This is a genomic window from Pseudophaeobacter sp. 1A16562 (genome assembly GCF_041008785.1).
Classification (GTDB): domain Bacteria; phylum Pseudomonadota; class Alphaproteobacteria; order Rhodobacterales; family Rhodobacteraceae; genus Phycobacter; species Phycobacter gallaeciensis_A.
Genome location: NZ_JAXGFT010000011.1, coordinates 56,375 through 112,106 on the forward strand (window position 1 = coordinate 56,375; position 55,732 = coordinate 112,106).

Annotated in this window: 60 protein-coding genes and 1 pseudogene (2 of these 61 cut by a window edge); 37 read left to right on the forward strand and 24 right to left on the reverse strand. The window is 59.7% G+C overall.

Annotation, left to right across the window (positions count from 1 at the left end):
* On the reverse strand, positions 1-433 hold the start of the coding sequence (locus SM764_RS15660) for an MFS transporter (protein ID WP_368981881.1). The gene continues 887 nt to the left of window position 1, outside the view; only the first 433 of its 1,320 coding nucleotides appear in the window; its start codon is at positions 431-433; its stop codon lies off the left edge, out of view.
* 8 nt (positions 434-441) lie between these two features.
* Positions 442-702, reverse strand: a complete 261-nt coding sequence (locus SM764_RS15665) for a metal-sensing transcriptional repressor (protein WP_368981882.1) — start codon at positions 700-702, stop codon at positions 442-444.
* Positions 703-786: 84 nt separating this feature from the next.
* On the opposite strand from SM764_RS15665, the gene SM764_RS15670 reads away from it, so the two are divergent.
* From SM764_RS15670 to SM764_RS15685, 4 genes are all read left to right on the forward strand, one after another.
* Positions 787-1,143 carry a hypothetical protein gene (locus SM764_RS15670; RefSeq protein WP_096807349.1) on the forward strand — a complete coding sequence of 119 codons (357 nt, stop codon included), beginning with the start codon at positions 787-789 and terminating at the stop codon, positions 1,141-1,143.
* Positions 1,144-1,203: 60 nt separating this feature from the next.
* Positions 1,204-1,932, forward strand: a complete 729-nt coding sequence (locus SM764_RS15675) for a HupE/UreJ family protein (RefSeq protein WP_368981883.1) — start codon at positions 1,204-1,206, stop codon at positions 1,930-1,932.
* A 17-nt stretch (positions 1,933-1,949) separates the two neighbouring features.
* Positions 1,950-2,573 (forward strand): transmembrane anchor protein, encoded by a 624-nt coding sequence (locus tag SM764_RS15680; RefSeq protein ID WP_369002205.1) that lies wholly within the window; start codon positions 1,950-1,952, stop codon positions 2,571-2,573.
* A 342-nt stretch (positions 2,574-2,915) separates the two neighbouring features.
* Positions 2,916-3,581 carry a L,D-transpeptidase gene (locus SM764_RS15685; protein WP_368981886.1) on the forward strand — a complete coding sequence of 222 codons (666 nt, stop codon included), beginning with the start codon at positions 2,916-2,918 and terminating at the stop codon, positions 3,579-3,581.
* A 25-nt stretch (positions 3,582-3,606) separates the two neighbouring features.
* On the opposite strand, the gene SM764_RS15690 is transcribed toward SM764_RS15685, so the two are convergent.
* Entirely contained in the window at positions 3,607-3,891 is a 285-nt protein-coding gene (locus SM764_RS15690) for a hypothetical protein (RefSeq protein ID WP_368981887.1), read from the reverse strand.
* A 181-nt stretch (positions 3,892-4,072) separates the two neighbouring features.
* On the opposite strand from SM764_RS15690, the gene SM764_RS15695 reads away from it, so the two are divergent.
* Together SM764_RS15695 and SM764_RS15700 are read left to right on the forward strand one after the other, a co-directional pair.
* On the forward strand, positions 4,073-6,421 hold the full coding sequence (locus SM764_RS15695; RefSeq protein WP_368981888.1) for a heavy metal translocating P-type ATPase: 2,349 nt from the start codon (positions 4,073-4,075) through the stop codon (positions 6,419-6,421).
* A gap of 63 nt (positions 6,422-6,484) precedes the next feature.
* The gene (locus SM764_RS15700; RefSeq protein ID WP_368981889.1) at positions 6,485-6,997 is read left to right on the forward strand and encodes a L,D-transpeptidase family protein; all 513 of its coding nucleotides are present in this window, start codon (positions 6,485-6,487) and stop codon (positions 6,995-6,997) included.
* On the opposite strand, the gene lnt is transcribed toward SM764_RS15700, so the two are convergent.
* From lnt to SM764_RS15750, 10 genes are read right to left on the reverse strand one after another with little or no spacing between them, the layout of a single operon-like run.
* Positions 6,978-8,585 carry an apolipoprotein N-acyltransferase gene (gene lnt / locus SM764_RS15705; protein WP_368981890.1) on the reverse strand — a complete coding sequence of 536 codons (1,608 nt, stop codon included), beginning with the start codon at positions 8,583-8,585 and terminating at the stop codon, positions 6,978-6,980. The two genes, SM764_RS15700 and lnt, sit on opposite strands and share 20 nt — an antisense overlap.
* The gene (gene lspA / locus SM764_RS15710) at positions 8,552-9,010 is read right to left on the reverse strand and encodes a signal peptidase II (RefSeq protein ID WP_425537276.1); all 459 of its coding nucleotides are present in this window, start codon (positions 9,008-9,010) and stop codon (positions 8,552-8,554) included. Before lspA ends, lnt begins: the two co-directional genes overlap by 34 nt.
* 28 nt (positions 9,011-9,038) lie before the next feature.
* Positions 9,039-9,821 carry a ZIP family metal transporter gene (locus tag SM764_RS15715; protein ID WP_274830675.1) on the reverse strand — a complete coding sequence of 261 codons (783 nt, stop codon included), beginning with the start codon at positions 9,819-9,821 and terminating at the stop codon, positions 9,039-9,041.
* 12 nt (positions 9,822-9,833) lie between these two features.
* Positions 9,834-10,289, reverse strand: coding sequence for a DUF411 domain-containing protein (locus SM764_RS15720; protein ID WP_038008346.1), 456 nt, complete (start codon positions 10,287-10,289; stop codon positions 9,834-9,836).
* A gap of 3 nt (positions 10,290-10,292) precedes the next feature.
* Entirely contained in the window at positions 10,293-11,666 is a 1,374-nt protein-coding gene (locus SM764_RS15725; RefSeq protein WP_274830676.1) for a M23 family metallopeptidase, read from the reverse strand.
* Positions 11,663-12,289: an SCO family protein gene (locus tag SM764_RS15730; RefSeq protein ID WP_274830677.1), complete on the reverse strand. Its 627-nt coding sequence runs from the start codon at positions 12,287-12,289 to the stop codon at positions 11,663-11,665. The genes SM764_RS15725 and SM764_RS15730 overlap by 4 nt, the downstream gene beginning before the upstream one ends.
* Complete coding sequence (locus SM764_RS15735) at positions 12,289-12,756, reverse strand: copper chaperone PCu(A)C (protein ID WP_274830678.1); 468 nt, start codon at positions 12,754-12,756, stop codon at positions 12,289-12,291. The genes SM764_RS15730 and SM764_RS15735 overlap by 1 nt, the downstream gene beginning before the upstream one ends.
* A 23-nt stretch (positions 12,757-12,779) precedes the next feature.
* Complete coding sequence (locus tag SM764_RS15740) at positions 12,780-13,439, reverse strand: DsbA family protein (protein ID WP_274830679.1); 660 nt, start codon at positions 13,437-13,439, stop codon at positions 12,780-12,782.
* Complete coding sequence (locus SM764_RS15745; protein WP_090735045.1) at positions 13,436-13,858, reverse strand: disulfide bond formation protein B; 423 nt, start codon at positions 13,856-13,858, stop codon at positions 13,436-13,438. The genes SM764_RS15740 and SM764_RS15745 overlap by 4 nt, the downstream gene beginning before the upstream one ends.
* 5 nt (positions 13,859-13,863) lie before the next feature.
* Complete coding sequence (locus SM764_RS15750; RefSeq protein WP_274834171.1) at positions 13,864-14,466, reverse strand: SCO family protein; 603 nt, start codon at positions 14,464-14,466, stop codon at positions 13,864-13,866.
* A 171-nt stretch (positions 14,467-14,637) separates the two neighbouring features.
* On the opposite strand from SM764_RS15750, the gene SM764_RS15755 reads away from it, so the two are divergent.
* From SM764_RS15755 to SM764_RS15765, 3 genes are all read left to right on the forward strand, one after another.
* On the forward strand, positions 14,638-15,066 hold the full coding sequence (locus SM764_RS15755; protein ID WP_013959865.1) for a MerR family transcriptional regulator: 429 nt from the start codon (positions 14,638-14,640) through the stop codon (positions 15,064-15,066).
* A 108-nt stretch (positions 15,067-15,174) separates the two neighbouring features.
* A complete protein-coding gene (locus SM764_RS15760; protein WP_274830690.1) occupies positions 15,175-15,930 on the forward strand; it encodes a transglutaminase-like domain-containing protein in 756 nt (251 codons plus the stop codon).
* Positions 15,920-16,837, forward strand: coding sequence for a cation diffusion facilitator family transporter (locus SM764_RS15765; RefSeq protein ID WP_274830680.1), 918 nt, complete (start codon positions 15,920-15,922; stop codon positions 16,835-16,837). Before SM764_RS15760 ends, SM764_RS15765 begins: the two co-directional genes overlap by 11 nt.
* Before the next feature lie 361 nt (positions 16,838-17,198).
* On the opposite strand, the gene petA is transcribed toward SM764_RS15765, so the two are convergent.
* From petA to SM764_RS15785, 4 genes are all read right to left on the reverse strand, one after another.
* On the reverse strand, positions 17,199-17,756 hold the full coding sequence (petA, locus tag SM764_RS15770) for a ubiquinol-cytochrome c reductase iron-sulfur subunit (protein ID WP_209259441.1): 558 nt from the start codon (positions 17,754-17,756) through the stop codon (positions 17,199-17,201).
* 107 nt (positions 17,757-17,863) lie between these two features.
* A complete protein-coding gene (locus tag SM764_RS15775) occupies positions 17,864-18,262 on the reverse strand; it encodes a hypothetical protein (protein WP_274830681.1) in 399 nt (132 codons plus the stop codon).
* 82 nt (positions 18,263-18,344) lie between these two features.
* Positions 18,345-19,706 (reverse strand): ISKra4 family transposase, encoded by a 1,362-nt coding sequence (locus SM764_RS15780; RefSeq protein ID WP_369002206.1) that lies wholly within the window; start codon positions 19,704-19,706, stop codon positions 18,345-18,347.
* Between the two features lie 27 nt (positions 19,707-19,733).
* Positions 19,734-20,111 (reverse strand): Fic/DOC family N-terminal domain-containing protein, encoded by a 378-nt coding sequence (locus tag SM764_RS15785; protein WP_246032504.1) that lies wholly within the window; start codon positions 20,109-20,111, stop codon positions 19,734-19,736.
* Between the two features lie 1,238 nt (positions 20,112-21,349).
* On the opposite strand from SM764_RS15785, the gene SM764_RS15790 reads away from it, so the two are divergent.
* Positions 21,350-21,688, forward strand: coding sequence for a DUF736 domain-containing protein (locus tag SM764_RS15790; protein ID WP_065331505.1), 339 nt, complete (start codon positions 21,350-21,352; stop codon positions 21,686-21,688).
* Positions 21,689-22,256: 568 nt separating this feature from the next.
* On the opposite strand, the gene SM764_RS15795 is transcribed toward SM764_RS15790, so the two are convergent.
* The 5 genes from SM764_RS15795 to SM764_RS15815 form a co-directional block, all read right to left on the reverse strand.
* Positions 22,257-22,904 (reverse strand): glutathione S-transferase family protein, encoded by a 648-nt coding sequence (locus SM764_RS15795; protein ID WP_051372683.1) that lies wholly within the window; start codon positions 22,902-22,904, stop codon positions 22,257-22,259.
* Positions 22,904-23,806 (reverse strand): SDR family oxidoreductase, encoded by a 903-nt coding sequence (locus SM764_RS15800; RefSeq protein ID WP_152467180.1) that lies wholly within the window; start codon positions 23,804-23,806, stop codon positions 22,904-22,906. Before SM764_RS15800 ends, SM764_RS15795 begins: the two co-directional genes overlap by 1 nt.
* 42 nt (positions 23,807-23,848) lie before the next feature.
* Positions 23,849-24,346: a luciferase domain-containing protein gene (locus SM764_RS15805; protein WP_036051542.1), complete on the reverse strand. Its 498-nt coding sequence runs from the start codon at positions 24,344-24,346 to the stop codon at positions 23,849-23,851.
* A gap of 8 nt (positions 24,347-24,354) precedes the next feature.
* Positions 24,355-25,113 carry a DODA-type extradiol aromatic ring-opening family dioxygenase gene (locus SM764_RS15810; RefSeq protein ID WP_369002207.1) on the reverse strand — a complete coding sequence of 253 codons (759 nt, stop codon included), beginning with the start codon at positions 25,111-25,113 and terminating at the stop codon, positions 24,355-24,357.
* A 123-nt stretch (positions 25,114-25,236) separates the two neighbouring features.
* A complete protein-coding gene (locus tag SM764_RS15815; RefSeq protein WP_043753122.1) occupies positions 25,237-25,644 on the reverse strand; it encodes a DoxX family protein in 408 nt (135 codons plus the stop codon).
* A 133-nt stretch (positions 25,645-25,777) separates the two neighbouring features.
* Between SM764_RS15815 and SM764_RS15820 the strand changes: the two genes are divergently transcribed.
* From SM764_RS15820 to SM764_RS15920, 21 genes and pseudogenes are all read left to right on the forward strand, one after another.
* Entirely contained in the window at positions 25,778-26,131 is a 354-nt protein-coding gene (locus SM764_RS15820) for a winged helix-turn-helix transcriptional regulator (RefSeq protein ID WP_229737775.1), read from the forward strand.
* Positions 26,132-26,368: 237 nt separating this feature from the next.
* Positions 26,369-26,977, forward strand: coding sequence for a TetR/AcrR family transcriptional regulator (locus SM764_RS15825; RefSeq protein WP_136340169.1), 609 nt, complete (start codon positions 26,369-26,371; stop codon positions 26,975-26,977).
* Between the two features lie 67 nt (positions 26,978-27,044).
* Positions 27,045-27,596 (forward strand): TetR/AcrR family transcriptional regulator, encoded by a 552-nt coding sequence (locus SM764_RS15830; protein ID WP_234163372.1) that lies wholly within the window; start codon positions 27,045-27,047, stop codon positions 27,594-27,596.
* A 31-nt stretch (positions 27,597-27,627) separates the two neighbouring features.
* Complete coding sequence (locus SM764_RS15835) at positions 27,628-28,731, forward strand: efflux RND transporter periplasmic adaptor subunit (protein ID WP_234163371.1); 1,104 nt, start codon at positions 27,628-27,630, stop codon at positions 28,729-28,731.
* Between the two features lie 27 nt (positions 28,732-28,758).
* A complete protein-coding gene (locus SM764_RS15840; protein WP_152467182.1) occupies positions 28,759-31,839 on the forward strand; it encodes an efflux RND transporter permease subunit in 3,081 nt (1,026 codons plus the stop codon).
* 202 nt (positions 31,840-32,041) lie between these two features.
* Positions 32,042-32,464, forward strand: a pseudogene (locus tag SM764_RS15845) (IS66 family transposase); the annotation flags it as partial.
* Between the two features lie 123 nt (positions 32,465-32,587).
* Positions 32,588-33,799, forward strand: coding sequence for a CaiB/BaiF CoA transferase family protein (locus SM764_RS15850; RefSeq protein WP_152467184.1), 1,212 nt, complete (start codon positions 32,588-32,590; stop codon positions 33,797-33,799).
* Entirely contained in the window at positions 33,796-34,962 is a 1,167-nt protein-coding gene (locus SM764_RS15855) for an acyl-CoA dehydrogenase family protein (RefSeq protein ID WP_172975950.1), read from the forward strand. The genes SM764_RS15850 and SM764_RS15855 overlap by 4 nt, the downstream gene beginning before the upstream one ends.
* A gap of 105 nt (positions 34,963-35,067) precedes the next feature.
* Entirely contained in the window at positions 35,068-35,922 is an 855-nt protein-coding gene (locus SM764_RS15860; protein WP_028284935.1) for an SDR family oxidoreductase, read from the forward strand.
* A 37-nt stretch (positions 35,923-35,959) separates the two neighbouring features.
* The gene (locus tag SM764_RS15865; RefSeq protein ID WP_136340174.1) at positions 35,960-36,766 is read left to right on the forward strand and encodes an ABC transporter ATP-binding protein; all 807 of its coding nucleotides are present in this window, start codon (positions 35,960-35,962) and stop codon (positions 36,764-36,766) included.
* Positions 36,759-38,678, forward strand: coding sequence for an AMP-dependent synthetase/ligase (locus SM764_RS15870; protein WP_369002208.1), 1,920 nt, complete (start codon positions 36,759-36,761; stop codon positions 38,676-38,678). Before SM764_RS15865 ends, SM764_RS15870 begins: the two co-directional genes overlap by 8 nt.
* Positions 38,679-39,566: a branched-chain amino acid ABC transporter permease gene (locus SM764_RS15875; protein WP_142494382.1), complete on the forward strand. Its 888-nt coding sequence runs from the start codon at positions 38,679-38,681 to the stop codon at positions 39,564-39,566.
* 3 nt (positions 39,567-39,569) lie between these two features.
* A complete protein-coding gene (locus SM764_RS15880; protein WP_028095207.1) occupies positions 39,570-40,643 on the forward strand; it encodes a branched-chain amino acid ABC transporter permease in 1,074 nt (357 codons plus the stop codon).
* Positions 40,644-40,653: 10 nt separating this feature from the next.
* Complete coding sequence (locus tag SM764_RS15885) at positions 40,654-41,463, forward strand: ABC transporter ATP-binding protein (RefSeq protein ID WP_369002209.1); 810 nt, start codon at positions 40,654-40,656, stop codon at positions 41,461-41,463.
* A gap of 33 nt (positions 41,464-41,496) precedes the next feature.
* Positions 41,497-42,735, forward strand: a complete 1,239-nt coding sequence (locus SM764_RS15890) for an ABC transporter substrate-binding protein (protein ID WP_394374333.1) — start codon at positions 41,497-41,499, stop codon at positions 42,733-42,735.
* Between the two features lie 97 nt (positions 42,736-42,832).
* On the forward strand, positions 42,833-44,083 hold the full coding sequence (locus tag SM764_RS15895) for an ABC transporter substrate-binding protein (RefSeq protein WP_152467189.1): 1,251 nt from the start codon (positions 42,833-42,835) through the stop codon (positions 44,081-44,083).
* Positions 44,084-44,162: 79 nt separating this feature from the next.
* Positions 44,163-44,939: an enoyl-CoA hydratase/isomerase family protein gene (locus tag SM764_RS15900; RefSeq protein ID WP_152467190.1), complete on the forward strand. Its 777-nt coding sequence runs from the start codon at positions 44,163-44,165 to the stop codon at positions 44,937-44,939.
* Between the two features lie 11 nt (positions 44,940-44,950).
* Positions 44,951-45,733: an enoyl-CoA hydratase/isomerase family protein gene (locus tag SM764_RS15905; RefSeq protein WP_136340178.1), complete on the forward strand. Its 783-nt coding sequence runs from the start codon at positions 44,951-44,953 to the stop codon at positions 45,731-45,733.
* Positions 45,734-45,775: 42 nt separating this feature from the next.
* Entirely contained in the window at positions 45,776-46,534 is a 759-nt protein-coding gene (locus tag SM764_RS15910) for an electron transfer flavoprotein subunit beta/FixA family protein (RefSeq protein WP_090029138.1), read from the forward strand.
* Positions 46,534-47,460 carry an electron transfer flavoprotein subunit alpha/FixB family protein gene (locus SM764_RS15915; protein ID WP_152467191.1) on the forward strand — a complete coding sequence of 309 codons (927 nt, stop codon included), beginning with the start codon at positions 46,534-46,536 and terminating at the stop codon, positions 47,458-47,460. The genes SM764_RS15910 and SM764_RS15915 overlap by 1 nt, the downstream gene beginning before the upstream one ends.
* Positions 47,461-47,666: 206 nt before the next feature.
* Complete coding sequence (locus SM764_RS15920; RefSeq protein WP_369002210.1) at positions 47,667-48,824, forward strand: acyl-CoA dehydrogenase family protein; 1,158 nt, start codon at positions 47,667-47,669, stop codon at positions 48,822-48,824.
* 21 nt (positions 48,825-48,845) lie between these two features.
* Here SM764_RS15920 and SM764_RS15925 read toward each other — a convergent pair whose 3' ends face one another.
* The gene (locus tag SM764_RS15925) at positions 48,846-50,012 is read right to left on the reverse strand and encodes a CaiB/BaiF CoA transferase family protein (RefSeq protein ID WP_152467192.1); all 1,167 of its coding nucleotides are present in this window, start codon (positions 50,010-50,012) and stop codon (positions 48,846-48,848) included.
* A gap of 30 nt (positions 50,013-50,042) precedes the next feature.
* On the reverse strand, positions 50,043-51,188 hold the full coding sequence (locus tag SM764_RS15930) for a CaiB/BaiF CoA transferase family protein (protein ID WP_152467193.1): 1,146 nt from the start codon (positions 51,186-51,188) through the stop codon (positions 50,043-50,045).
* 104 nt (positions 51,189-51,292) lie between these two features.
* Here SM764_RS15930 and SM764_RS15935 point away from each other — a divergent pair, with 104 nt between their 5' ends.
* The 6 genes from SM764_RS15935 to SM764_RS15960 all read left to right on the forward strand — a co-directional run.
* Positions 51,293-51,670 carry a Zn-ribbon domain-containing OB-fold protein gene (locus SM764_RS15935; RefSeq protein WP_152467115.1) on the forward strand — a complete coding sequence of 126 codons (378 nt, stop codon included), beginning with the start codon at positions 51,293-51,295 and terminating at the stop codon, positions 51,668-51,670.
* A 3-nt stretch (positions 51,671-51,673) separates the two neighbouring features.
* Entirely contained in the window at positions 51,674-52,825 is a 1,152-nt protein-coding gene (locus SM764_RS15940; RefSeq protein WP_152467116.1) for a thiolase family protein, read from the forward strand.
* Between the two features lie 23 nt (positions 52,826-52,848).
* The gene (locus tag SM764_RS15945) at positions 52,849-53,706 is read left to right on the forward strand and encodes a MaoC/PaaZ C-terminal domain-containing protein (RefSeq protein ID WP_172975947.1); all 858 of its coding nucleotides are present in this window, start codon (positions 52,849-52,851) and stop codon (positions 53,704-53,706) included.
* A 10-nt stretch (positions 53,707-53,716) separates the two neighbouring features.
* The gene (locus SM764_RS15950) at positions 53,717-54,853 is read left to right on the forward strand and encodes a CaiB/BaiF CoA transferase family protein (protein WP_152467117.1); all 1,137 of its coding nucleotides are present in this window, start codon (positions 53,717-53,719) and stop codon (positions 54,851-54,853) included.
* Positions 54,854-54,916: 63 nt separating this feature from the next.
* The gene (locus SM764_RS15955) at positions 54,917-55,636 is read left to right on the forward strand and encodes a transglutaminase-like domain-containing protein (RefSeq protein WP_152467118.1); all 720 of its coding nucleotides are present in this window, start codon (positions 54,917-54,919) and stop codon (positions 55,634-55,636) included.
* Positions 55,633-55,732, forward strand: partial view of a MaoC family dehydratase gene (locus tag SM764_RS15960; RefSeq protein WP_136340184.1) — the 5' end (the start) only. The gene runs 350 nt beyond the window's last position; the window shows 100 of its 450 coding nt (coding positions 1-100); its start codon is at positions 55,633-55,635; its stop codon lies beyond the right edge, outside the window. The genes SM764_RS15955 and SM764_RS15960 overlap by 4 nt, the downstream gene beginning before the upstream one ends.

Sequence of the window (55,732 nt, forward strand, 5' to 3'; positions counted from 1 at the left end):
CGTAGGCCAGCCGGGACAGCGACAACGCGCGGGTATAGCGCGCCTCTTCGGGCAGAATGTCCGGGATCGTCGCCTGAAATGTTGGCGTGAAAGCGGCGGAGGCCGATTGCAGCAGGAAGATCAGCACATAGACCTGCCAGACCTCGGTCACGAAGGGCAATGCCAGCGCGACACCGGCACGCACCAGATCAAGCGTCACCAGCAGCGCGCGGCGCGGCACCCGGTCCGCGAAGGCCCCGGCGATGGGGGCGATGCACACATAGGCCACCATCTTGATCGTGAAGACCGTGCCCAGCACCAGCGCCGCGCCATCCCCCGCGAGATCGAAGGCGAGGAGCCCGAGGGCGACTGTCGCGAGCCCGGTGCCCAGAAGGGCGACGACCTGCGCCAGAAGCAGATGACGGTAGGTGCGGTCGGAAAGGATATCGAGCATGGCGAGCCTCAGAGATAGCGGGCGATCGCCCGTAGTTCGGCGCGATCTGTTTCGGAACCTTCGACGTTCAGGCAATGATCCATATGGTCATGGATCAGCGCCCGCTTCGCGTTCGTAATAGCCTTTTCGACCGCCTGCATCTGTTGGGCGATTTCGAGGCAGGGCTTGCCTGCCTCGATCATCTCGATCACGGCGCGCAGGTGGCCGTCAGCACGTTTCAGCCGGGCGACGAGGGCGGGATGACTTGTATGAACCGGGGAATCTGTCATATGAAAAGCTTATCCTCCCCTGGGGGATAGAACAAGATGGTGCCGCGACGCACCACGCGAGCGACGAGCGGGCAGGCAGAGTTGATGACAAGTTTACGGACAATCGGAAAGGCGGCTTTCGCGACCCTTCTCTGCGCGGCCATTCTTGTCTGGTCGGTGATGCCTACAACCTCGCACGCTCCCGCGATCATCGATGTGCTGCAGGAGCACGCGGAGATGATCGCCGAGCACGGGCATTCGCACGGTTTGGAAGAAGACCTGGCTTGGGCCATGCACGGGCACAGCCACGACAGTATCGATCACGACCACAGCCAGGCGGTTGTGCCTCGCCCCGATCTGTCGCCGCAGCCGCTCGATATCTACAGGACCGCATGGTGGCTGAGTTCAGCCACAGCGAATACGCTACGGATAGACCAGATCGAACGACCTCCGCGCGTCTGATCGACCGCGCGCTATCGGCGCGTTTCATTCGATCATCAACACATATGCGGAGTTCAATCCATGACTACAGTCCATCGGGGCTGGACCGATCCCGGCATACGCCGGATCGTGATCCTGTCCTTCATTACGCTGTCAGCGCTTATCTCAAGTGCGGGCCACGCGCTTGCCCATAACGTCACCGAAGATGACGCGGGCTACATCCAGGAAATCTGGGGGGTAAACATCATTCCCTTCATGTATCTCGGTGCCAAACACATGGTGACGGGTTACGACCACATCCTGTTCCTGCTTGGCGTCGTCTTCTTCCTCTACAGGATGAAGGACGTGGGCATCTATGTGAGCCTCTTCGCCCTCGGGCATTCGACCACGATGCTGCTCGGCGTCTGGTTCGGCTGGGGCATCAACGCCTACATCATCGACGCCATAATCGGCCTGTCGGTCGTCTACAAGGCGCTCGACAATCTCGGCGCCTACCAGCGCTGGTTCGGGTTCCAACCCAACACCAAGGCCGCGACGCTGATCTTCGGCTTCTTCCACGGCACTGGCCTGGCCACCAAGATCCTCGACTACGAGATCGCCTCGGACGGACTTCTGGCCAACCTGCTGGCGTTCAACGTGGGCGTCGAGATCGGTCAGCTTCTGGCGCTCGCCATGATCCTCATCGTCATGGGCTACTGGCGAAAGTCCCCGAACTTCTTCCGCCAGGCCTACACCGCCAACGTCGTCATGATGTCGATGGGGTTCATCCTCATGGGCCTGCAAATCACCGGCTATTTCGTAGCCACCTGAGAAAATTGGAGACCCAAATGTTCAACGCAGAAAAACCGAGCCTCGAAGAACTGCCAAGCTCCGCGCAGCTGATCCGTTCCACCGCCATCGCGGCCGCCAGCGCTGTCGCGATCCTCGTGACCGTCGTGTTGCCCGCTGAATACAACATCGACCCGACGGGGATCGGTGGAGTCCTTGGACTGGCGGAGATGGGCGAAATCAAGGCCCAGCTCGCGGAAGAGGCCGAGGCCGACAGGCTGATGGACCTCGAGGCAGAGGAACAGTCGAGCCTGATGAACGATATCTTCGGACTCTTCGTCGGCGCGGCACACGCGCAAGAAGCCGAAGTCTGGCGCGACGAAATTACCTTCACTCTGGCACCCGGGGACAGTGCCGAATGGAAACTGGTGATGGAAGAAGGCCAGACGGTCGAATACCGGATTATTGTCGAAGGCGGTCGCGTGAACTTCGACATGCATGGCCATGGCGGCGGTCAGTCGGTGACCTATGATAAGAGCCGCGGCTCCACTGGAGACGAAGGCGAAATCGTCGCCGCTTTCGACGGCGAGCACGGCTGGTTCTGGCGCAACCGCGACAGCGAGCCCGCCACCGTGACCGTTCAGGTTTGCGGTGAATATGCCGAATTCAAAGACGCCAGTTAATCTTAGGTGCTGCCATTTCTGCGCTATGTGGGAAGGGCAGCACCTACTCGTTGGGCCTAGCAGCCAGTTCCGCGCACATCGCGGCAATGACGGTTGTGAGATCTCGAGACAGAAGTGCATGATTCTTGGCGTTTTTGCGCACACAAGATCTGGCCCAACGAACTCGTAGCTTATCAGTCGATACAAAGTGCAACCGTAGCAGGCGATCTCGGACTGAAAGAACTGCCGACTTATTCACGAAAACTTGCCCTTGAACCTCTAGCTACTAGAAGTCTTATCTAGTGAATTTGAACACATACCGGTCTTGCCTTTAATCGCCGGTGGGAACCGAAAGGGTACGACATGCTGACAAGACGACACTTCATTCAGACAACAACGGCGCTATTTTCGGTGACCGGTCCCGGCATGGCTTTTGCCGACAGTTGGCCCACCGAGGCTCAGAAGGCTGACTGGGACGCACAGGTGACGCCGCAGAATTATGTCCCCGAGACCTCCAACCCATGGGGATTGCACCCGCGGTTCCTACCGCAACGTGTAGTCGCGAACGACGGTCTCGTGCCGGGAGATATCCATGTCGATGCGGTCGCGCGATATCTCTACCACATTGAAGAGGGTGGAACCGCGATGCGCTACGGCGTCGCGATCGCGCGGGGAAACCTCTACGAGCCGGGTGTCTATACCATCAAGCGCAAGGTCAGGTGGCCGCACTGGCAACCGACACAGAGCATGATCAATCGCGACCCCGAACTTTATGCTGACATTGCAGATGGCATGGAACCCGGACCGGAAAACGCACTTGGATCAAGGGCGCTTTATCTCTACCTCGGGGATCGCGATACCCTTCTACGCATTCATGGCACTCCGAGCCCACGGAGTATCGGTGGCCGCGCAAGTTCGGGCTGCGTGCGGATGGTTATGGCGCATATCAATGACCTATATCCGAACGTCGAAATCGGCTCTACGGCCTATCTTTACTCGGCGGAGGACAGCGTTACTGCCCGCAGTTAAGCCAAGCAGCGATCGGCACACGTAACTAGGTTTCGCGAGGGGTGCAGATACGGTTGCCGTTCGGCGTGCGCAGTGGAACCAAGGTAGTTTCGACCGGACCGCTGTGTTCGTACCAGTAGCACCCGTCTTCCGGCACCAAGCGCGCGGTTGCAACATCCTGATCCGGGGCAGCCAATGCAATCACAGCTTCGGGAACGTTGCCCCGCTGGTCTGCCGCGTCGCCCGGCCCAATCGGCTGGACTGCGCACCCGGCCGTAAGCGACAACGCCACTGCGACCATCATTTTTTGCTTCAGCATCAAAACCCGCATCAACCTTCCTTTCGTGACTGTTTTCTTTGCAGCGGCTGTTCATGCTTAAAGGCGCGATAGAGCCGGTCACCGCATCCTCTAGCAATAAAACAAACTGAAATACCACCGTATTTTGCACTTGAAGCTCTAGCTACTGTAGGGGCTATGGCATGGTGAACCACCCGAATCCAGAGGTCCGTTCATGCCGTCCGACACCCATCGTCACGATCACGCCGAAGATACCCAGACAAGCGGCGGCAGCTGCTGCGGCAGCGCCGGATCGTGCGGCAACATCGCACCGACGACACCCGCGCCAGCTGGCGGGCGCAGTTTTCAGGTGTCCGGCCTCGATTGCGCCGAGGAGGTGGCGATCCTGAACAAGGTGGTGGGCCCGAAGATCGGCGGGGCCGAGCATCTCGCGTTCGACGTGATCAATGGACGGATGACTATTCTCGACAGCGCCAAGAGTGTATCGGACGGCGAAATTGCAGAACTGGTCGCAAGCACCGGCATGACCGCCAAGCCTTGGGATGCCGAAAACGCGTCGGTCGACCAGGCGGCCCATCTTGCACGCCAGCGGCTGTTTACGGCGCTCAGCGGCGGCTTCTGGGCCGCGGGATTTCTGTGGCACATCATCGAGACCGGCATGGGGGGGGCACTCGGCCTCTTCGCAGGGCACGGCGAAGCGCCGATGCCACTGGTCGAGGCAGGGCTGTTCGCGGTTGCGATCCTGTTCGGTGTCTGGCTCGTGGCACCCAAGGCATGGTCGTCCGCACGGCGGCTGTCGCCCGACATGAACCTGCTCATGGTCGTCGCAGTCGCGGGTGCAATTGGCCTCGGCGAATTTTTCGAGGCTGCGACGGTTGCGTTCTTCTTCTCGCTCTCGCTTTTCCTCGAAAGCTGGAGCGTCGGGCGTGCGAGGAATGCGGTTTCAGCTCTGCTGGACCTGGCGCCGCCGACGGCAAGAATTCTTTATGATGACGGTTCGGAAGCGGACGTACCGGCTTCTGCGGTTGCTATCAACGCACGTTTCGTCGTGCGCGGCGGAGACCGCATCCCATTGGATGGTGAGGTTGTCGATGGGGCAGGGGCCGTCGATCAGGCGCCAATCACCGGAGAGAGTGCGCTGGTCCCAAAGGAACGGGGCGACGAAGTCTATGCCGGTACGATCAACGGCGAAGGCACACTGACGGTGCGCGCCACGAAGGCCGCCTCGGACACCGTGTTGGCCAAGATTATCCGCATGGTCGGCGACGCCCATGCCCGCCGCGCGCCGGTGGAGCAGTGGGTGGCGAAGTTCGCCCGCATCTACACGCCTATCGTCATGGCTCTCGCTATCGCAATTGCCCTGCTGCCGCCGCTCATTTTCGGTGGGGCCTGGGATTATTGGTTCTACAATGCACTCGTGCTGCTGGTGATCGCCTGCCCGTGTGCTCTGGTCATCTCAACACCGGTCTCCATCGTCGCCGCACTCACCGCCTCAGCGCGGGCTGGGGTGCTGATCAAGGGCGGTGCATATGTTGAGGCACCGGGCAAGACCACTGCACTGGCCATGGACAAGACCGGCACGATCACCATGGGCGAGCCGGAGGTGGCGGCGGTGCATCCGCTGGGCAAAGCATCGGCGCAAGATCTGATGACCCTCGCCGCTGGGCTGGAGGCACGTTCCTCGCATCCCTTGGCGCGCGCCATTCTCGCGCGGGCAGAAGCCGACGGCATCAATGTGTCCGCCGCGCAAGATACCCGAACCGTTCCAGGTAGGGGACTTGAAGGACGCACAGACGGCCGGTCGATCTGGCTAGGGTCCGACCGGTTTGCCGAGGAGAAGGGTTTCGGCGACGCCATTCCGAAGGATCTGCGCGACCGCATCGAAGGGGCCGGCAGCACCCTTGTTTCCGTGGGCGACGACACTGGCGTCACCGGCATCCTGGAATTGCGCGACCGTATCCGCCCCGACGCCAAGGGCATCGTGGCACAGCTCCACGCGCAAGGCGTGAAGACCATCGTCATGCTGACGGGCGACAACGAGCGGACAGCGCGCGCCGTTGCCGCCGAGGTCGGCATCGACGAGGTCCGCGCCGAGCTTCTACCCGAAGACAAGGTGACTGCCATCGAAGAACTGGTCGAAACGCATGACATGGTGGCCATGATCGGCGACGGGGTGAACGACGCCCCGGCCATGGCGCGCGCGCATTACGCCATCGCAATGGGTGCCGTTGGTTCGGACGCGGCAATCGAGACGGCGGATATTGCCCTGATGACAGACGACCTCGGGAAGGTGCCTTGGCTGATCGGTCATTCGCGCCGGACAATGTCGATTATCCATCAGAACATCGGTATTTCCTTGGCGACCAAGGGCGTTTTCGTTGTCGCTACTGCGTTCGGAGTGGCATCGATGTGGGGCGCTATTGCAGCCGACGTAGGAGTGTCATTGCTGGTGGTGGCCAACGCCCTGCGCCTGCTGAACAGCCAAGAGGCCAAGGCGCCGCCGTCCGGCGGTGAGCAGGTTGGTCCACAGATGACAAAAGCCGCGCTTGCCCACGGACATTGATCAGGCAGCATTTGCAAGGTAACGTACTGTCCATATCAGACCTCACGAAAGAGGCATCGAGCAGTGAAAACCATCCGATTTCCCCGCCGCGCCGTCCTGTTGGGCGGGTTGGCAGCGTTTTTGTCCGGCTGTGCCAGCAAGTTCCGCAGCTATGGCGGACCCGAGGTGACCCGTGTTCGGCTTTATAAGGGGCAGCGCTTGCTTGTTCTCGACGGAGCCGATCGCGTATTGCAAACCTATCCGGTCGGGCTGGGTTTCGCGCCCGAGGGTCACAAGCAATTCGAGGGAGACGGCCGGACCCCTGAGGGCGCTTACGTAGTCGATAAGCGCAACCCCGACAGCACCTACCATCTTTCGATTGGCATCTCTTATCCGAATGAGGCCGACATCGCTTTTGCCGAGGCGCAGGGCCGGTCCCCCGGGGGCGACATCTTCATCCATGGTGGTCCACGACCCGGCATCGACCCAACGGACGTCCGCGACTGGACAGCTGGCTGCATCGCGGTCACAGATCGGCAGATCGAGGACATCTATGCAATGGTGAAGGACGGAACACCTATCCACATCTTTGCATGACGGTGTTTCTCATGCGGCGGTAGCGCGCCGTCGCATTGGTCGCCATTGCCCAGCTCCACGAAGCCAAGATGAGCGCCAGCAGCATCCAGTCCCCGAAGCTCGCGTAGAGTGTCGGCGGTCGCGCGGAGGGCAGGCTAGCGTCGATGATGCCCGTTTCGCCGGTATCGAGCCGCGCAATGATCTCTCCGCTCGTGTCGATGACCGCAGAGACGCCCGTATTCGCGGCTCGAATGACAGGAAGGCCTTCCTCTACGGCGCGCATACGTGCGGAAGCCAGATGCTGCTCAGGTCCGATGCTGGTGCCAAACCAGGCGTCGTTGGTTGCGTTGAAGATCCAGTGTGGCCTGAACAGGTCGTCGACCACATGGCTTGGAAAGATGATCTCATAGCAGATCGCCACGGCGACCAGCGGCACACCCGGAAGCGCAAGCGTTCGCGGGCCCGGTCCGGGCGTAAAATCGCCCAGACCCGCCGTGAGCCGCTCGATGGGCAACCAGCCACGGAATGGCACATATTCGCCGAAGGGTACGAGATGGTGTTTCGCGTATCCGGTCAGGATTCTGCCGGTCGCGCCAAAAGCCTGGACCGTGTTGAAATATCGGGTGCCATCCTCGCTCGGTACACGGTCCGGCACACCGGTGAGCAGCACCCTGCCCTCTGTGAGCGCAGCGGCAATGCGATCCCGTGCCTCCGTATCCTCATCGAGGAAACCCGGAAAGGCGGTTTCCGGCCAGAGAAGCACGTCGAAATCGCCGCGCCGGGTTGAAAGCTCAAGATAGCGCGCGAATGTCCCCTCGCGGTTCTCGGGCGCCCATTTCTCCTCTTGTGGAATGTTGCCCTGGACGATGCGCAGGTCGACACCGGGTGGCTGTTGTGCATCCGACTGGAGGCGCAGCGTGCCGACAGCCCACATCGTCGCGATTCCGGCCAGCGCCATGAGCGAAACGGTCAATCGTTGCCGCCCGGACGCCATAGCAGCCGCGCCAGGGAGTACCGCGACGAACACGGTGAGAAAGCTTAGCCCATAGCTTCCGACCCAGGCGGCGGTCTGGCGAAGGGCGGCGTAGTCTACAAGTGCGTAACCGGCCAGATTCCAGGGAAACCCCGTCAGAACGTGACCACGCAACCACTCGGCCACGGTCCAGGAGGTCGCGAACAGGAGGCAGGCCAAGAGACTGCCCATGGCTCCGCGCCGCGCGATTTCGGCAAAAAGCGCAGCGGCAATGGCTGGGAAAATCGCGAGACCTGCGGACAATCCCCCGACGGCCGGGATCGCCATCGTCCCAAACCGCTCGGCCTCTACGTAGAAACTTTCCGCGATCCACCAAATCCCGAAACCGAACTGGCCGAGACCAAACGCCCAGCCGACGAGGAAAGCGCGCCCGAAGGAGAGATCGCGAAGCCCGACAAACAACGCGGAATAGGCAACGGGAACGAGCAGGAGAATCGAGAAAGGCGGGAAAGTCAGAACGGTCATCGCCCCGGCGGCGAAACCAAGCGTCATCCGCGAAAGAAAACGGTGGCGCAGAGCGATGCGGTTCAGAATTTCCGGCTTCACGACTTGATCGAACGCCGCGCGCTGATCCATGGCGCGGCGAGCAAGAGCCCCACGCCACTGACGACAAATACATCGGCCAAGTTGAAGGCAGGCCAATGTGTTGTGCCAATGTAGAAATCGAGAAAGTCTGTTACAGCCCGATACCGCACACGATCGATGACATTGCTCAGGGCTCCGCCAATGATCGCGCCATAGGCAAGCGCTTCGACCGCATTTTCGGCGCGAAACAGCATAACCCCCAGCCAGATACAAATGGCAAGAGCGAGAGCGATTAGGCTCCACCACGGAGCGCCGCCCAGCATCCCGAAAGTCACGCCGTCATTACGATAAAAGACGAGATTGAATCCCGGAAACACGGAAATCCCGGCACTTAAAGTGACGGAATTTTCAACGACAATGGCTTTGGTGATCTGATCGATCGCGAACGTAGCAAGCGCTGCAAATACGCCGATTATCGGAGATACTTTGTATGATGACATTGCCTCATCCCAACCAGACATCGAGAAACAGCATCAGAACGAGCCCGACAGCGAGACCGAGCGTTGCCCTGTTCTGATGGCCGCTGCGATGGGTTTCGGGGATGATTTCGTGGCTGATGACGTAAAGCATCGCTCCCGCGGCAAAGGCCAGACCCCATGGAAGCAGCGGTTCCGACAGTGTGATGATCCCGGCCCCGAGCAGGCCGCCAATCGGCTCGACCATGCCCGTCAGCGCCGCGATGCTCCAGGCGCGCAGCTTCGGATATCCCTCGCCCAGCAGAGATACAGCGACGGCCAATCCTTCGGGCGCATTTTGAAGCCCGATGCCGACAACAAGCGGCAGACCGCCCTCCATACCTCCGGATCCGAAGCCGACCCCGACCGCGAGGCCTTCGGGGAAGTTGTGGATCGTGATCGCGATGATGAACAGCCAGACCCGCCGCAAAGACGCCGCTTCGGGCCCTTCGCGTCCTGTCTTGAAGTGCTCGTGCGGCAGCTTCTCGTTCATCAGCGCGACAGCCCCCATGCCCAGAAGGATCGAGACGCATACGATGGCCGCAGGCATCGCGCCGTTTCCGAACATTGGCTCTGCCGCATCCAATGCCGGGATGATCAGCGAAAAGAACGAGGCTGACAGCATGACACCGGCAGCGAAGCCGAGCGACAGATCGCGCGTGGCCCGGGACGGGATGCGCCCAAACAGCACGGGAGCTGCTCCGACTGCCGTGAGCGAACCGGCGGCGAGACTTCCGAGAAAGCCGAGCATTATCGGAGACAGATTTTCCATGGGCGGGTCAGATTATCCTTCGGCGTAGCTCGAAAAGACTTCCGTCGACCCGTCCTTGCGGATGAGGAAGACATCATAGGCCTCGCGGTCGTCTTCTGGCCCCATGCCGGGCGAGCCATAGGGCATCCCCGGAACGGCGAGGCCGACGGCGTCCGGGCGCTCCTCGAGAAGGCGGCGGATGTCAGCGGCCGGGACATGGCCTTCGATCACGTAGCCATCAATGAGCGCGGTGTGGCAGGAGACCATGCGCTGCGGCACGCCGTTGTCGAGCTTGAAGCGAACCAGCAACCCGCCGAACATGTCCTGGCCGGTCGGCGCAAAGCCATTCTCTTCGAGATGGTTCATCCACGAGAGGCAGCAGCCGCAACCGTTGGTCTTGCGGACGTCGATCGCCGTTGCCTCTGCGAGGGCCTGTGCCGCCGGGAACAGGGCGAGCGTGATGGCAAGAGCTTGGGTCATGCGTTTCATGGGTCAGAGCCTTTCGGTTGTCGTTTCGGCAATCTCGCTGCCGAGGTTTTCATTCAGAAGCGCGCGCGCCTCGGCCAGACGCGAGAGCGCGGCGGTATCATCCGCTTCGCTCTCGGCTGCTTCGGCGAGCCGGTCGTCAGCGAGGGGGTCAGTCGGGCGCCCATCCACGAGGACTTCGTAGTGCAGGTTCGGACCTGTCGCCGTGCCAGTCGCGCCGACGCGGCCGATCACATCTCCCGCCGCAACGCGTTGGCCTTGTGCCAGGTCTTCCGGCACGGCGCTCAGATGCGCGTAGCGCGTCATGGTGTCGGAGCCGTGGGCGATTTCGACCACTCGACCATAGCCGCCCCGCCAGCCAATGAAACTGACCCGCCCCGGTGCCGTCGCTTGAACCGGTGTCCCACGTGCCGCTGCGAAATCGACGCCGGTGTGCATCCGGACGTTGCCAAAGACCGGATGCGTACGGCGTCCGAACACCGAGCTGAGGCGCGCACCCTCGACCGGCTGTGCGAAGACGCGCAGCACCTCGCCATCGACGTAGATCGTCGCCTGACCGCTGCCGTCGTTAGGCCATACGATCTCGTAAAGCGAACCGCCGATCTCCAATGCGGCGAAGGCGAGCTCGGGCTGTCCGATCCTATCCTCGCCCACACGCGCCTCACGCCAGAGAAGCCTTAGTGTCTCGCCACCGGCCAACTCGCGGCGAAAATCTACGGTCCCACCCAGCATCTGCGCCAGGTCCACGGAAAAACGGGCGGGTATGCCGGCTTCGTCGAGTGCCGCGAAGATCGAGCTGTCGATCACGGCTTCGCCGGCAAGGGTTACGATCTCCGGATCCGGAGCCACGACCTGCGTGGACAACTGCTCGCCGAAAACCACCTCGATCCGCACTCCGTCCTCGACGGCGAGTGAGACGGTGCGGGGGCTGCCGTCCACGGTCGAAGCGACAGTGACCGAGTGCCCCGGCCGCAGCCGTCGCAGATCGTATTCCGCGCCAAGCGCGAGGGCAACTTCGGCTCTGTCAGGTGCCGCAAGTCCAGCTTCGGACAGCAAGAAATCGAGCGTCTCGCCAGGTGCAATGTCGCGCGACCAAGTCGACAGGGGTGGCTCGATCGCCTGCACCGGCCTGTCGGCAAACGCGACCTGCAGAAGGGGCAGGGGGCCGAGGTTGGGTGCATCTTCTGCCCATACCGTCACGGGCAGCGTCACGAAGATGTCAACGTTCTGGGGGGCGTCAGGACGCTGGGGCATCCAATTACCTGCCGAGGCAAGTTCCGGCGGCACGGGTTCTTTCGACAGAACATCGGAGATGACGATAGCTGCCCCCGAAACCGTCCCCAAAATTGCGACAACCGCCGCCAGTGTTCTGAGCCTCATGTTGCCCCCTCCATTTCTTCTGCCAGCGCGCGGCGGATCTGCGGCACCGCGAATTCTCTGGCTTCGTGATAGTCGATCATGGTGACGAATCGCCCAGAGGCTGCGAACAGGAAGACGCTCGCGGTGTGGTTCATCGTGTAATCGCCGCTCTCCGTCGGCACCCGCTCGTAGGTGGCGCGGAAGCCGTCCGCGACGCGCGCGATCTGCTCTTCCGGTCCCGTCCAGCCACGGATCGCAGGATGGAAGTAGCCGACATATTCGGCCAGCGTTTCGACAGTGTCGCGCTCGGGATCGACCGTGATGAAAACCACGTTCATCTCGTCGGCCTCGTCTCCCAGATCGTCGAGCCATCCCGAAATGTCCGCGAGCGTGGTCGGGCAGACATCGGGACAGTAGGTGAAGCCGAAGAACGCCATCGTCGGGCGGCCGATCAGGGTTTCCGGCCCGACCGCGATGCCCTCATGATCCGTCAGACGAAAATCCATCGAGGTCAGAGCCACAGGCCGCTGCCCGATAGGCTCAGGTCCACCGGGTCCATCAACCTGCCACCAACCGACGAAGAGCATCAGGGCGACCGCCCCGACACCAGCCGCACCGTACCCCAGGATCGCCCGTCGCCGCATCAGTCCTGCGGCCCTCGCGCGGCGATGCCGAGGATCGGCACCTCGACCGTCACTTCGCCTCCGTCGTCGAAAAGCAGGGTCAGCGGAAAAGTGCCCCCTTCCGTCATCGGCTCTTGCAGTCGCATCAGCATTGCGTGCAGGCCGCCCGGCTCGAGCGCGACGCTTTCGCCAGGGGCGATCGCGATCTCCCCCGCCGGGCTCATGGAGCTTACACCTTCGGCATTGGTCTTCGTCTCGTGAATTTCGGGCATCATCGCGAGCGGTGTTGCAAGGCCGATCAGCGTCACCGGCTCGTCGCCACTGTTGCGGATCGTCATGTAGGCGGCCCCGGGACGGTTCATCCCGATGGAGGCGCGGGACCACGCGTTCTCGACGACAACATCCTCGGGTCCGGCCAGCGCGGGCACCGAGAGCCCTCCAAAGGTCAAAAGCGCCGCCAGTGTGCCGGTCAAAATATACTTTTTCATCGTTTTGATCCTGCCCTTTCCATTCAGCTTTGCGCGGCCGTAACTTCAGCAGAAACAAGCCGCCGTAATTCTGCTTCTCCGAATGGATCGAGAGGTTTTCCGTTCACGAAGAACGTCGGCGTTTGGCGTACACCTATCGTTTCAACGTCCGCGCGGTCCTGATTAAGGACCCCAATGGTTTGCGGGGCCATCATCTGGGTCCGAGCTGCCTCTTCATTAAGTCCGGCGCTCGCCGCTATCCCAAGGATCAAATCAGGACGAATATTGCCATGAGCCGCCCAGCGAGGTTGCTCTTCAAGTATGGCCTCCATCACGGGGAAGAAGACACCCTGCATTCGTGCGGCTTCCATGACGCGAATTGCTGTTTCTGATCCTTCCCCATGGAACGGGGTATACCGGATCACGACGCGAACCGCGTCGCCATGTTCCGCCATGATGTCTTTGACGATTGGGTGAAACGCGCGACAGGCCTCGCAAGCCGGGTCGAAAAATTCAACGATCGTGACGGGCGCATCCGCAGGCCCGAGGATGGGCGAGTAGGGGCGGATCATCGCGTCCGCAAGTTCCGGCGCAACAGGCTCGGCTTCGGCCACCGGGCCGGGGCGGTTTGCAAACCAGGTGGCTCCGCCGAAACCGGCGACGCAGAGGGCGAGAACGGACAGGATCAGGCCGCGTCGATTCATGTTCGTGTGTCCTTCAATGAAAGGGCCGACAGCGCCCCGATCAGCGCGAAGGCGGCGAGCGCCATCAGCGGGATAGGGATGCCGAAGACCAGTTGGTTGTCATCGGTGCAAGAGGGGCCGGTGGCCGTGCAGGGCTGGATGCGTTCGGGAACAAGACCGACGTAAAGCCCCATGTGCCACAGGGCGATTGCGCCGCCGCCAAGCGCCAATGCGATGCCGTAGCGCCCCACACGGCCGTCCCGCCACCAAAGGCCGAGCCCGAGGACAATGGCCAAGGGGAACATGAAGGCGCGCTGGAACCAGCACAGCACACAGGGCGTCTGCCCCAGCACCTCGCCGATGAAAAGCACGGCAAGCGAGGCGACGAGCGCGATGATCCACGCCAGCCCGAGGGCTGTTTCTCCGGATATGCGGTTCATTTCGGTCAGATCCTCTCTTCCAGATCGGCGAGGATCTCTTCGGCGGAGGTGCCATAGGGCCAGGAGTCGGCGAAGCCCGCGTCGGGATCGAAGAGGAACAGATGCGACGTGTGGCCCATGGTGTACCCATCCGGTGCTGCGGCCTCTTCGACGCGCTCAAAGAAGATTGGAAACGTCTCGGACGTGGCGGCGATCTGTTCCGGCGTGCCCGTCAGCCCGATGATGCCCGCATCGAACAGCGGGACGTATTCGGCGAGTGCTGGGGGCGTGTCTCGTTCAGGGTCGATTGTTATGAAAATCGGCTGGACCTTGGCGGCATCGTCGCCCAGACCGTCCATCACCGCCGCGACCTCAGATAGGGTCGTCGGGCAGACGTCGGGGCAGTTGGTAAAGCCGAAAAAAACCAGCATCCAGCGCCCCGCAAAGTCCTCCTCGGTTTGAACCATACCCCGGTGGTCCGTCAGTTCGAACTCAGCGAAAAAAGGCGGCTCGGCGTCAGTTCGGGCGCTGTCGGCACGATAGTCAGACCAGAGCAAAAGCCATACGAAGGCAAGCGCTGCCACGCCTGCCAAAACCCAAAGAAACTTCTGTGCCGATGTAAGGGACAATCCTGTTCGCCTGTTTTTGATTCTTATTGCATGTGCGGATACATCCTCTAGCCGCTAGAGGTTCAAGCACGAAATCATGGTATAGCTTCAACTCACGCGTCTGTGAATCCGACACTTGTTTATTCCGACGGCAAAACCTACACAAACTGTATCTTTTTCATGGAGGCGAAAATGCTTACGATCGGTACTCTGTCAAAGAAGACTGGCACAAAAGTGCAGACCATCCGGTACTACGAACAGATTGGGCTGATGCCCGAACCTGGCAGGACCGAAGGCGGACAGAGGCGCTACGACAATGCACAGCTCGACCGACTGTCCTTCATCCGCCACTCGCGGCAACTCGGTTTCTCGCTCGATGCGATCCGCGAGCTGCTCGACCTCAGCGACCATCCCAACCGCCCCTGCGACGAGGCTGATGCCATCGCGCGTCGCCAGCTCAAACAGGTGGAGCAGCGCATGGCCCGCCTGAAGGCGCTGCGCACCGAACTGAAACGCATGGTTCACGAATGCAGCGGCGGGCGGACCGGAGACTGCAAGGTGCTTGAGGTGTTGCGGGACCATTCGGAATGCCTGACCGAGCACGAGGAAATCGGGGCATAAGTCGAGATTTGGGGCAAACCTAAAAATCTTTGAGCAAAGGGTTGAAGCTATAGTGACTATAGCAATTAGGCTTTTTCCAAGACGATTCGAGGAGCGACTCCGTTGCAGATGACCGACCCCCTACTTGCACCCACCAGACTACTGGATTTTGATGCCGCGCCTCTTGCGAATCTAATTGAAAATCGCGGCTGGCGCGACTTATCCGAATACGATCGGATCGGAGCTGCCTATGATTTCGTTCGGAATGAAATCGCGTTCGGATACAATCGTGCTGACGACATCCCCGCCTCGGATGTGCTTTCCGACGGCTATGGGCAGTGCAATACCAAAGGGACGCTCTTGATGGCGCTGCTGCGTGGTGTTGGCATTCGTTGCCGGTTGCATGGGTTTACGATCCACAAAGGCTTGCAGCGCGGTGTTGTACCTGAGCTGGTGTATCCGCTTGCTCCGCAAGAAATTCTCCACTCATGGGTGGAGATCGAATATCAAGGTGCCTGGATCAACCTTGAAGGCTTCATCCTGGATGACGCTTTCCTCGATGTCCTGCAAACGTCATTCTCGGACACAGAAAGTCTCTGCGGTTATGGCGCGGGCACGGATTGCCTTGGCGCGCCTCCCGTCGCGTGGAAGGGAGAAGATACCTACATTCAGAAAACCGGCATCGTGAAGGATTTCGGCGTGTTTGATACGCCGGACACCTTCTATCTGTCCCATGAGCAATCCTTTGGATGGCTGCGCGGTGCCTTGTACCGGCATTTCATACGCCACTGGATGAATGCGCGCGTACGTGCTCTCCGCAACGGTCGCCTGATGACTGACCAACGCGCGACACACGCGCATGAGGAGCCTGCCAATGCCACATGACCACGGGCATGCGCATATCGATCCGAATTCTGGGGATCGGCGGGTTGCCATCGCGATCTGGGCGAACGCGCTTCTAACCGTTGCGCAAATCGTCGGGGGCATATTCTCGGGCAGTCTGGCACTGATCGCCGATGCGCTGCACAACTTTTCCGATATGGCCTCGCTTGTCATTGCCTTCGCCGCACGCAGGATCGCGCGCCGCCCGGCCGATGAGCGCATGACCTTCGGCTATGGCCGGGTCGAAATCGTCGCGGCCCTGATCAACTACACCACCCTGATCGTGATCGGCTTCTATCTGATCTACGAGGGTAGCATGCGCATGATCGATCCGCCCGAAGTCATGGGTTGGACCGTTGTCATTCTTGGTGGAATTGCGCTTGTGGTCGACACGCTGACCGCAATACTGACCTATTCGATGCAGAAGGGCAGCGTGAACATTCGGGCGCTATTCCTTCACAACTTGTCGGACGCACTCGCCTCCCTAGCTGTCATCATCGGTGGGTCTCTGATCATCCTTTACGACATGCGTTGGGTTGATCCGGCCATCACAATCGGCATCGCGCTCTACATCCTGTATCTGTCTTTCACTGAAATAGGCGGCCCAATCCGAACCCTGATGCTCGGGAGCCCGCCGGATGCGGATGGAAACGACGTGGTCAGAGCGATCCAAGGCGTCGAAGGCGTGGTCGACGTACATCATGTCCACCTTTGGCAAATGCAGGAGCACGCTGCGGCATTGGACTGCCATATTGTCGTCGAACGCGAACGGATGGGTGAGGCCGACAAGATTAAAGAAAACGTCAAATCGGTGCTGCATGAACGTTTCTCAATCGAGCATTCCACGCTTGAGTTCGAAGCAAGCGACAATGCGCATAAGGAGGCGCAGGTGTTCGGACACGGCCCATGATGGTGGTTCAAAGCATCTAGTGGTCGTTGGCCTCCTGTCCGGTCTGGTTTTGATTAGCGCGCTTCTTTGCTCATTTTTCCGCCCATCTAGGCACATTTGCTCTCCGAACAGCGAAAAATCAGTCATTCCAAACTTCGCATGCGGGCTCACATTGGCCGTGTTTGGAGCGGTGATCGCTTTGGGCATCAGTCGCGTACCCGTCAATCGCAACCTCGCTTGGATGGAAGCCAGAGGCCCACTTCGCGAAATATCCGGGCAAAGACTAATTCGGATGTGGTGCAACGCAATCCATGGTGATCGGAAGGCGTCTGAATATGGTCTGGTTTCACGCGGCGCGACTAAGTCAAAAAGTTCATATTATTCAGCCTAGCGTCAGCACCATGTTGTCGGACAAGGCCAGGGGTGGGATGTGCAAGTTCTCCGGCGCAGGCCCTTTGCGAATGCGTCCGGCGGTATCGTAATGCGACCCGTGGCAGGGACAGAACCACCCTCCGAAATCGCCCGCGCCATCGCCAAGCGGGACACATCCCAAATGCGTGCAGACACCGATCATCACCAGATAGGCGTCATGGCCCGGAATGGCGCGGTTCTCATCCTGCGCTGCGGCCTCACCGGGAATGTTGGGGTTGCGCGCATCGGTGTCTGGCAACGCAGAGACCGCCTGTTCACGCGCCTGGGCCATCTCGGCTTGCGTCCGGTGGCGGATGAAGACGGGCTTTCCGCGCCAATTGACGGTCAGTTGCGTACCTTCCGCGAGCCCGGAGATATCCACCGAGATTGTCGCCAGGGCGCGCACATCCGCCGAGGGGTTCATCTGATTGATCAGCGGCCAGAGCGCCGCACCCGAGGCGACCACGCCCGCGCCAGCGGTGGCATAATACAGGAAATCCCTGCGTTCAGCGTTGTCAGTCGCATTCATATCGAATTTAGCTTGCAACCTTACCGCGCTGGAACGTCAACGCGGGTTTTGTAACGGTTTGTCTGCAACCCGGGAGCCGACGGGGAAAACTGTGGCCGATCATCGGCTCAGTGGTGGGGTGGTGCGCCTTTTGCTATCATGAGGTGATGCTCCTGGTGATGCGCACCGATGGTCATCAGACCGAAGCACCCGAGACCCTGTATCTGGTCGGAATCGCCATCGACGAGGAGGGCGACACCGTCCCCAAAATCCTCTGTTGTGACTTCCCAACCCGTCTCGGCCGCCAGGAACGGCGCATGGGCAGGTACCATGGCGCGAATAGCCTCGAGGACGCGCGGTGCTCCCTGGATTTCGAACCGGATACCGGCGGGCCGCACACTGTGGATGACGTCGGCCTCCGTCGTCACAAGTTCCATGTCCACGAGGTGTCGCCTCAGAGCTGTGATATCGGCATTTGCCCAATCGGTATCGGGGTCGGCGCGCAAAAGTTCTACGATCTCGGCCATGGCGGCAAAGGCCGATTGCCCGGTGTCGCGTAGCCCTTAATTGTGAGATGAGAAATCCAAGGGAGTGGACAAAACATGGGGGTCATGCGGCGCGTTTTCTGTTTGCGACGGTCAGCCGACCATCGAGAACTGCGGCCCTTGTGACGGCTACTCGGTGAGCCCCTTTGGGCGACCACCGCATCCTTCTGCGCTTTCCCATGCGGGCATTGGCAATGTCATCGACTGATCCTTCGGCACGAGATGACGAGATGGGCAGCCCGTTACGGTACCGTCGGCCATAGTCGACAAGGGATTCCATGTTGTTCGCGAGATAGGTGTACAGTGTCCCGCATCGGGCCTGCACACGAGCGGCAGCGGTGCGGACAGCCAAAGGTTCTTCCGCAAGGCGGGTGCAATCGTGCATGAGCCCTTTCAGATAAGTTTCCGCGACCCGTGCTCTGCCATGCCACAGCCACCAGCGAAGGCTTTTCGCGGGGCGCTGGAACAGCACCGGAATTCCAGTGAATCCCGGTATCTGGACCAGACCCTGAACGGCGGCCTCGACATGTCGAATACGCATCGAGATGTGCCACCAGTCGAGGATATGCTTCACCTGGCCGTCGCCACCCATGGCATTCCGTATGAGGTTCGGGAGAGCAAGCTCGCCATCAGAGATTACCGTCAACAGACGGCCCGGCTTCCATCCAAAGTCTGACAGCTCTTCTCGCATCCGGCTGCCTGGCGATGCCGTCGCATTGGCGACCAAGCCAAATCGTCGGCACATATTGCGACTTTCAATCTTACTGACCACAAGATCCAGGTGTCGCTGCTGATACTCCGGTCGACAGCGGATATGCGCACCGTCCAGAAAAACCGTCAAACCCCCTTTGGGAAGTGCTTCAGCGGGATCGCCTGATGCCCTTCGACTTTTCTCGAGCCCCGCGGCTACTCTTCCCAACCGGTCACGCACCGTGGTGTGATGGGGCGGATGGCAGGGGAGGAAGCTTTTCATCAGCCGCGCGGCTTCGCGAAAGGAATGCCGGGACCCGAGTTCCGCATGGAGCCGCTGCAGCTCCGGGGTAGCCCGGTCAGGAAAGAAATAGGCCAGCGGAGAAATAGGTCCGCCGGGCATCGCCGCTGACCTGGCATCACACGAACAGCGGCGCAAGCGCGCGGCTTTGACCCGAACCCGCCCAAAGAGCGTGTCGAGATCGCGCGTGCGATAGTCATGAATGGCACGAACCGAGGCGCAATCCGGGCATACGCGGCTTTCTCGGATGATTTCCTCAACCTGATCGCAAAGAATTGCCCGCTGAATCTGTTCGACAACCCTCTTCCCATCCTCGAGGCGCAACCCGATCCCGTCTGGACAGGTCACCCGGTAGGGTCGTGAAATGCCGTCAAGCTGATGAGTGCGCTTCTCCCCGTTGTCGAAGGTAGTTTCGATTGTAATCCGTACGTCCATGGCAGCCCCACACGCAAAGAACTCACCTTAGCACGGGCCGCAACGACGAAGATGACCCCCATGTTTTGTCCACTCCCTGTCATCGATTGGCTGGCCCGCCTGTGCTTCGGTCTCGAAACGCAGCAGGTCTGTCAGCGTCGATTGCGTTCCTTCGATCTGTGAGGAAAGTACGGCCTCCTTGCGGACATACATATAGAGGAACAGTTCCTGGCGCGGCAGAAGCATCGTGATGCCATCCAGCCGCCCTAAGGCGCGCTCCGCGAGGCTGAGTCGGTCGAGAAGCCCCAGTACGTCGATTGTTGGGACTGGAGGCAGGGGAGGTGGTACGAAGGCGCGGACCGTCTCTCCTGCAACGGGGGTTTCGACAAAGCGGCCAAGGCGTTGGTTGGGGTCTGAATCGGTCATAGCTCACTATGATGCCCCTCTTTTATTTAAGCAATACGGGCTTCGCTTAAATAGTGGGTAGGCTAAGATAAGCGGGTTTAATTAACGTGGTGAGAGTAGGTCAGTGGCAATATGAGCGGGTTCATGGCAGCTTCCTACTGCTCTCGGTTGCAGGAATCCTTCCCGATGCCTGTGCGGAATAGCCTCTTCCAGAGAACACCATCGATCACGAGTCGCCAATCGAGACCTTTCGGCTCATTGGCCCGCATTACGGGCGTCCTACGCGATATGGCAGCTACGCGCACGACAACTCGGATGGCTGAAGAAGGCCAAAGGTCGTATCTGTTACATTCCGAGTCGGGGTTAGTTTCATCAAATCGGCGAACGGAATTCGTGGGTGCTTGTTGTCCATAAATCATCCTGCCCTTTGGTCAGGACCGCGCCCTACTCGGTCGGCTGCATGCAGCCGCCCTCCCCGAGCTGAAACGCTGCCTCTCCCTGCGACGTACCGCTGGCCGTGCCGTCTCCTCCGGAGCCAGCCCGACCAGCCGTCGCATGGTCGTGGCAACGCTTCATCTCGGCCATTCGGTAACGGTCGCTGGGGCGGGGCGGGTCGCTTCAATAGTCTCGTTTTTCCCGTGTCAGCCGGTGTTAGTCCTCGCTTTGCCGGACATGCTGTTCTGCCATCATTGACCGCAAAGGAGTTTCGACAACCGCCGGATCGCTCTGGCCAAAGCTGGCAGAGGGTCGGTGTTGGACGCGATGTAAAAAATCGCAAACTATTGGGATGCCGAAGAGGGTTGGTCCGAAATCGGGATGACCCGCGCCCGGTGCAGATGCCACGGCGGTCTGCTTGAAATCGCTCAGCCAGATGGCACCTCACTCGACCAACTTACCACGGGCAAGCGGTCGCGCCACGTTAGGCAAGGCTCGGCAAAGCGCGAACCCGTCCGGCTGCGGCTCGGGGTGAGAGGGCAGAAAGGACACCGCCCCCGGCAGTTTCATCGGCTGTTCACCTGGGTGTCCTTCGCGGCCACCGCACTTCTCCCGATGTGTTGCTCTGCATGACATGCTGGTCGCAGCTGTCGTCCCGTCCACAAAGGTTGTCGCCGATCTTTTTCCCCTGACCCTACGGGTCATTCCTCGCGCGCCAAAAAGACCGGCGCCTGCCCCTCTCCGCTACGCTTCGCCTTCGGTGTGGCCGGGCCTTGGCCAGCTGCAAGGTGACCATCATTGCAATGCAAACAAGGAGAAGAGCAATGACCACGAACTGCATTAAATTCACCAGCACCGACATCGAAACCGCCAAGGGCGTCGGCTCCATCTCGACCCTGACCTTCGACCTCGACATCACGGTCGAACCCGTCGCGAGCACGAACCCGATGGCCCCCACGCACCGCGTCCTCGGCCGCTCCCCGCGCGGCAAGCTGGTCGAGTGCGGCGGCATCTGGAAGAAGCAGAACAAGGAGACCGGCGCCGACTACTACACGCTGACCATCCGCGACCACGGCTTCAACGCCAACCTCGGCAAGGCCGCAAACCAGGACGATCTGTCCCTGCAGGCTGTCATCCCTTGGGGCCCCAAAGACGCCGCCTAAGCCAACGGCCAGACCGCTCCGGCGGTCTGGTTTTTTCTTGTTCCTGGGAACGACAGCGGTTTGAGTGAACGAACGAAATATGAAGCCCCGAAGCAGCCTATTGCGGGCAACATTGCGAGCTTCATAAGTCCTACACCACCCTTGCTCAGGGCAGCATGACCCCGCGGTTCTGAACGGTCACATACATCAGCGTCCAAGAATTAAGGGAACAGTGACACCCGCATAGCTGTCCTGCACGGTTACACTGTGCTCGGCATCCCGCTCGCGGAGGCCGTGAGATCAGTCTTTGTCTTGGACGAACGGCACGTGCTCAATTGGCGCGACGGATGCTGAGTTATCGGACCTGATGAATACACTCCGCGCGAAAACTCTAAAGATCGGGATGAGACACAGCATCTACATCCCAAAACCGCCGCATTGCTTCCGGAGGAACTCTTGTCAGGTTGGTTGTCGCGGCTGTCTGCGGCTAATTTCTGTCATGCGACGCTTCCTGCTCATGTCTAAATCTGATAGCGCGCCGATCGCCGGACGTGATGCAGATCGTTCAATCATCGCGGCGAGCGCGATGTCAGGCGAAGAGCGCAAGAAGCGGTGCTACGGCCTTCTGCCAGCTGTCACGCGCTTCAAGCCGGCCGATCCAGCCCGCGATTCTGGGGAATTCGTCCAGCGAAATCCCCGCTTGGTCGCGATACATGAATGTGGTCGCCAGATAGAAGTCGGCAAGGCTGAGTGCGCCTGCAATCCAATCCTTATCGTCGAGTCCGGTTTCCAGAACGGCAAGGAACTGATCGGTGGCTTTCCGTTCCGCTTCGACCACAGTAGGATCAGGATCGCCCATGCCGAATTTCTCTTTGAGGAACAGCTCAAAGGACAACTTCTGCATCGCCGGGCCTAGGTGGATGGCTTGCCACCAGGCCCACTGATCGACGAGGGCCCGCGTCTTGAGGCCATCAGGATAGAGCCCTGCCTCGGGCCGGATCCCGGCCAGATAGGCACAGATCGCCCGGGACTCCCAGAGCACGAAATTCCCGTCCTCCAAAACAGGCACCTTTGCATTTGAATTGCGGGCAAGAAATTCCGCCGCGCGGTTGTCCCCGGCACGGATGTCGACCTCGACGATTTCGAGTTCCACGCCCAGTTCGTGCGCCACCGCCCGTACACGCAGCGCATTCGGTGAGAAGTTCGCGTTGTAAAGCCTCATGACATTTTCCAGCATTATTGTTCCTGCGGCGCCTGAAGAAGCGCCGCGCGGTTAGCGGCCAGGAAATCGGCCACCGACTGTCCGGGCTTGCCGGTGAGCGATTCGAGATCGCCGCTGGCCACATCGAGATAGCCCTGCGCGATTGCTTCGTCGAAGGAGGCAAAGACCCTCGCCATGAACTCCGGCAGTCCATTTGCGATCATCGCCTGCACCAGATCCTCGGCGGGCAGGGCGACATAGGGGATTTCCTTACCCGCAATTTCGGACAAGATCGCCGCGACCTCGGCCTGGCTGACCGTCTCCGGCCCGGTGATATCGAGGGTCTCCCTTCCCGTAGCTTTCATTAGCGCCGCGGCTGCGGCACGGGCGCAATCCGCGCGTGTCACATATCCGGTCTTGCCATCTGCTGCGGCGGAGAAATGCGTGCCCATGGCGACGCTCTGCTGGCCGCCCATCAACAGAAAGTCGGTGTACATATTGTTGCGCAGGATCGTATGATCCGCCCCACTTTCCGTGATCAGCTTCTCGGTCCCTTCGTGGTCTTGAGCGAATCCGATTGGACTTTCCGCGACTGGGCCTGCGAAGGAGGTATAGACGATGTGGTCGATACCTACCGTCTTGGCCGCAGCAATCGCATTGGAATGAGCTGCGAGCCGCTTGCCCGGCTCCAGATCGTCGGTGGAGATGATGAGGAGACGCTTGCCGCCCGCGAAGGCTGCTTCAAGAGAAGCCGGGTCGTTGAAATCGCCCTCGCGCGCCTCGACTCTTTTTCCCGCCAGATCGGCAAGCTTGTCGGGAGTGCGCGAGATCGCGATGACCGGCCCGGCACCTGCCTGAACCAGCAGGTCGACCACCTGCCGGCCAAGTTGTCCGGACGCGCCGGTCACGATGAAGGGGCCGTTCTGGATGTTGGACATGGTATCTCTCTTATCTTGATGTTTCTGCAAGCGCGCTTGCGATCAATCGTGGATTTGGGTGGGGGCGGGATTCGCCAGCTTGCCGCGCGCGAAACCCCAGCTTGTGGTCAGGATTTTGATCATCACATCGACCTCTGCCTCATCGCGTGGAGCAAAGGCCATGATCGCATTGGCCGGGATGTATCCGGCCGAGGCCATCGGGTGCTGTTCGCCCCATCCCTTCGCGATGAGTTCCTCAACCGCCGCCAGCGGCAGCATCATGTGCGACGAACCGTCATAGGCGGGATGCACATGCGCAAATTCGCGTCCGATCATGAAGGCTTCGCGCGGGCCGCAGGCATGCGGCCGCGGCAGGACTAATGCCTCGGCGCCGGGGACCGAAATACCCGATCGGCAACGCTCGACGAAGGGCAGGGCGAAGGCCTTCTGCTTGAACAATGCGTGAATCTCGGCCGAGGAGTTCTGCGACACTTGCTCATGCGGGGCGCACTCGGTGGTTTCGGGGCGCGGACCCTGCCGCAAGGGAAGTTCGAAGCACATATCTGGTCCTATCCAAATCTGAACGCGCTTTCGACCGCGCCCAATACGTGATCCTCGAGGGTCTTTTCCCCCCGATCCGCAAGCGCGGCGCCGGCCACGACGTGCAATGGAATTAGATGTTCCTCGCGCGGATTGGCGTCGCGTGCGCCGGGTGCCCGATCCCAAGCAGCCAGCATGGCGCGGCGCGCCCCGGGGTCTTCATGGGTCACCGCACCCGTGAGCCATCGGTCGAAGTCGCCGCCGTTCACCGGGCCATCGGGTCCGCCCCTCATCGCCCGCATCATCTTGCCCATGTTGTGATAGGTGTTGCCGGACCCGATGATCAGAACACCTTCGTCTCGCAAGGGCGCCAACGCGCGACCAGCAGCAAGATGCGCCTCAGCGTCGAGATCGTCGCGCAGGCTCAGTTGGACGGTAGGTATGTCGGCCTCAGGCAAAGCCACCTTTAGCGGAACAAACACCCCATGATCGAAGCCACGCGTAGCGTCGGCCCGGGTTTCAAAACCCGCGCCATTCAATAGCTCGCTTGCACGGGCCGCCAGCGTAGGATCGCCTAGCGCGGGCCAGGTCAGCTGATAAGTATGGGGGGGAAACCCCTGATAGTCGAACAGCAGCGGCGGCGCGGAGTTGGTCTGCACGGTAAACACCCGTTCCTCCCAATGGCCTGAGATCACGAGAAGCGCCTTGGGCTTTGCCGGCAGGCTCGCAGGCAAAGCCTCAAGGAATCTGCGGTGCCTGTCCCAGGTGTCAGGCGGGTTCCAGTCCATGAAGAAGCAAGGGCCGCCTCCATGGGGAACAAACACTGTCGGCTGCCTTTCGGTCATTCTGTCGTCCTTTTGAACCCCAAGCCCGAGGGTGGATGGCCAGCGCCGTGGCAACTCCGCATCGGATTAATTCGTCTCTGTCGGAAACGTCGGCGCATATGCCGACTTTACCGCACGCACGCGATTGGCTGTCATCCACGAGGCGATCAGGAGCACCCAGGTCGCAAGAGCCGGTGGCCAGCCTGGATCGCCCGCGCCCACATGCGCCCCGAACGCCAACACCAGATGCCAGAACATCGCCGCGTAAGCCCAGTCCGCCAGCATCGCCGAAGGGCGCCAGAGAATCACCACCGCGCCGACAATCTTCAAAATCGCGAGCGGCCAGATGATGTATGTGGGATAGCTCAACACCTCGCGATACATGCCCGCGACCATATCGTGGGATGAGATGTAGAAAGTCGCCGCACCCAGATAGACCAGCGCCACAAGGCCGGTCGCGATCCAGTAGACATACTTTGCCACGTTGTCACTCATCACCGCACTCCCTGTTTGCAAGGGCTTGTTCAGCCGCAGTTTCCGCTCTAAGTACCTTTAGGTGTCTTGCATCGTTCGTGAAAGTAGGCACTTAAAAGTAACTAGATTACTTTAACCGCGAGGATAATCCACGATGAAGAGCGTCCAGCCCCCCTCATGCCCGATGGAGGCGCTTCTGCGTGTCATCACAGGCCCTTGGACGATCTATATACTCTGGGTTCTGTCCGAGCAGGGACCGCAGCGTTTCGGCGCGCTCAAGCGTTTGGTGCCCGGCATTTCCACCCGGGTCCTGACCGAGAGGCTGAGAATGCTGGAACATGCTGGCGTTGTATGGCGCGAGCAGGCCATGACCATCCCACCCGCTGTCACCTACGGGCTGACTGAGCGCGGCGCGGAACTGCGCGGCGTGCTGGACAAGCTTGGCTCGATCGCACGCCGCTGGGAGGCCGAGGGTGCCTTTGTCGGGACCGCAAGCGCGGCAGAATGACGGTACCCCTCCTGTTCGCGGGATAATCCCGCGCCCGAGAACAACTCAGGCAGAATCAGACCCGAAGCTCATGACGAATTGAAAACGGCGCTAGAAAAAGCCGCCAAGCGGCGCTTGGTGGGGTAGATCCGCACAGCTTTACGCTTTGCTGCTAAATCAACTTCTATCTACTATACTCACTAGACGGTACAGTAAAGCTTGTAACCGCCTAGTCCTGCCTGGGATAGAGAGAACGAGATGCCCGTGAGAAAAATGGCCGACGTCATGATTGGTGCGCGCGAGGTTTTCTTCCGATGCGGTTACGAAGGAGCCACGGTCGATGCAATTGCCGCTGAAGGAAAAGTGTCGAAGGCAACCATGTATTCGTATTACCCGACCAAGGAGCAACTGTTCCTGAGCGTGGTTGAATCCGAATGCGGTCGGCTTGCGGACGAAATCCTCCGGCCCTTGATCGCGTCTTTGGAGCCGCGCGCCCAGTTGGAAGAACTCGCCCTTCGCATGGTCGACCTCACCTTGGACGACACCTACATCCGTCTCCTGCGAACGTGCGTTGGCGCCTCCGAGGCACTGCCCGAAGTGGGTGAGGTTTATTTTCGCGCAGGCCCGAAACCTGCCCGCGAACTCGTCGGTCGGATTCTGGAGCGCCTTACGCGCGAAGGCGCGCTCGATGTCGATGACGTCCGGCGCGCGTCCGATCACTTCATACACCTTTGCGTTTCGGGGCTACTTATGCCGCGCCTTCTCGCAGTGAAACGAGCTGTCCACCGCGAGCAACATGCGCGCGAAGCGGTCGCTGCATTCCTGCGACTTTACGGTAGCGGCCACAGAGACAAATTTTCAGATTGAGCTCGCTTGCCAAATACGGGGCAGCGCATTAGCTCGCCCAATGACTTAACCGACCGGACGGTACAGGGTGACTGCACAAGTGGAAAAGCAACCGAAGAACGCCTCGCCGAAGATTCTCGGCGCTGCGCGGGCGATTGCGCTGCGAGAAGGCGCGGGAAAGATCACGATCGACGCCGTCGCTCGGGAATCCGGCCTCAGCAAGGGTGGGGTGTTGTACAACTTCCCCACCAAGAAAGCGCTTCTGGCCGGGCTGCTCGACGAAATGCTCGCGGAGCACCGCGAACGTCTGGCGTCGGTCCCGGAAGGGCACAGTTCCCGCACCCTGCGCGGTCATCTCGAGACAGTTCTGCAAGCCGTAAGCACCGATGATGACCTTTCGATGGCTATTCTCGCGGTTTCGGCGTCGGATCCGAATCTTCTGGACCCGCTGAGAAGAGAGCTGTCCCGTGATGTCGAGCGCATCCGTTCGGACGCGCAGGACGACACTGCGGCGATGGTTCTTTTTTTGGCGATCCAGGGTCTTCGTTTCCAGAGGCTTCTTCGCCTCGCGGATGGTGACGACGATCAGCAAGACGCCGCCATCGACAGATTGAAGGACATGATAAATGAGCTTGAATAGAACCAGATACTTCCGAGGAGGTGCCGCTGGATTGGTCGCCCTTCTTCTCGCCATTGTCCTTCTCGTGCAATTCAACCCGGACATCGCATCCAAGGTCTTCGCGCAGACTACGGATGAGGTTTCCGGTGCCGATGCGCAAGGGAGCGCCGAGCAAGACATGGCCCAACCGGTCACGGTCGAAGTATCGCGTGCCGAGCTTCGCGATAGCGATAGGGCGCGCAGCCTGGCAGGCCGCGTGGAGCCCGCCCGGACCGTGGATATTGCCTTTCAGGTTTCGGGTCAGCTTTCCGACCTCGCGGTAGATGCTGGGACTCGGGTCGAGAAAGGCGATTTAATTGCCGCGCTCGACCCAGTCGATTTCGAATTGGCCGTGGATCGGGCGCAGGCCTCTTTCGACCTCGCAAAATCCGAATACGATCGTGCGTTGAGTCTGACCGAGAGGGGGGTGGCGACCGACGCCCGACTTGAAACGAACCGCGCGCAGCTTGCTCAGGCAGAAGTCGCCCTGCGTGAAGCGGAGCGACGCTTGGCTCAAGCCACGATCACCGCGCCCTTCGACGCCATTGTCGCGCGCATCTTTCTGGAGGAGTTTTCGAACGTCACCCCTGCGGCTCCGATTGCCAGGTTGCAGGACATCAGTGAAATGCGGGTGCGGATTTCGCTGCCCGAGGAACTCGCCGCGATGGCACGGGCCCAGCCCGATGCATTCAGGGTAACCGCCTCTTTCCCCGCCGTGCCGGGATATGACGCAACTCTGTATCTGCGGAAATTCGTGACCGATGCAGACCCCACAGCCCAAACCTATGACGTCGAGTTTGCAATCGAGGGCGCCATCGACCCGAGATTGCTGCCCGGAATGACGGCGAATGTGCGCGTAGCCGCCGCCGCGGAGGGTGCGCAATCGCGGTTGGTAGTCGTCCCGGTCTCGGCGATCGACACGACGAGCCGGAGCGAGCCGTCCATCTGGCTGTATGACGAGGGGACCGGCCGGGTGTCCCGTAAGACGATCCGCCTGGGGCTGCCGAACGACGACGAAATCGTCGTGCTTGAGGGGCTCTCCGGAGACGAACTGGTTGTGTCCGGCGGGTGGTGGCGCCTGAAGGAAAACGAAACAGTCGCGGTTCGCGGCCTCTGAACGATCCTGGACCGGAAAACCGAAACCATGACAATGAGTATTTCCCGCGCAAGCATCCGACGTCCGGTCGCCGTTTGGCTGGCAATTATCTTTTGCCTTCTCGGCGGTTTGTGGGGGCTGAACACGGTCGGACGCCTCGAAGACCCGAGTTTCACGCTCAAGACGGCGCTCGTTTTCGTGCCCTATCCGGGCGCGACGGCGATGGAGGTGGAAGAGGAAGTCACCGATGTCGTGGAAAGCGCACTCCAACAGATGAAGCAGCTCGACCGGGTGGAATCGAAATCCATGCCGGGCATGGCCCAGATCACGGTCGAGATCGAGATGACCTATGGGCCCGACGAGATTCCGCAGGTCTGGGACGAGATGCGCCGCCGTATCCGCGACATCGAAGGAGAGCTTCCCTCCGGTGCGCAGTCTCCGATCATCAATGACGATTTCGGCGACGTCTACGGCATGTTCTACGCTGTGACGGCCGATGGGTTGAGCGCCTCGGAACAGCGAGACCTCGCGACTAAACTGCGGCGCGACCTTGTCACCGTCGACGGGGTGGCCAAGATCGAGGTTCAGGGGCTGGCTGAAGAGGAGATCATCATTTCGATCCCTTCGGCGCGCCTGACCGAACTGGGCCTGCCACCGGACCAGATCCTCGGTATCATCGCCGACGAAAACCAGGTTTTCTCCAACGGCGAGATCAGCGAAGGGCTGTCTCGGCTGGGCGTGTCCGTTCCGCCGGGTTATGTCAGCGTCGAGGGCATAGAGGCGCTGCGGCTCGGCGCCCCCGGAGAGGTCGGGCAGATTGCGCTCTACGACATCGCTCGCGTGGTCCGAGAGGAGACAGAGCGGCCGAGCCAGATCGTGCGTCACAATGGCACGCGGGCCTTCACCCTCGGGGTCTCGGCGCTCGTGGACCGCAACGTTGTCGAGGTCGGCAGATCGGTCGAGGCACGGCTGGACCAGCTGAAGACCGAATTGCCGGACGGCGTCGAGATCGTACCGATCTATGAACAGCATAAGGTCGTCGACGAAGCGGTCTCGAGCTTCCTCGTCGGCCTCGGTCAATCCGTGGCCATCGTCATCGGGGCGCTGATGCTGACCATGGGTTGGCGCGCGGGTTTGGTCGTGGGTGCCACGCTGGGCCTCACGGTTTTTTCCACACTGTTTTTCATGTCTGTCTTCGGCATCGAGATGGAACGGATCAGTCTCGGGGCTTTGATCATCGCCATGGGCATGCTGGTCGACAATGCCATCGTGATCGCCGAAGGCATGCTGATTGGCATGGCGCGGGGCAAGTCCGCCGAAGACGCCGCCGCCGATACAGAGACCGCGACAGGGTTTCCCCTGCTTGGGGCCACCGTGATCGGGATCATGGCGTTTTCGGGCATTGGGCTATCGCCAGACGCCACCGGAGAATTCCTGTTCTCGCTTTTCGCGGTTATCGCGATTTCGTTGCTGATGAGCTGGATCCTCGCCGTAACCGTTACACCCTATCTTGGGAAGCTCCTTCTGAAGGCGCCAAGAGACACCTCCAAGGACCCCTATCGCGGCTTAGTCTATTCGGCTTATCGCGGTTTCCTCTGGATGGCGCTGCGCGCCCGCGTGCTCGTAGTCCTGACGGTCGTCGGAATCACGGTCTGGTCGGTCATGGCCTTCGGCCAAGTCAAGCAGGCTTTCTTTCCGGCGTCGAACACCCCGATATTCTACGTCGAATTCCAGATGCCACAGGGCACGGACATTCGAGCCACGAATGAAGAAATGGCCCGGCTCGAGGCGATCATCTTAGGCGAGGAGATAGTGACGGACGTTACAACGCTTGTCGGGCGAGGGGCCAGCCGCTTCATGCTGACCTACAACCCTGAGCAGGCCGATGCGAGCTACGGTCAGCTGATCGTGCGTGCGACCGATGCCACACTCATCCCCGATGTTGCGGCGCGTCTCAATCGCGAACTGCCGGCGCAATTCCCCAATGCTCTTATCCGCGTCGAGGAGATCGTCTTCGGTCCGCCTGCCGGGGCCGATGTCGCCGTTCGCTTTTCGGGACCCGATCCGGTAGTCCTCCGGCAGCTATCGGATAACGCGCTTGCGATCTTCGACGAGGCCGGCACGATCACAAACCCGCGCACAGACTGGCGACAGCGCGAAATTCTCGTCGAACCCATCGTCGACGAGGCTCGCATGCGGTTGGCCGGTGCGACTCGCGGATCGATTTCCGACACCGTGCAATACGGGACCTCGGGCCTGCGGGTCGGCACCCTGCGCGAAGGCGATGCCGAAATCCCTATGTATCTGCGGCTTCCCGAGGTCGAGCGCGACGGGCTGGATCGTTTGCGCGATCTCTCCGTCTGGTCGCCGGGTGCAAATGGCTATGTGCCGATGGCCAACCTCGTCTCCGGCTTTGAGCCCCGCCTCGTCGAGGCCCTTATCCACCGCCGCGACCGTGAGCGTACGATAACGGTCCTCGGCGGTGCAGGCGGCGACCTGACAGCAGATGAGGCCTTTCGCAGTGTCCGCTCTGATATCGAAGCCATTCGGCTTCCCGAAGGCTACACGATGGAATGGGGTGGCGAGTTCGAAAGCGCGGGAGAAGCGCAGGCAAGTCTCGGCAAACAGCTTCCCTTGGGCTTTCTGGTAATGCTGACAATTTCGATCCTGATGTTCAACAAAGTGCGCCAGCCACTGATCCTGTGGCTCGTGGTTCCGATGTCGGTCACGGGGATGGTTCTTGGTCTGCTGTTCACTGGGCTACCGTTCACGTTCACGGCGCTTCTCGGCTTCTTGTCCCTTTCCGGGATGCTGATGAAGAATGCCATTGTGCTGGTGGAAGAAATCGATCAGCAACGCGCCGAAGGTGTCGAGGACTATCAGGCGGTAATCGATGGCTCGGTCAGCCGTTTGAGGCCCGTCGTGCTGGCTGCGGGCACAACGATTTTCGGTATGACTCCGCTCATATCAGACGCCTTCTTCGCATCGATGGCTGTCACAATCATGGGTGGCCTCGCGTTCGCCTCGATCCTGACACTGGTCGCGGTGCCGGTATTGTATGCGCTGTTCTTCTTGATCAAGCCGCCTAAACAAGAAAACGCTCCTTCAGGTTCCCCAGCGACAGCCTGAACGCAGATGCAGTTATAAGCGTTTCTCTGAGCGCCCTCGACCCGTCTTAAGGACGGTGTAGGCATGTTCCGTCGCCTCAAGCGCGCCTTCGAGAAAACCGCCGAATGTCGGAGCCACTTCGGTGCCGCCAAAGACGAGCGCTTCGTCCCACAGGCCTGAAAGAACGCACGGCAGGCCATAGTTCGGGTGGGCAAAAAAGACAGCGAAACTGCGGCTGGCAGCACGCCAGGCGCACTCCCGCTCCATGGTCTAGGCCTTCAAGGCATGGACCGAGGCCCAACTGCTACGCATTCCCGGCAAGGACGGTCTCGCGAAGGCCTTCCGCTATGGTCTCAGCTGCTGGCCGTCATTCGAGCTCTTCCTTGGAGATGGCCGCGTCGGCATCGACGACACCACCGCCGAGCGCGTCATGCGCCCGATCAGCATCGGGCGAAAAAACTGACTTTTTGCAGGCTCCGACAGCGGTGGCGAAACGCTGTCCCGGGCGATCTCCCTTGTCGAGACAGCCAAGATGAACGGCCACGATCGGCAAGCCTGGCTGGCCGAAATCCTCGACCGCATCCACAATCACATGACCAACCCGCTCAACGAACTGCTTTCATGGAACTGGACGCCGATAAACTGATCCGCGGTAACAACCGGGCGGTTACGTTTTTGGGGAAGTGATTACCTTTGAATCTTGAGGTCCGACTTCGCCTTTGCTAGGAATCGAACAACCATTAGAAAATTAGCAAAGTCGAAAGTGCAGATGTCTGGACCCCTTGATCAACTGAAGATTATAGAACTTGGTCACGTAATTGCCGGACCACTTGCGGCAGCTTTACTCTCGGATTTTGGTGCAGATGTCATCAAGATCGAAGCCCCCAACCGGACGGATATGATGCGCGACCTTGGACCCAAGGCAGAGGATGGGGTGGGCGTCTGGTGGAAGACTTTGGGCCGTAACAAGAAAACACTAGGCCTGGACTGGAAGTCCGACGAGGGCCGGGACATCCTGCGAAAGTTGGTCGAAGATGCCGACGTGCTGATCGAAAATTTCCGACCGGGTGTGCTGGAACGTGCCGGTGTTGGGCCAGACGTCTTGCACGATTGGAACCCGGACTTGGTTGTCTTGCGGGTTTCAGGTTACGGACAGGACGGTCCGATGCGCGACGTGCCAGCGTTTGGGCGTGCTGCGGAGGCCATGAGTGGATTAGCGCATCTGACCGGTTTTCCCGACGGGCCGCCGATGCACCCCGGCTTTCCGGCGGCCGACAGCACGACAGGGCTGATGGGCGCTTTGGGAATCATGATCGCGCTATTTGCTCGCGAAAAGGGCATTGCACGCGGTCAGGTCGTCGATCTTGCGGTGTTCGAGGCGTTGCTTCGGTTGATGGACTATCCTGTTCCCGCATTGACGGGCGCGAACCTCTCGCCGCGGCGCAATGGGCTGCGCCAGCCGATGGACTTTGCTCCGGGGGGGATGTTCCGAACGTCCGATGGGGTGTGGCTGACCGTTTCCGCAGGGAGCGCGGAAACCGCGCACCGACTGTTGCGGGCAGTCGGCGGGGACGCCCTTGCCGATGATCCGCGGTTTGCGACACTCGGCGAGATGTCGCAGCACATGACGGTGGTCTTTGACGCGATCAATGATTTCGTCACGCAGCACACGGCTAAGGAAGTGGAGGCGGTATTCGCCCGCCATGATGCCGTTGCCTCGCGTGTGTTGAGTGTCGAGGAAATCGCGACGAACGAGCAGATACGCCATCGCGGGGATATCGTGTCGGTCGCTGGCGAACAGACTCAGGTCATTGGTCCGGTCCCTCATCTCAGCGCGACGCCCGGTCAGCTTCGTTGGCTGGGACGACCGCCTGGCGCAGACAGCCAAAGCATTCTGCGTGATCTTGGTTTTGACGATGAGCGGATCGCTGCCCTATGTGAGGCTGGGCTCGTAAGATTGGAAAGAGGGCGCGCGCTATGACATTTCGATTGACCGCCGACCAACAAGAGATTCGCGACCAGGTTCTGCGGATTTGCGCAAGGTTCGACGACGACTATTGGCTGGATCGGGATCGCAACGGTGGTTTTCCCCATGAACTGCACAGGGCAATGGCCGATGGCGCCTGGCTGGGTATCGCCATGCCAGAAGCTGTCGGCGGCGCTGGTCTGGGGATCACCGAGGCGACCATAATGATGCAGGCAATCGCCGAGTCGGGGGCCGGCGCAAGCGGAGCCTCGGCCATCCACATGAACATTTTCGGGCTCAACCCGGTGGTGAAGTTTGGGACCGATGAGCAGCGCGCGCGTATGCTTGGCCCTCTAATAGCAGGCGATGAAAAGGCCTGTTTCGCCGTGACCGAACCGACGACGGGGCTGGATACCACAAAGCTGAAGACCATGGCGGTGCGGCGGGGGGACAGATATGTCGTGCACGGACAAAAAGTCTGGATTTCTACCGCGCAGGTGGCAGACAAGATGTTGCTTCTGGCCAGAACAACGCGGCTTGAGGATGTGAGCAGCCCGACCGAAGGGCTGAGCCTGTTCTATACAGATCTCGACCGAAATTTCGTTGACGTGCGAGAGATCGAAAAGATGGGTCGAAAGGCTGTCGATTCGAACGAAGTCTTCATCGATGGATTGCCGATTCCGGCTGAGGACCTGATCGGGGAGGAGGGCAAAGGCTTTAGGCAAATTTTGCACGGGTTGAATCCCGAACGCATCCTGGTGGCCGGTGAATGCATCGGTATTGCGCGCAACGCACTGGCGCGAGCGGCGCATTATGCAAACGAACGTGTGATTTTTGACCGCCCGATCGGCCAAAATCAGGGTGTTCAGCATCCACTCGCCAAAGCCTGGGCGCGAGTGGAATCTGCCAATCTCATGGTGATGCACGCTGCAGCCCTCTACGATGCGGGAGAACCCTGCGGCGTCGAGGCGAACGCCGCCAAGCTTTTGGCCGCCGACGCCGCGGTCGAGGCGACCGAAGCCGCGCAAATTACGTTTGGCGGATTCGGATATGCTAAGGAATATCACGTGGAGCGACTGGTACGTGAAGCTCTGCTGTTCCGCATCGTACCGGTGACACCGCAGATGCTTCTGTCGTTCATAGCAGAAAAAGCCCTTGGACTTCCAAAGTCTTACTGATCGGAGATAACGGGCGGGGCTGGTGGGAAAAGTTGTCTTGACCAATTTTCTAACGCCCGTTAGATTACTGGCAGCTGCCCCTAATGGGGAATGGGAGGAGGCGTCATGAATAAGACGCAGTTTGGGTCTTCGAGGGAGGACCTATCAAAACGTGCAACCGTTTACGCAAGCGGTTTATTCACCGGCAAAGTCGTTGTGGTGACCGGGGCCGGAGGCGGATTGGGGCTGGCAATTGCGACCTTGTTCGCAAGGCTCGGGGCCAATCTGGCGATCAATGGACGCAACGAAGAGAAACTGGCTTTGGCCAAGGAGTTTCTTGAAAGTTTCGGGGGCGAAGTTTTCGCTGTGCCTATGACCATCCGGGAGCCTGAGCAGGTCGAGGATTTTGTCGCCAAGACGAACCAGGAGTTCGGGGCGATTGACGTATTGGTGAACAATGCTGGGGGTCAGTTTCCGCAAGCAGCGTTGGAGTTTAGTCCAAAGGGCTGGAATGCGGTCATAGACACCAACCTGAACGGCACGTGGTGGATGATGCAATCCACGGCGCGCCACTGGGTTGCCAACAAGCAATCGGGCTCCATCGTCAACATCGTGGCCGATATCTGGCGCGGCATGCCCGGCATCGCGCATACCTGTGCGGCCCGGGCAGGGGTAGTTTACCTGTCCAAGTCGGTTGCGGTGGAGTGGGCCCCGCACGGTATCCGAGTGAACTGCGTGGCGCCGGGTTGCTGCGAAAGCAACGGTTTCGGGAACTACCCTCCGGAGGGTTCTGCGACCTTTCAGGACTCCAACCCGATGCGGCACGCCGGGGACGAATGGGATGTCGCTGAAGGGGTTGTCTATATGGCGGCGAATTCAGGGAAATTCGTAACCGGAGAAGTTCTGAACATCGACGGTGGGCAGCAATTGTGGGGGGATCCATGGCCAACGGGGCGGCCGGACTACTTCCGGATTACCTGATGTTGGCCGTGAACCTTAGGGGGACAATGATATCTAGATGACGACAAGGATTAACACAGCAATCGGAGCCGATGATGGGGCGATACTGGAGTGCAGCGGGGTCGAACGACGGTTCGGCGGCATCGTCGCTGTCACCGGTGTTGACCTCGTTATTCGACAAGGGGAAATCTTTGGACTTGTCGGTCCGAATGGCAGCGGCAAGACAACGCTAACAAACGCAATTACCGGATTTTACCCGCCAAACGAGGGCAGGGTCCGGCTGGCAGGAAACGACATTACGGGTACGGCGCCTCACAAGGTTGCCAAGCTCGGCGTTGCCAGAACGTTCCAAAATCTTGCCCTGTTCAACGGGATGAGCGTTCTGGACAACATCCTGCTCGGGCGGCACATCCACATGAGCCCAGGCGTTTTGCGTACGGCGCTATATTGGTGGGCAGCACAGCGTGAAGAAATCGAGAACCGTAAAATCGTCGAGGAGGTGATCGAGTTTCTACAGCTCGAGAGCATTCGGCATGAGTTGGTCGATGGTCTTCCGATCGGGTTGAAAAAGCGGGTCGAGCTGGCGCGGGCATTGGTGGCCGAGCCACAGATGCTGATTCTCGATGAACCGATGGCCGGCATGAACCAGGAAGAGAAAGGGTATATGTCCCGTTTCATTCTGGATGCCCGTGCCGAACGCGGCGTCAGCGTTCTGCTGATCGAACACCATATGGATGTCATCACCGGCATTTGTGATCGGATGCTGGCCCTGAATTATGGTGAAATGATCGCCAGTGGCATCCCCAAGGAGGTTGTGAAGGACCCGCGGGTCATCGAGGCATATATCGGAGGGTCGCATGACTGATTTGACGAAGAAACAGTCTTCGGGCGGCGACACGATCGGCGCAATTCTGGCGCGGAACGCCTCGAAACACGGTTCGGAAATCGCGCTTCGCGAAAAAGAGCGTGGGATCTGGAAGGAAACCACATGGGCGGAATACGCCGAAGAGGTGCTGGCCTGCGCGGCCGGGCTTGAGAAAATCGGCGTAACACCGGGCAAGGCGGTGCTTATCCTGGGCGACAACCGGGCGCGGCTGTATGGCGGAATGCTGGCTATTTCGTTGCTGGGTGCCTATGCAATGCCTGCCTATCCCGGCGCGACGCTCGAAGAACTCCGGCACTTTCTTGGCGAAGTCGAAATCGTCGCGGCCATCGCCGAAGATCAGGAACAGGTTGACAAGATCCTGGAACTGAAGGACGCGGGCGCCGAGGGCATCGACCACATCATTTATGATGAAGCGCGCGGTCTTGGCTTCTACGAGGTTGAAGGACTGTTGTCCTGGGATCACCTGATCGAAGTTGGTCAGCACGATCTGAACGAAACCCCGGGCCTGCGTGAGGAACTGCTTAGTCGTGCGAAGCCGGAAGATCCGGCCATTTTTCTGCACTCCTCCGGAACGACGGGCGCGCCGAAGGGCATCGTACTGAGTCAGAAGAACGTTCTTGCTGCTGCTCGGAATGGACATGCGGCGGGTGCCTTCGACGAAAATGAGGAGATCCTCGCGTACTTGCCGATGGCCTGGGTGGGAGACTACGCCATAACCGTTGCCGCGGCACTCCTTTGGCGTTTCACCGTGAATGTGCCTGAGCGCCAGGAAACGGTCGTGCGCGACATGCGCGAGATCGCTCCGACATTCTATCTGGCGGCGCCAAGAAGCTGGGACCAGATGCTGACGACAATCCAGGTTGGTATCGAAAATTCGACCCCTTTAAAGAAGTGGCTGTACCATTTTTTCATGGATCGGGCCATCGCGGCGGAAACGCGCAAGCTGAATGGCAAAAGCGGCGGTGTTCTTGAGCCATTGGGCCGACTTTTGGGCGAGGCAATCATTTTCGGACCGATCAAGGACCAGTTCGGAATGAGCCGCCTCAAGAACGCGTTCACCGGCGGCGAAGCGATCGGCGAAGACACCTTTGTTTTCTACCGATCCTTGGGAATCAAATTGCGCCAACTCTATGGCCAAACCGAAAACAGCGCGATCAATGCAATTCAGTCTCCGGGTGAAGTGCGCCTTCATACCGTCGGCAAACCCGCGCCCGGCGTCGAGGTGACCATCGCCGAGGACGGGGAGATCCTGGTACGCTCGGACAGCGTATTCGAAGGGTACTTCAACAAACCCGAAGCGACCGCCGAAGCCCTTGAGGGCGGGTGGCTGCATACAGGTGATGCCGGGTATTTGGAGGAAGATGGACACTTGGTTGTTCTGGGGCGCGTCTCCGAGGTCATGCATACGGCCGGAGGCGAGCGGTTTGTGCCAAACTACATCGAGAACCGGTTGAAATTCAGCCCTTATATTAAGGATGCTGCCGTAATCGGCGCCGGGCTGAAGGAACTGACGGCGATGGTCTGCGTGGATTTCGAGGCCGTGGGGCACTGGGCCGAAGTGAACGGCGTACCTTACGTGTCATATGCCGATCTTTCTCAGCGTGAAGAGGTCGCGACGTTGCTTCGCGAGGCCTTCCAACGGGTCAACAAGGCCGTCACCGAACCATTGCGCCTGCAACGCTTTGTCAGTCTGCCGAAAGAATTCGACCCGGACGATGGTGAAATCACACGGACACGAAAACTACGGCGCAAGGTCGTTCAGGAACGCTATGCTGACGTGATCGCGGCGCTCTACGACGGTTCAAAAGAGGTCCATGTAAGCGCGCAGGTGACTTACGAGACCGGGGAAGTAGGGAAGGTCGAAAGAAGCCTTCCCATCAGGGAGGTATAAATGGACTGGGTCTTTCTATCAGAGCTTGCGATCAACGGAGCCTTGACGGGTCTGCTGTACTCGCTATTCGCCATCGGCCTCGTGCTGATTTACAAGGCATCTTCGGTGCCCAATCTGGCGCAGGGCGGGTTGACCATGGTCGGGGCCTATGTGGTCCTGGCGCTGGCACGCGACGTGGGTTTACCCTTGTGGCTGGCCATCCCTCTGGCTGCGGTTGTAATGTTAGGCCTTGGGTTCGGCATTGAGCGTGTTGCCCTGCGCCGTCTCGCAGGTCGGCCGGTTGTCATGATCTTGATGCTGACACTCGGCCTCGACATTTTCCTGCGGGGTACAACGCTTGCGATCTGGGGCGGGACGTCGCGTTCGATGGAACTGGGCGTCAGCTATGATCCGCTGTTCCTGGGCGACATCTTCATCAGCCGCATCCATCTGGTTGGTGCCGGTGTTGCGCTCGCCTTGTTTGTCGCATTCATGCTGTTTTTCCGAACCCGGACCGGGATCAAGTTGCGGGCGATCGCGGATGATTACATGGCTTCGTGGTCGGTCGGTATCGCGGTTGAGCGCGGCGTTGGGTTGTCCTGGGCATTGGCATCCGTTGTTGCCGTCGCCGCTGGCGTTATCTGGGGCGAGATTCAGGGTGTCGATCAGGCGCTGTCGCTGTTGCTTCTCAAAGGTCTGACGGTTGCCGTTCTCGGTGGTCTCGACAGTATCCTTGGCGCCGTGATCGCAGGCATCATCCTGGGCGTCGTCGAAAACGTTGGCGCTGATTTCCTCGATCCGCTTGTCGGAGGCGGAAGCCGTGAGCTTATCGTCGCTGCCGTGCTCATTCTTACCGTCATGATCCGTCCGCACGGGCTGTTCGGTCGTCACGACATCGAAAGGGTGTAAGGCATGTTTTACAGACTTTCTGGCGTCCATCACGCCAACTACGTTTCGGACAGCCGAATCTTCAAGGTGCCTGCTGACCGGAATCTGACAGCATTCATCTTCTTGATTGGCCTTGCCGCGCCATTCATCATCCCGTCGCTTTATCTGAACAGCTACATGCTTCCTTGGCTGATCTGGACGGCCGCCGCGCTTGGATTGAATCTGGTGACAGGTTGGGCAGGCCAACTTCACTTGGGTTATGCTGCAGTCATGGCCGTTGGAGCGTATTCGTCGATCCATGCCGCGCGTTTCGGGGTGCCGTGGGAATTCGCCCTTATCATCGGCGGATTGACGTCATCCGTGATCGGCAGCCTGTTCGCTTTTGCCGCTTTGCGGGTCAAGGGCCTCTATCTCGCTCTCACTACTCTCGCTATGCAATTCGTGATGGACTGGGTTCTGACCCACTCTCCGGCGATCTCGGGGGGCTCACACGCGTCGCTCCAGTCACCGACATTGGCGCTGCTCGGGCAAGAGATTACCACTGATACTGGCTTCTACTATGTCGCCTTCGGCTGGTGTGTGTTGGTGACGATCTTCATGCTTAATCTCAAGCGGACTGGACTCGGTCGCGCCTTGGTCGCTGTCCGGGAAAAAGACTTTGCGGCCGCGATCCTGGGTGTGAACAGTTTCTACTACAAAATCCTCGCATTCGCGACTTCTTCGTTCATCGCAGGCGTCAGCGGTGCGTTGCTTGTTGCCACCTTTTTCTTTCTCGCCGCACCCGAGCAATTCTCGGTTGCCGTTTCGATCCAGGTTCTTGCGATGGTGATTGTTGGCGGCCTTGGCAGCATTATCGGTTCCTATTTCGGTGTTGCCCTGATCCTTCTTGTTCCGGGTATCGTGAACGGTCTCGTCGTCACGTTGAGTGACGGGCTTGGCATGCAGATCGATGTTGAAACACTCGCTCACATCCCGAACGCAGTCTATGGCGCACTGATCGTCATTATCCTTCTGATCGAACCACTCGGTTTGGGAAAACTCTACGGCAACATCAGAGACTATCTGATGGTCTGGCCCTTCGATCAGTTCAAGAAATAGGGGAATGCCGATGCAAGAAAAAGTTGAAGCCCAGAACATTCTGTCCATGAACAGTGTCGAGGTGCTGTACGACAATGTAATGCTGGCGATCAAAGGTGTTTCGGTTCAGGTTCCAAAGGGCGAGATGATCGCACTTTTGGGTTCTAACGGAGCGGGAAAAAGCACCACGTTGAAAGCGATCAGCGGTCTTTTGAAAGCCGAGCGCGGACGCATCAGCCGAGGTGAGATAACGTTCCAGGGAGCGGACATTACCGAAGCGCTCGCGCAAAAACGCGTCGAGATGGGCATCTGTCATGTCATCGAAGGGCGACGAGTCTTCGAACACCTGACCCCCGACGAGAACCTGACCGCCGCCGCGCCGCGCGGAATGTCCCGATCAACGCTGAATGCGGAAAAGGACAAGATCTACGGATATTTTCCGCGGCTTGCCGAACGCAAGAATTCGCAAGCAGGCTATTTGTCGGGTGGTGAGCAACAGATGCTTGCCATTGGGCGGGCCCTCGTGACCCAGCCGAAGCTGTTGATGCTTGATGAACCAAGTCTCGGGCTTGCTCCGTTCCTGGTCGAGGAAATCTTCGGCATCTTGCAAAAGATCAATAAGGATGAGGGCCTGTCCGTCCTGCTGGTGGAACAGAACGCCTTGGCGGCTCTGGAAATCGTTTCGCAAGGGTACCTTATCGAAAACGGCCGCGTTGTTATGCACGGCACCGCCGAGGCGCTCAAATCTAACTCCGACATTCAGGAGTTCTATCTAGGCGGCGGAGAGACCGATTTTCACAACGTCAAGCACTACAGCCGACGCAAACGTTGGTTGAGTTGAGGTACTAATCAGAAGTTGTTCAGGGAGGAACAAATGAAGAAACTTACCAAAGCGTTGGCCGTATTATCAATGTTCGGCGGAGCAATGTTTGGCACCCAGACGCTGGCTGAGCCATTCAAGATCGGCATCTGCTACGATCTCAGCAAGGCCTATACCTTTGCCACGCCGCAGGTTTCGCAGGCCGCGATGGACCTTGCCAAGCTCATCAACATGAAGGGCGGCATCGGTGGGGAACCGGTCGAAGTCATCGTGCGTGACCACGGGAACGAACCGCAGCGCGGAATCGAGTGCTACTCCAAGCTCAGCCGCGAGGGTGTATTCGTCTTCGATACCCTGTCCACTCCGGTCTCTCTGGCTATCCTGCCGCGGGCCATGGAAGACGGGCGTATCCTGATGCAGTCGCTTGTCGGCCGAGGCGATGCCGTTGACGGCACCGTTTTCGAATGGGTCTATCCGGTCGGACCGACCTATTGGGGACAGGCGGCCAATGATGTTGCCTACATAAAGCAATTGCATGATGGCGACTTGTCGGACGTGAAGGTGGGGTTTGTGTATTTCGATTACCCTTTCGGACAGGAGCCGATCGAGATCCTGGAAACCTTGTCCGAAAAAGAGGGTTTCGAGCTTGAGCTGTACCCCGTGCCGCTTCCGGGCAGTGACCAGGCCGGTGTGTGGTCCAAGGTGCGCCGCGACAAGCCCGATCATGTAATCGTCTGGATGTTGGGCGGTGCGCATGTGGTTGCGTCGAAGGAGATGCAGCGCAATCGCATTCCGATGGACAAGTACATCTCGGTCAACTGGTTGAACGAAGTCGATATCGCCAACATCGGTGAAGAGGCCGCCAAGGGTATCAAGCGCGGTACCAATGTCGTGGGCGGTCAGGATATTGCCCTGTATCAGGAAATCATGTCCGAGCTTTATGACAAGGGCGAGGGGTCCGGCCCGATCGAGAAGACGCAGGACGTTTTCTACAACACCGGTCTGGCGATGTATTCAATCATGTTCGAAGCCGCGCGCAGGGCGGCAGAACAGGAAGGCCTTCCGATAACCGCGGAGTCCTACAAAGCCGGACTGGAATCTCTTGAGGGATACGACGCGAACGGGCTGATGGCCCCCATTACGGTGACGGCCGAAGATCATGGCGGCGGCGGTAAGACCCGGATCGAGATGTGGGACGGGGAGACTTGGGTGCCGCAAACCGACTGGATCTCTGAGTACACGGACGTCGTGTGGGACGTGGTGAAAGAAAGTTCCTCAAAATACGAGCAGTGAAAGACAGGTAGCAGGAAGGGTGACGCTACGCAGGGCGGCAGCGGCGCTTACGAAACGGTATCATCGCCCTAAACCCTAGAAACGGGAGAGAGAAAACATGAAAGTCAAACAGCACATTAAGGCAGTGGTCCTTGCTACTGCGCTGGCTGCAAGCGCGACTGTGGCCTCAGCGCAGGACAAGGAGCCGATCCGCTTCGGACTCTGCTTCGACCTCAGTAAATCCTACACGTTCATTTCGCCGCAGGTGGCCCAGGCCGCGCAGGATCTCGCGATGTACACCAACGAAAACGGTGGTATTGAAGGGCATCCGGTTGAAGTCATCATTCGCGATCACGGCAACGAACCGCAGCGTGGCGTGGAATGCTATGAGCAGCTCAAGCGCGAAGGCGTTTTCCTTTTCAATTTTCTGTCCACGCCGGTCACGAACGCGGTTTTGCCGCGTGCCATGAAGGACGGTAACGTACTGATGCAGTCTTTCGTTGGCCGCGGTGACGCGGTGGACGGCGAAGTGTTCGAATGGGTTTTCCCGGTCGGTCCGACGTACTGGCAGCAGGCGGCAAATGACGTTGCCTTCATCAAGGGTCAGATGGGCGGTGACTTGAGCAAGGCGAAGATCGGGTTCATCTATCTGGATTATCCCTTTGGCCAGGAACCGATCGAGATCCTGAAAACGCTTTCCGAAAAGGAAGGGTTCGAGTTGGAGCTGTATCCCGTACCGCTTCCCGGGTCGGATCAAGCCGGCGCATGGAGCAAAATCCGCCGCGACAAGCCCGACTATGTGATCAGCTGGCTACTGGCGGGCGGACATGTGGTCGCCTCGAAGGAAATGCGCCGCAACCGTTTCCCGATCGACCGCTATCTGTCGGTGAACTGGCTGAACGAAGTCGATATCGCCAATATCGGCGCGGAAGAGGCGAAAGGCATCCTGCGCGGGACGAACGTGGCCGGTGGCCAGGAAGTTCCGATCGTCAAGACGATGCTGGACACCTACTATGCCAATGGCAAGGGCAGCGGACCCGAGAGCCTCGTGCGCGACGTGTACTACAATACGGGCATGGCGATCTACTCGGCCGGTTTCGAAGCTGCGCGTATTGCGATTACCGAAAACGGTTGGCCGATCACACCGGAAACCATGAAGAATGCCTTTGAATCGATCGAGAACTTCGATGGAAACGGCATCATGGCCCCGGTTACAGTGACCGACAAAGACCACGGAGGTGGTGGCAAGACCCGGGTCGAACAGTGGAATGGCGAAACCTGGGTTCCGCTGACCGACTGGAGCGCCGACTATCTCGACGTTGTTTGGGATGTCATCAAGCACAGCTCGGCGACTTTCACCGTCGAATAAGACTGGGCTTCCCCGCGGCAGACACGTCGCGGGGAAGCTTTCCGCAGTTAGATTGTCCCGAGAAAGCGAAGCAGGTATCATGAGCCCCATTGACGTGAAGATCGAAGACGGAATTGCAACCGTCTGTATTAACCGGCCCGAACGCAAAAACGCACTTTCCGTGGCGGCTACGAACGGGCTGACCGATGCTTGGGAAAAGATCGAGGCGGATGACAGCGTTCGTGTGGCCATTCTGACTTCGGCCGATTGTGGCGTGTTCAGCGCCGGACTGGATCTGAAGGAAGCCACAAAAATCGCACGCGACGAGGGCGTCGATATTCTGACCAAGATGCGCGACCCGTTTCACGAGACAATGCGCGCCTGCAAGAAACCGATCATCGCGGCGATGACGGGGTCGCTGATGGCGGGCGGAATGATGCTGACTTTGAATTGCGATCTGCGGGTCGGTCTCAAGGGGACCAAGGTCGGTATCACCGAAGTAAAGATCGGTCGTGGATCGCCTTGGGCATCGCCAGCATTGTCCATGCTGCCGCAGCCCATCCTTATGGAAATAGTTCTGACCGGCGACTTGATGCCGATCGAGCGCCTGCACGAATACGGGTTCACCAACTATATCGAAGACACTCCCGATGCTGTCCGCGCACGGGCCTTCGACCTTGCCAAACGCATTGCCAGCGCGGCCCCGCTGTCGGTTGTTGCCGCGAAAGGCAGTGTTCGCGCAACCATGGATCTTGGCTGTGCCGGTGGTCTGGAAGAGGGCAAGCGCCTGCACGAGGTGGTTTACGCCAGCAACGACGCGATTGAAGGCCCAAAGGCCTTTGCTGAAAAGCGAGCACCCGTCTGGACCGGGACCTGATGGAGGCTTGAATGACTGAGCTTATTCGCCTGGACAGGGATGGCCCTGTCGGAATCCTGCGGTTTCTTCAGCCGACAAAACGCAACCCTTACAGCATCGGGTTCGTCGAAGAACTAGTGGCGCTCCTGCGCGAAGCCGAACGGGACGCTACGATCCGTGTCGTTGTTATGACCGGTGGCGATCATTTCAGCAGCGGCGGCGATCTTGTCGGGTTTCAGTCTGAGATCGCGAAAGGCGCAAAGGCGACATCGGAAATGGTGGAGCTGGTTCACGATGGCGGACGCGCGGCCTATCTGTTTCGCAAACCTCTGATTTCCGCGGTATGCGGCGTGGCTTTTGGCGCGGGTTTAAGCCTGGCCTTGTCGGCGGACATTGTCGTTGCTGCCGAAGATGCCCGGCTGTGCGAAGTTTTTGCGCGCGTCGGCGGCTGTCCTGACACGGGATCAAGCTGGCTGCTTCAACAGCGTGCCGGTGCGGGGGTGGCGCGGATGCTGGTGCTCACGGGCCGCGAGATCGACGGACGCACCGCTAGGGACCTGCGCGTTGTCGAAGAATGCGTGCCGGCCAACCAGGTCGAGGTACGGGCGTTGGAAATTGCCCGCGAGATTGCAACGCACCCGATGTTTGGCGTTCAGACCGCCAAGCGTGTGATGCGCGCCGCAGCCGAGTGCAGCTATCTCGAGGCGCTGGATATCGAGCGCGATGCCCAAAGCGTTTTGCTGTGCGCGCATGACTTTCCCGAGGCGATGAAAGCGTTCTCGGAAAAAAGAACTCCAGAATTCAAAGACCGTTAGCTCGGTTGAAACCTTATCGCAAAACTCAAGGAGCCCACGCCAATGAAGGTACTCGTGCCTGTGAAACGCGTGATCGACTACAACGTGAAGGTCCGCGTCAAGGCGGATGGCAGCGGTGTCGATCTCGCCAACGTTAAGATGTCGATGAACCCGTTCGACGAAATCGCCGTTGAAGAGGCGATCCGCCTGAAAGAGGCGGGAAAAGCCGAAGAGGTCGTCGCGGTATCCATCGGCGTCAAACAGGCGCAGGAAACCCTGCGCACCGCACTGGCCATGGGCGCCGACCGCGCCATCCTGGTCGTCGCAGCGGATGACGTGCACCAGGATATCGAGCCGCTGGCAGTGGCCAAGATCCTTGCCAAGGTCGTGGAAGAGGAACAGCCCGGTCTGGTTCTCTGCGGCAAGCAGGCGATCGACAACGACATGAATGCCACCGGCCAGATGCTGTCGGCGATCCTCGGTTGGAGCCAGGCGACCTTTGCCTCGGAAGTGGGCATCGATGGCGACAGCGCCGTCGTCACCCGCGAGGTCGATGGCGGCCTGCAGACCATCAAGGTCAAGATGCCGACCGTCGTTTCCGTCGACCTGCGCCTGAACGAACCGCGCTATGCGTCGCTGCCCAACATCATGAAGGCCAAGAAAAAGCCGCTGGATGAAAAGACCGCCGCCGATTACGGCGTCGACGTCACCCCGCGCCTGACCGTGGTCAAGACGTCCGAGCCGGCCGAACGCGCCGCCGGTGAAATGGTTGGCTCGGTCGACGAGCTGGTTGCGAAACTCAAGGAAAAGGGGGCGGTGTGATGGCTGTTCTTCTTCTTGCCGAAGTCAACAATGGTGAACTGTCGATGGACGCGACCGCAAAGGCGGTCACCGCGTCCAAGGCCCTGGGCGACGTGACGGTTCTGTGCGCCGGCGCATCCGCCGCCGACGCCGCGAAAGAAGCCGCGACAATTGATGGCGTGGCCAAGGTGCTGGTCGCCGAAGACCCCGCGCTGGGTCATCGCCTGGCGGAATCGACCGCCGACCTGATCGTGTCGCTGGCAGGCGATTACGATCACATCGTGGCGCCCGCCACCACCGACGCCAAGAACGTGCTGCCCCGCGTGGCCGCGCTGCTGGACGTGATGATGCTGACCGACGTCTCGGGCGTGGTCGATGCCGACACGTTCGAGCGCCCGATCTATGCAGGTAACGCGATCCAGACGGTGAAATCGGGCGACGCGAAAAAGGTCGTGTCCTTCCGTACCGCCAGCTTCGACGCGGCCGGCACCGGTGGCTCGGCCGCCGTGGAAACCGTGGGCGGGGCCTCCGCTTCGGGCCTGTCGGAATGGGTCGAAGACAAGGTCGCCGAAAGCGACCGTCCCGAACTGACCTCGGCCGGTATCGTGGTGTCGGGCGGCCGTGGCGTCGGCTCGGAAGACGATTTCGCGCTGATCGAGAAACTGGCCGACAAGCTGGGCGCCGCCGTTGGCGCATCCCGCGCCGCCGTCGACTCGGGCTTTGCACCGAACGACTGGCAGGTTGGCCAGACCGGCAAGGTGGTCGCGCCTGACCTGTATATTGCCGTCGGCATCTCGGGTGCGATCCAGCACCTTGCGGGCATGAAGGACAGCAAGATCATCGTCGCGATCAACAAGGACGAAGAGGCCCCGATCTTCCAGGTGGCCGATTACGGTCTGGTCGCCGACCTGTTCGAAGCTGTGCCTGAACTGACCGACAAGCTGTAAGTCCATTGCAAAAATTACAAAAAGGCCCGCCTGTTTTGTCGGGCCTTTTTGTACGAGCCGAATGGGCGGCGCGTTGATTGGAAAAATCCGGATGCGCACGGTCCGAAGCCGTGTGACGCTCCGTCAGAACGGCTCGGGTTCATTGTCGAGAAAAAAAACACTTGTTAGATTTCCTCAATGCAAGCATGACTCGATAGGAATAAAACATGTCTCTGATCAAGAACTCCCCGAGTTGGGCAGTGGATGAACACAAGATGTTCGCCGATAGTACACGCAGGCTTTTCGATGCAGAGATGGCTCCGAAGATTGGAAAATGGGCGGAGCAGGGAATTGTTGACCGCGACTTCTGGAAAACAGTCGGTCAGCAGGGTGTCATGGGTGGCTCGATTGCCGAAGAATATGGTGGTTTCGGTGGCGGCATCGGGTTCGACGCGATTACCGTCTACGAGCAGGGGCGCACCGGTGATACGGGTTGGGGCTATGGGATTCAGTCCATCGTAATCCATTATCTCAACGCATATGGCAGTGAGGAACAGAAGAAAAAGTGGTTGCCGAAACTGGTCAGCGGCGACAGCGTTGCGGCGATTGCCATGACCGAGCCTGGAACGGGCTCTGACCTCCAGAACGTACAAACCTATGCGGAAAAGGATGGCAACCACTACAAGATCAACGGTTCGAAGATCTTTATCACAAACGGGCACACGGCGGATCTCGTTGTTATCGTGGCAAAGACCGATCGCAACGCCGGCGCCAAGGGCGTTTCGTTGATCGTTCTGGAAACCGAGGGCGCCGAGGGCTTTCGCCGGGGACGGAACCTGAAGAAACTGGGTATGAAAGGTTCGGATACTGCTGAGCTGTTCTTCGAGGATGTGCGCGTGCCCACGGCGAACCTGCTTGGTCCGGAAGAGGGGCAGGGGTTCTACCAGCTGATGAAGCAGCTGCCTTGGGAGCGGCTGATGATCGGCATTACCGCGCTCGGTTTTATTGATTTTGCGATCGATGAAACGGTGAAATATGTTCAGGACCGCAAGGCATTTGGAAGCCGGATCATGGACTTCCAGAATACACGCTTCAAACTGGCGGAATGCAAAACCAAGGCCGAATTGCTACGTTCTTTCGTAAATGACGGGCTCGCGCGTCTTGAAGCGGGCGAACTTGATGCGGCCACGGCTTCGATGGCGAAATGGTGGGGCAGCCAGACGCAGAACGAGGTCATGCATGAATGCCTGCAACTGCACGGCGGTTACGGTTTCATGATGGAATACCCCATCGCGCGACTTTATGCCGACAGCAGGGTCCAGATGATCTATGGCGGCACCAACGAGATCATGAAGGAACTGATCGCACGCTCGATGGATGTTTGATCCGTCCGGTGCCGGGTGGGGCTATTCCCTGCCCGGTCCCAGAATTTCGTCGCTGTGTTCCCCAAGTCGCGGGGCCGGGCGATGATCATGTCGCGCAGGGGTCGCCGAAAAGCGAGCCGGCGGGCGTGTCGTCCAGATCGCACCTTCGGTCGGGTGATCAATCCGTTGAAAGAACCCGGTTGCGGCAAGATGGGGATCGTTCGGCAAATCTGACAGGTTGCGCACTGGCATGGCGGGTATGTCGGCCTGCTCCATGAGGTCAAGCCACTCATCTGTGGTCCGGGTCAGCGCAATCTGCGCCACCATATCGTATACTGCGCCGATGTTGCGGCTTCGGGCATCCATGTCAGTGACCCAGACATGGTCGATCATGTCGTCGCGCCCGACCGCCTGAAAGAACCGCGCCCATTGCACGTTGGTGTAGGGCAGAATGGTGATGTAGCCATCTGCGGTCTGAACCGGACGCCGGTGCGGAACCAGCATGCGGGCATAGCCGAAATCCTGCGGAGTCTCCTCGAAGGTGGCGCCATCCATGTGTTCGGCCAGCAGGAAGGCGGCCAGCGTCTCAAACATCGGAACTTCGACATGCTGGGCCTGTCCCGTACGCTCGCGGTGGAACAGGGCGCCCATCACGGCATAGGCGGCGGTCACGCCGCCAAGCTTGTCGGCCAGAATTGTCGGGGCATAAGCGGGCGGTGCCTCGGGGTCGCGCAAGGTTGCCAGGCTGGCCAATCCCGACACCGACTGGACGGAATCGTCGAATGCTGGCTTGGCGGCATAGGGCCCGTCCTGTCCGAAACCGGTGGCGGATACCGTGATCAGGTTCGGGTTTTCCTGGCGCAGGGTTTCGGGATCCAAAGACAATCTGGCAAGCGCCGCAGGCCGGATGCTCGAAATCATCACATCGGCATCGATGAGCAGTTTGCGCAACTGATCGAGACCGGTTTGTGTTTTGAGGTCGAGTACGACACTGCGCTTGTTACGGTTGGTCCCCAGAAAAGCGGCCCCCATCAGCTTGTTGCGCGATGGCTGGACCTGGCGAAGAAGATCGCCCTCGGGGCCTTCCACCTTGATCACATCGGCCCCCAGATCGCCCAGCATCTGCGTCGCCAAAGGTCCGAAAACTACAGAAGTCAGATCGACGATCTTCACGTCTTGAAGGATCGCCGGATTGTTCTCATCGGTCATTTGATTGTCCACTTAGTTGCCTACCGTTTTTTATGAACAACGGCCGAACTCGGCGCGAAGGGCCTTGCCTTGCGCATCGAAGGCCGGGCAGGGGCCCAGTGCCGTTTCGCCGAGGCTGCGCCGGATCGGGGGGGTCGGGACGTTGATTTCACCGGAAGGCGTGCGAATTACGGACCGGTCAAGCTGGGGGTGACCGGACAGGGTCGCCACGTCGTTCACCGCGCCCGAGGCAATGCCCGCAGCGTCAAGCCGCTTCAGCATCTCGGCGCGGTCATGCGAGGCGAACACGTCCTTGATGAGAACTTCGAGCGCGGGTTTGTTTTCAATTCGCGACGTGTTGTCATGGAACCGGGGGTCGGTTGCCAAAGCCGCATCGCCCAGTATGTGTTCACAGAACCGTTGCCATTCGCCGTTGTGTTGCACGGTAATGACGACAAGCTGACCGTCCTTGCATTCATAGGCCCCGTACGGGCAAATGACCGTGTGGTTCAGTCCGACACGAGGTGTCGGCTTGCCAAGGTAATCGTGATACAGCAGTGGAACCGACATCCAGTCGGCCATCACATCAAACATTGCCACGGAAACGCCGCTGCCCTTGCCGGTGCGATCACGCCCGACAAGTGCTTCGCAGATTCCAGCATGGGCTGTCATACCGGTGGCGATATCGCAGACCGACACGCCCACCCGTCCTGGTCCGTCGGGTGTACCGGTCACTGATGCCAGACCGCTCTCGCATTGCACCAGAAGGTCATAGGCCTTGGCGTTGCGCATCGGGCCGTCTTCGCCATATCCGGTGATGTCGCAGGTCACTAGACGCGGGAAGCTCTCTCGCAGACTCGCGGAATCGAGCCCCAGCTTGGCCAGCGCGCCCGGCAGCAGGTTCTGAATAAACACATCTGCGTTTTCCAGCATCCTGAGCAGGATTTCACGGTCTTCGTCGGCTTTAATGTCCAAGGCGACCGATTCTTTGCCTCGGTTCAGCCATGTGAAATAGGCGCTTTCACCGTTGGCGGCGGTATCGTAGGCGCGGGCGAAATCGCCTGCGCCCTTGCGTTCGATCTTGATCACGCGCGCGCCGGCGTCGGCCAGCCGCGAGGAGCAAAAAGGCGCAGCGACTGCCTGTTCCAGCGCAACGACGAGTTTGCCGGAAAGGGGGGCTAAGTCTGAACCTGACATGAGTTTCTCTCAATTGATCCTGAAAGGTTGACTAAATCTAACAATTGTTAGAAAGATTATCAATACGCTTGAACAAAGACTGGGTCGCTTGAAGGAGAACGCCTATGCAGGATGCCAAAGGACCAGACCAGCTTTTCCAACGCGCGCTGGCAGAGGGAGAGATCCTGCTGCCCAAGTGCGACGACTGCGGGGCCTATCACTTTTTCCCGCGAGTCCTGTGTCCACATTGTCATGGCGCCGCGATTTCGTGGAAGCAGGCCACCGGCAAGGGACGGGTCTACACCACAACCGTCGTGCGCCGCAGCCAAAACCGCGGTGGCGACTACAACGTGTGCATGGTCGAGCTTCAAGAGGGCGTTCGAATGATGAGCCGGGTCGAAGACATTGCACCGGGTGAGGTCGCCATCGACATGGCTGTAACCGCTTTCGTGGGCGAGGCCGAGGGTGTTCCGGCCGTGCTCTTCAAGCCGTCGGAGGTATAAGTCATGACCACAGAACTTCGGGGGAAATCCGCCATCGTGGGAACCGGTCATGCCGGTTTCGGAGAAGCCCATGGCCTGACGGCCTATGATGTCATGGCGCAATCTGCGCTTGCGGCGCTTGGCGATGCCGGGCTGAAACTGTCCGACGTCGACGGGCTGTTCTGCACCATGATGGAAGACAGCATGCCGGCGCTTATGGCGGCGGAGTATCTGGGCATCCAGCCCCGTTTCATTGATGGCACGATGTCGGGCGGTTCGTCCTTCGTAAACTACCTGACGTCCGCGACCATGGCGCTTGATGCCGGTCTGTGTGATGTCGCTCTTATCGTCTATGGCTCCAACCAGCGCACCGCATCGGGCAGACTCGTGACCGCTTCACGTCCGCCGGCCTACGAGGCGCCATATAATCCGCGCTATCCGATCTCGGCCTATGCGATGGCCGCAGCCCGGCACATGCATGAATATGGCACCACCCGAGAGCAGCTGGCCGACGTGGCCGTTGCTGCGCGGGCATGGGCACAACACAACCCCGAAGCGTTCGAGCGCGGCCCGCTGACCCGAGAAGACGTGTTGGGCGCGCGCATGGTGGGCGATCCATTGACCGTGCGCGACTGTTGTCTTGTCACCGACGGCGGTGGCGCGATCGTGATGGTCCGCGCGGACCGCGCACGGGATTTCCCCAAGGTGCCTGTCTATGTGCTGGGCAGTGCGACGGCAAGCTCGCACCGGCAGATTTCCCAGATGAAGGATTTCACCGTGACCGCGGCCCGCGACTCGGGCGCGCGCGCCTTTGCGGCGGCCGGAGTGACCCCTGCGGATATCCAGGCGGTCGAGCTCTATGATGCCTTCACCATCAACACGATTTTGTTTCTCGAAGATCTTGGGTTCTGCGCCAAGGGCGAGGGAGGGGCCTTTGTCGAGGGCGGACGCATCGCGCCTGGCGGCGTCTTGCCGGTGAACACGAATGGCGGCGGCCTGTCCTGCGTGCACCCCGGGATGTACGGCATCTTCACAGTGATCGAGGCTGCTCGTCAGATCCGTGGCGACGCGCCGGGCATTCAGTCGAAGGATATCGACCTGGCGCTGGCGCATGGCAACGGCGGTGTGCTGTCCAGCCAGGTCACGGCGATACTTGGATCGCAAAACACGCTCTGACGGCAACTAAGGGAGGAAAGTAAATGCCATTGGATTTCGAGGCACTGTCGAACTGGGACTTTGAGGAAATCGAACAGACGCTGACCGAGCGGGATACCATCCTGTATGCACTCGGCCTTGGGTTCGGCGAGGATCCGACCGACAAAAAGGAGCTGGCCTATGTCTATGAGGACGGGCTCAAGGCAGTTCCCTCGATGGCGGTCATTTTGGGGTATCCCGGCTTCTGGCTGCGCGATCCCAAGACCGGCGTAAACTGGCAAAAAGTGCTGCACGGAGAACAGTGGCTCGACATCTACAAGCCGCTGCCGACACATGGCCGGATTGTCGGCCGCAGCAAGATCGACTTCATCGCCGACAAGGGCGAGGGCAAGGGAGCCGTCATTTACCAAAGCCGTGATATTATCGACGCGGACAGCGGTGAAAAACTGGCGCGCGTGGCGATGTCGGCTTTCTGTCGCGGTGATGGGGGGTTCGGCGGTGAGAACCAGGCAGGTCCGGCACCCGCAGTGCTACCTGACCGGGCGCCTGATCACATATGTGATATCGATACCCTGCCCCGCCAAGCCCTTATTTATCGTCTCAGCGGTGATTTCAATCCGCTTCACGCTGACCCGGATGTGGCCCGTTCTGTCGGGTTCGACCGCCCGATCCTGCATGGTCTGGCGACCTATGGGCTGGCGGCCCGGGCGATTCTAAAGACGTTGCTTGACTATGATTCTGCCCGGCTTGTCGGTCTGGATGTTCGGTTCTCGGCTCCGGTCTATCCCGGCGAAACCGTGCGGTTCGAAATCTGGGAAGAGGACGGCGAGGTCCGGTTTCGAGCGTCTATTCCTGCACGCGACGTGGTTGTTCTGAACAACGGCGCAGCGCGCTTCGCCTGAGGCAATGAAGATGGCTCAACCTCTCAAGGATATCCTGGTGCTGGATTTCAGCACCCTTCTTCCCGGTCCGATGGCGACGCTCATGCTGTCCGAGGCCGGCGCCGAAGTGATCAAGTTCGAACGGCCCGGAGTCGGCGAGGACGCGCGCCAAACCGAGCCCAGGATCGACGGAGAGAGCATCGGATTTGCCGTGTTGAACCACGGCAAGCGATCGGTGGCCATCGACCTCAAGTCAAGGGGCGCAGTGGAACGTCTGCGCCCTTTGATCGAGAAGGCCGATGTTCTGGTAGAGCAGTTTCGTCCCGGCGTGATGGACCGGCTGGGGCTTGGTTATGAAGCGTTGCGAAAGATCAATCCCGGTCTCATCTATTGTTCGATCACCGGCTATGGCCAGACCGGACCAAAGGCCAGCGCCGCCGGCCACGATCTCAACTACGTCGGTGATGCGGGTATCCTGTCGCTCAGTCGCGGACCGGATGACCAGCCAACAGCCCCGTTCGGGCTGGTCGCCGATATCGGAGGCGGAACCTATCCTGCGGTGATGAATATCCTGCTGGCCCTGATTGCGCGGCAGGCAAGCGGGCAGGGGACGCATCTGGATATCGCAATGGCCGAGGGGGCGTTCGCCTTTGCCTATTGGGCCCATGCCGAAGGTGTGATTGCCGGGCAGAACATCGAAAGCGGTTGCAGCCGTCTGACGGGTGGCCTGGCCCGTTATCGGCTTTATACGGCTGCGGACGGGCGTCAGATCGCCGTCGGCGCGTTGGAAGAAAAGTTCTGGCAGTCGTTCTGCGATGTCATTGGTTTGCCGGTGGCCCTTCGCGATGACTGGTCCGATCCAAATGCCTGTGCCGCAGAGGTTGCACGTCGTCTGAGGGAACACCCCTCGACCCATTGGGAGCCTTTGCTGGCTGCGGCAGATTGCTGCTGTTCGGTCGTGAAGACGCCCGCCGAGGCGGCGCGTGGCCCGCATTTCAAAGCGCGTGACGTGTTCGGGCGGACCGTAAAAATCTCCGGCCGGGACGCGCCCGCTTTGCCGCTGCCAATTGCCCCGGAGTTCCGTTCTTCCGGAAATTCGGTCGGAGTTGCAGCCACTCTGGGCGAAGACAATACGCGTTATGGCTTGGACCAACCAAAGACAGAGTAAATCCCGTTGACGGGCAGGTTTTGAATCGGTAATCTAACAATTGTTAGAAAAAAGGAGGGTCCAATGGACAAGTCTGACGATGACCTGCCGACTGAAGCTGAGCGTTATGTCATGCCATCGCGCTTTGTGGAAAGCGATAGCTTGGAAGTGCAGGGTTTCGTGACATCGGCTTTGCGTGATCTTCCTGTGGGCGCAACCAATCGAGATAAGGCGATCCGCCTGTTCGAAGCGGTGCGCGACGATATTCGCTATGATCCCTATTGTTTTGCGCTGGATGAGGACTCTTACCGTGCCAGCCGTATCGCTGGGGCGGAAGCGGCGTTTTGCGTTCCCAAGGCAATTCTTCTGGCGGCTTGTTTGCGTGCTGTGGGTATCCCTGCCGCTCTGGGGTTCGCGGATGTGCGCAACCACCTGAATACACCCAAGTTGCAGGAGTTGATGGGGACCGATCTCTTTATCTACCACGGCTATGTTCAGCTGTGGTTGGGGAATGAGGCCTACAAGGTGACACCTGCATTCAACATGGAACTGTGTGAAAGATTCGGGGTCAAACCCCTGGTCTTCGACGGCTATCACGACGCGCTCTTTCATGAGTTCGACGAACAGAATCACCGGCACATGGAATATGTGAACGACCGTGGTCTCTATTTCGACGCGCCGATGGGTGAGTTCCTGGTGGCGTTCAAGCAAACCTATCCGAAGCTGGAAGAATTCAACCGCATCCGAATATCCAAGGATGCGAGCGGATACGATGACGGTTTCGCAAAGGAGGGTGCCTCTTGAGGTATCTGGAAGACTTCTCGCCGGGCCAAGTCTATCGCTTTCGCAGCGCTCCGATGAGCGCGGATTCAATAAAGGCCTTTGCCAAGGAATGGGATC

Excerpts from the sequence above, each read along its gene's own strand:
- SM764_RS15665 (WP_368981882.1), bottom strand. The coding sequence starts at position 702 with ATGACAGATTCCCCGGTTCATACAAGTCATCCCGCCCTCGTCGCCCGG.
- SM764_RS15670 (WP_096807349.1), top strand. The coding sequence starts at position 787 with ATGACAAGTTTACGGACAATCGGAAAGGCGGCTTTCGCGACCCTTCTC.
- SM764_RS15675 (WP_368981883.1), top strand. The coding sequence starts at position 1,204 with ATGACTACAGTCCATCGGGGCTGGACCGATCCCGGCATACGCCGGATC.
- SM764_RS15680 (WP_369002205.1), top strand. The coding sequence starts at position 1,950 with ATGTTCAACGCAGAAAAACCGAGCCTCGAAGAACTGCCAAGCTCCGCG.
- SM764_RS15685 (WP_368981886.1), top strand. The coding sequence starts at position 2,916 with ATGCTGACAAGACGACACTTCATTCAGACAACAACGGCGCTATTTTCG.
- SM764_RS15690 (WP_368981887.1), bottom strand. The coding sequence starts at position 3,891 with ATGCGGGTTTTGATGCTGAAGCAAAAAATGATGGTCGCAGTGGCGTTG.
- SM764_RS15695 (WP_368981888.1), top strand. The coding sequence starts at position 4,073 with ATGCCGTCCGACACCCATCGTCACGATCACGCCGAAGATACCCAGACA.
- lnt (WP_368981890.1), bottom strand. The coding sequence starts at position 8,585 with ATGGATCAGCGCGCGGCGTTCGATCAAGTCGTGAAGCCGGAAATTCTG.
- SM764_RS15715 (WP_274830675.1), bottom strand. The coding sequence starts at position 9,821 with ATGGAAAATCTGTCTCCGATAATGCTCGGCTTTCTCGGAAGTCTCGCC.
- SM764_RS15720 (WP_038008346.1), bottom strand. The coding sequence starts at position 10,289 with ATGAAACGCATGACCCAAGCTCTTGCCATCACGCTCGCCCTGTTCCCG.
- SM764_RS15725 (WP_274830676.1), bottom strand. The coding sequence starts at position 11,666 with ATGAGGCTCAGAACACTGGCGGCGGTTGTCGCAATTTTGGGGACGGTT.
- SM764_RS15730 (WP_274830677.1), bottom strand. The coding sequence starts at position 12,289 with ATGCGGCGACGGGCGATCCTGGGGTACGGTGCGGCTGGTGTCGGGGCG.
- SM764_RS15735 (WP_274830678.1), bottom strand. The coding sequence starts at position 12,756 with ATGAAAAAGTATATTTTGACCGGCACACTGGCGGCGCTTTTGACCTTT.
- SM764_RS15740 (WP_274830679.1), bottom strand. The coding sequence starts at position 13,439 with ATGAATCGACGCGGCCTGATCCTGTCCGTTCTCGCCCTCTGCGTCGCC.
- SM764_RS15745 (WP_090735045.1), bottom strand. The coding sequence starts at position 13,858 with ATGAACCGCATATCCGGAGAAACAGCCCTCGGGCTGGCGTGGATCATC.
- SM764_RS15755 (WP_013959865.1), top strand. The coding sequence starts at position 14,638 with ATGCTTACGATCGGTACTCTGTCAAAGAAGACTGGCACAAAAGTGCAG.
- SM764_RS15760 (WP_274830690.1), top strand. The coding sequence starts at position 15,175 with ATGACCGACCCCCTACTTGCACCCACCAGACTACTGGATTTTGATGCC.
- SM764_RS15765 (WP_274830680.1), top strand. The coding sequence starts at position 15,920 with ATGCCACATGACCACGGGCATGCGCATATCGATCCGAATTCTGGGGAT.
- petA (WP_209259441.1), bottom strand. The coding sequence starts at position 17,756 with ATGAATGCGACTGACAACGCTGAACGCAGGGATTTCCTGTATTATGCC.
- SM764_RS15775 (WP_274830681.1), bottom strand. The coding sequence starts at position 18,262 with ATGGCCGAGATCGTAGAACTTTTGCGCGCCGACCCCGATACCGATTGG.
- SM764_RS15780 (WP_369002206.1), bottom strand. The coding sequence starts at position 19,706 with ATGGACGTACGGATTACAATCGAAACTACCTTCGACAACGGGGAGAAG.
- SM764_RS15785 (WP_246032504.1), bottom strand. The coding sequence starts at position 20,111 with ATGACCGATTCAGACCCCAACCAACGCCTTGGCCGCTTTGTCGAAACC.
- SM764_RS15790 (WP_065331505.1), top strand. The coding sequence starts at position 21,350 with ATGACCACGAACTGCATTAAATTCACCAGCACCGACATCGAAACCGCC.
- SM764_RS15795 (WP_051372683.1), bottom strand. The coding sequence starts at position 22,904 with ATGCTGGAAAATGTCATGAGGCTTTACAACGCGAACTTCTCACCGAAT.
- SM764_RS15800 (WP_152467180.1), bottom strand. The coding sequence starts at position 23,806 with ATGTCCAACATCCAGAACGGCCCCTTCATCGTGACCGGCGCGTCCGGA.
- SM764_RS15805 (WP_036051542.1), bottom strand. The coding sequence starts at position 24,346 with ATGTGCTTCGAACTTCCCTTGCGGCAGGGTCCGCGCCCCGAAACCACC.
- SM764_RS15810 (WP_369002207.1), bottom strand. The coding sequence starts at position 25,113 with ATGGACTGGAACCCGCCTGACACCTGGGACAGGCACCGCAGATTCCTT.
- SM764_RS15815 (WP_043753122.1), bottom strand. The coding sequence starts at position 25,644 with ATGAGTGACAACGTGGCAAAGTATGTCTACTGGATCGCGACCGGCCTT.
- SM764_RS15820 (WP_229737775.1), top strand. The coding sequence starts at position 25,778 with ATGAAGAGCGTCCAGCCCCCCTCATGCCCGATGGAGGCGCTTCTGCGT.
- SM764_RS15825 (WP_136340169.1), top strand. The coding sequence starts at position 26,369 with ATGCCCGTGAGAAAAATGGCCGACGTCATGATTGGTGCGCGCGAGGTT.
- SM764_RS15840 (WP_152467182.1), top strand. The coding sequence starts at position 28,759 with ATGACAATGAGTATTTCCCGCGCAAGCATCCGACGTCCGGTCGCCGTT.
- SM764_RS15850 (WP_152467184.1), top strand. The coding sequence starts at position 32,588 with ATGTCTGGACCCCTTGATCAACTGAAGATTATAGAACTTGGTCACGTA.
- SM764_RS15855 (WP_172975950.1), top strand. The coding sequence starts at position 33,796 with ATGACATTTCGATTGACCGCCGACCAACAAGAGATTCGCGACCAGGTT.
- SM764_RS15860 (WP_028284935.1), top strand. The coding sequence starts at position 35,068 with ATGAATAAGACGCAGTTTGGGTCTTCGAGGGAGGACCTATCAAAACGT.
- SM764_RS15865 (WP_136340174.1), top strand. The coding sequence starts at position 35,960 with ATGACGACAAGGATTAACACAGCAATCGGAGCCGATGATGGGGCGATA.
- SM764_RS15870 (WP_369002208.1), top strand. The coding sequence starts at position 36,759 with ATGACTGATTTGACGAAGAAACAGTCTTCGGGCGGCGACACGATCGGC.
- SM764_RS15875 (WP_142494382.1), top strand. The coding sequence starts at position 38,679 with ATGGACTGGGTCTTTCTATCAGAGCTTGCGATCAACGGAGCCTTGACG.
- SM764_RS15880 (WP_028095207.1), top strand. The coding sequence starts at position 39,570 with ATGTTTTACAGACTTTCTGGCGTCCATCACGCCAACTACGTTTCGGAC.
- SM764_RS15885 (WP_369002209.1), top strand. The coding sequence starts at position 40,654 with ATGCAAGAAAAAGTTGAAGCCCAGAACATTCTGTCCATGAACAGTGTC.
- SM764_RS15890 (WP_394374333.1), top strand. The coding sequence starts at position 41,497 with ATGAAGAAACTTACCAAAGCGTTGGCCGTATTATCAATGTTCGGCGGA.
- SM764_RS15895 (WP_152467189.1), top strand. The coding sequence starts at position 42,833 with ATGAAAGTCAAACAGCACATTAAGGCAGTGGTCCTTGCTACTGCGCTG.
- SM764_RS15900 (WP_152467190.1), top strand. The coding sequence starts at position 44,163 with ATGAGCCCCATTGACGTGAAGATCGAAGACGGAATTGCAACCGTCTGT.
- SM764_RS15905 (WP_136340178.1), top strand. The coding sequence starts at position 44,951 with ATGACTGAGCTTATTCGCCTGGACAGGGATGGCCCTGTCGGAATCCTG.
- SM764_RS15910 (WP_090029138.1), top strand. The coding sequence starts at position 45,776 with ATGAAGGTACTCGTGCCTGTGAAACGCGTGATCGACTACAACGTGAAG.
- SM764_RS15915 (WP_152467191.1), top strand. The coding sequence starts at position 46,534 with ATGGCTGTTCTTCTTCTTGCCGAAGTCAACAATGGTGAACTGTCGATG.
- SM764_RS15920 (WP_369002210.1), top strand. The coding sequence starts at position 47,667 with ATGTCTCTGATCAAGAACTCCCCGAGTTGGGCAGTGGATGAACACAAG.
- SM764_RS15925 (WP_152467192.1), bottom strand. The coding sequence starts at position 50,012 with ATGACCGATGAGAACAATCCGGCGATCCTTCAAGACGTGAAGATCGTC.
- SM764_RS15930 (WP_152467193.1), bottom strand. The coding sequence starts at position 51,188 with ATGTCAGGTTCAGACTTAGCCCCCCTTTCCGGCAAACTCGTCGTTGCG.
- SM764_RS15935 (WP_152467115.1), top strand. The coding sequence starts at position 51,293 with ATGCAGGATGCCAAAGGACCAGACCAGCTTTTCCAACGCGCGCTGGCA.
- SM764_RS15940 (WP_152467116.1), top strand. The coding sequence starts at position 51,674 with ATGACCACAGAACTTCGGGGGAAATCCGCCATCGTGGGAACCGGTCAT.
- SM764_RS15945 (WP_172975947.1), top strand. The coding sequence starts at position 52,849 with ATGCCATTGGATTTCGAGGCACTGTCGAACTGGGACTTTGAGGAAATC.
- SM764_RS15950 (WP_152467117.1), top strand. The coding sequence starts at position 53,717 with ATGGCTCAACCTCTCAAGGATATCCTGGTGCTGGATTTCAGCACCCTT.
- SM764_RS15955 (WP_152467118.1), top strand. The coding sequence starts at position 54,917 with ATGGACAAGTCTGACGATGACCTGCCGACTGAAGCTGAGCGTTATGTC.